This window comes from Vibrio misgurnus, assembly GCF_029635775.1.
Taxonomy (GTDB): domain Bacteria; phylum Pseudomonadota; class Gammaproteobacteria; order Enterobacterales; family Vibrionaceae; genus Vibrio; species Vibrio chanodichtyis.
In genome coordinates, this window is record NZ_CP113241.1 from 807,403 (window position 1) to 865,073 (window position 57,671).

Genomic DNA, 57,671 nt, shown 5'->3' on the forward strand with positions numbered 1-57,671 from the left:
GAGATTGAAAAAGTCGCACAGCACACACCAGAACTTATTCATAAGATGGCGATCGATCCATTGGTTGGCCCACAAGCTTATCAAGGGCGTGAGTTGGCGTTTAAGCTCGGCCTGCAAGGCGATCAAATCAAACAGTTTGTGAAAATTTTCATCGGTCTGGGTGAGATGTTTATGCACTACGATCTCGCGCTGCTGGAAATTAACCCATTGGTTATTACCCAAGAAGGCAATTTGTTGTGCCTAGATGGCAAGATCAATATCGACTCAAATGCGATGTTTCGCCAGCCTAAATTGCGTCAGATGCATGATGCTTCTCAAGAAGATGTGCGTGAAGCCCATGCCGCGAAATGGGAGCTCAATTATGTCGCTCTGGATGGCAATGTTGGTTGTATGGTGAATGGTGCTGGACTGGCGATGGGCACGATGGATATTGTCAATTTGCACGGTGGTAAACCGGCGAATTTCCTTGATGTGGGTGGTGGTGCGACCAAAGAGCGAGTTGCCGAAGCGTTTAAAATTATTTTGTCTGATGCCCATGTCAAAGCGGTACTGGTGAATATTTTTGGTGGCATTGTGCGCTGCGATATGATTGCCGAGGGGATTATTGGTGCGGTTAAACAAGTTGGCGTCAGTGTGCCAGTAGTGGTGCGTCTTGAGGGCACTAACGCAGAGCTTGGTCGTCAGCGATTGGCGGCCTCTGGTTTAGATATTATTGCTGCGGAATCACTGACTGATGCAGCGCAAAAAGTGGTTGCTGCTGCGGAGGGCAAATAATGTCGATCCTTATCAATAAAGACACCAAAGTGATTTGTCAGGGCTTTACCGGAGGGCAAGGCACTTTCCATTCAGAGCAGGCACTGGCTTACGGTACACAAATGGTAGGCGGCGTTTCACCCGGTAAAGGTGGGACGACTCACTTAGGCTTACCGGTATTTAACACGGTGCGCGAAGCGGTTGAACAGACGGGGGCAACCGCCAGCGTCATTTATGTTCCTGCGCCATTTTGTAAAGATGCGATCTTAGAGGCTATCGATGCCGGCATTAGTTTGATTGTCACGATTACCGAAGGCATCCCAACATTGGATATGCTAGAGGTCAAAGTGAAACTAGAGCAGACCGGAGTGCGGATGATCGGCCCTAACTGCCCTGGAGTGATCACTCCTGATGAATGCAAGATTGGTATTATGCCCGGTCATATTCATCATAAGGGGAAAGTGGGCATTGTCTCTCGCTCTGGCACCTTGACCTATGAAGCGGTCAAACAAACCACCGATGAAGGTTTTGGGCAATCGAGCTGTGTCGGAATTGGTGGTGATCCGATCCCAGGATCGAATTTCATTGATATTCTGCAGCTGTTTGAAGATGACCCCGAAACGGAAGCGATTGTGATGATTGGCGAAATCGGTGGCACCGCCGAAGAAGAAGCGGCGGCATTTATCAAAACCAACGTTACTAAACCGGTCGTCTCTTACATTGCTGGGGTGACCGCTCCTGCGGGTAAGCGGATGGGACACGCCGGTGCGATCATCTCTGGCGGTAAAGGTACTGCGAAAGAGAAATTTGCTGCGTTGGAATCTGCGGGTGTGAAGACAGTAAAAAGTCTGGCCGACATTGGCAAAGCGCTGCGTGAAGTGACTGGCTGGTGATGTTGTTGGTTATGATGATTGGTTAGTCTCACTGAGTAACCATTAGCCCCGATCTCAGATCGGGGCTAATTATTTAAGCTGTCAGTGGATTAAGTTACCCGTTAATTAAATTGCTAGCGGATTAAGCGACTCGCTTAAATTGAGTCAAGACAAATAACCCTGCGGCACACACCACCACCGAAGGACCCGCTGGCGTATCAAAATGCCAAGATAGGGCGAGCCCACCGACTACGCTTACCATACCAAGTAAGATGGCCCAACCCGCCATCGCTTCAGGGCTACGCGATAGGCGACGTGCAGTAGCGGCAGGAATAATCAGCAGCGACCCCATGATCAACGCCCCAACAAACTTCATACCCACGGCAATCACCAAACCGATCAATAGCATTAGGATCAGGCGCATTAAATCGGTATTGATCCCCTCAACAAAGGCCAGCTCTTCATTGACACTGGTTGAGAGTAGAGGGTGCCAAAGTAGGTAAACAATTAGGCTAACGATAGCAACACCGAGCCAGATAAAGGTTAGATCGGATGTGGAGATGGCCAACAAATCACCAAACAGATAGCTCATTAAATCGATACGGACATGATCTAGGAAGCTCACCGCAATCATACCGAGCGACAAAGCACTGTGCGCCATAATTCCCAATAATGTATCGGTGGCAATTATGGTCTGTTTTTGCATCGCGACTAAAAGGGTCGCCATACCCAAACAGCAGACTAATAACGCCAGATACAAATTAATCTCAAGTAAAAAGCCTAAGGCAAGGCCCAGCAATGATGCGTGGGCAAGGGTATCGCCGAAATAGGCCATTTTACGCCAGACGACGAATGAGCCAAGTGGACCTGCAATGATCGCAATCCCAAGTCCAGCAAGCAGAGAAGGTAATAGAAGTTCAATCATGTTGATGGTGACCATGTGAGTGATGTGCGCAAGAGCTGGCTTTACCTTGCACTGGTTGACCAGCAAGATCGTGATGGTGGTGCTCGTGATGGTGTTGGTAAAACGCCAGCGTTTCACGGCTGCGGTGACCAAACATTGCCAAATAACTGGGATGTTGGGCGATGTTTTCTGGTGAGCCAGAGCAGCAAATATGATGCTGTAAGCAAATGACTTCATCAGTTTTCGCCATCACTAAGTGTAAATCATGGGAAACCATTAATACCGCACAGCCAAAACGATTACGTAAGGTATGGATAAGATCGTATAAATCGATTTGTCCTTGAACATCCACCCCTTGAGCCGGCTCATCTAATACCAATAAATCCGGTTGTTGTAACAGTGCTCTCGCCAGTAATACGCGCTGTGTTTCACCGCCGGATAGCTTATGCATATCATGCTGTTGTAAATGTTCACCACCGACTAAAGCTAGTGCTGCAGTTAATTGTTGCTGGGTAAAGCGCCCAGCGAGGCGTAAGAAACGCTCGACGCTGAGTGGCAGAGTATCATTGAGTTTCAGTTTTTGTGGTACGTAGCCGATACGAACTCCAGCTTGGCGAATCATTTTGCCTGAGCTGATCTCTTGTAATCCCAAAATGACTTTGACCAGCGTCGACTTACCCGCGCCATTCGGGCCAATGAGGGTTGTGATCTTACCTTTAGTCAGAGTCAGTTGGATCTGGTCTAGTACGCGTCGCTGCTCAAAATTGACGCAAATTTGCTGCAATTCAATCAAATTAGCCATTAATAGAACTCATTTGCAAAATGGTTATGTTATAAAGTAACATTATGCTTCAGCAAAAGCCACTAACGGGAGTGCGATTACCATGTTACCGAGATTTATTGTTTTGACGGCGATTGTCTTATTCACGAAATCGGCCAGTGCCATTGAGGTGCTAACCAGCATTAAGCCGATACAGATGATCACTTATGAGTTGATGCTCGGTACTGGCACCCCGGATGTATTGTTGCCTGCGGGGGCATCGCCGCATGATTATGCGCTCCGTCCTTCAGATGTAAAGCGGATTCAGCAAGCCGATCTGGTGATTTGGTTTGGTCAAGACCTTGAACCGTTCATGAGTAAGTTGTTAGCCAATCAACCATCGGTACTGACATTAAGTCAAGTGCCTAACTTAGCTTTGCGTGAGTATGGGGCTCAAGATCACCATGATCACGCAGGGCATCAGCATGGCAGTCATGATCCACATTTTTGGCTAGGTATTCAGCCGGTTGCGCAGGTAGCCAGTGCGATAAGCGCGCAATTGATCGCACTGGATGCGACTAATCAATCAAAGTATCAAGCGAATTTGCAACGTTTTTTAGCTAGTTTAAGTGAGCGTGAGCAGGCCATTCGTGAGCAGCTAACACCAGTGATGAGCGTACCTTATTATGTGTTCCATGATGCTTATGGATATTTTGAGCAACATTTTACCCTTAATCAGCTCGGGCATTTTACGGTGAATCCAGAGCGTAAACCTGGTGCGAAAACCTTGATCGCAATCAAGCAGACTCTGAATGCCCAGTTAGCTAAATGTGTGTTTGCTGAGCCGCAGTTTGAACCCGCAATTATTGAAACAGTAGTCAGAGGTACCCCAGCAAAAATTGGCGTGTTAGATCCATTGGGCAGCTCGGTGCAATTAAAAGCGGGTAGCTATTTTGTGTTCCTCAATCAATTGGCGGATAGCTATTACCAATGTTTAGCTCAGCCTTGAGCTAATCATGAGAGGAAAAATTATTTAAATGCGGCTTAAGCCGCATTTTTTGATCCAAGCATGAAAAATTATACATTGCCCTGCCTTTCACACTGCATCTCGCTTAACGATTAGTTAGAATGCCTGAAAATTTGTACGCCTAATGGTATTCCACTCACGGGGACAAATTCTAACTGCTTGCTGACAGGGGAACGCGTGTTTCGCACATTTTTATACAGCTGCTGGCTGAGTCTTATCATTCCGTCACTAGGAGTGGCCAACAATAACCCGATGTCGGTTTTCTACCCTTTATCTATGCAGGAAAAAGGGACGGTGATAGTGGCGAAAAATCTGTATCTCGGCGACGACGGCGGAATATGGATCCATGATGTCCATGGCAAGGTGATGTTTTTTGATGGACAGAATATTTTGCCAGCGCGTGGTTCGGTATTACCCGAAACCTCAAAGCATATTATTTATGCCAAGCGCGCGTTGTGGACCTTTGAGCAACATCAACTGTTTCGCACCTATCCGGGAGGAGAGAAAGAGCCCATCTTAACCCTGCCCCCAGGTTCTCAAATTAATCAGATCGGCGTGTCAAATGGCATGATTTGGTTGAACGATAGCGCGAATTTTTATAGTTATGATATTGATAATGCAAGGCTTGATACTTTTTCTTTGCACCAGCTTTATTCGTTGAACAGCGCCAGCCAAGTAGTAATTAATGATGCGCAGTTTTTCGCCTCAAAATGGGCTTTAGCGACCAATGTCGGTGTTTATTTGTCGATGCCACAAGGCTTTAGCCATATCACGGACTCTGGTAAGTCGGCGATCCAAAAGCTCTATTTTTCTGAACAGCGGCGCGAGCTATTGGTTGGCTCTGCACATGGCGCATTGATCATCGATATTGAGCACTCGCGCTTATTGTCCAAACCAATCGGTGCTGCGGAAGTGTTGTCAATCGCTGAAACCGACACTGAGTATTGGATTGGTACTGAAAATGGTCTGTATCTTTACAGACTAGATAGCGGAAAAGTCACTCCACCTGAAACATATCGCAACGATGATTATGCACTATTGGGTAAGAAAATTTACTCAATGGTTAATGATTTACAAGGTGGTATGTGGATCGCGACTGATAAAGGTATGTTTTATTATTCATTATTGGCTCAGCAGCTGACGCGATATCCTGCGCAAAGCTTATCCAGTGATGGTAGTCGGGTCCAAATCAGTAAAATTAAGTCGTTCAACACGCAGGGAGATTATTTAGCGATAACCCAACAAGGCCTATATCGATTTAACTTTACTGGCGAATTTCGTAAAAACTTGATTTATCCCGGTCAAGTCAATGATTTCGTTATTGCTGGAGATGACGTCTGGATTGCTACTGAGCAAGGGCTGGTGAGCTACAATCTTGCACAGCGCCAGATCAACGCTCCGTCATTGCCGGTGTCATTGCTGCACAATTCGGTTAAACGGCTCACCGTCGATGGTGATGGTCGGCTTTGGGGAGCCAGCCATGAGCAGCTTTGGTCTTATTTGCCGAGCGAACAAAGCGAGACCAATTATGGGATGGAGTGGATGGTGAAAGGATTATCACCCGCGAAGATCACCGTACTTGCCGCCGTTGAACAAGGCATAGTGATTGGTACCGAACATGGTGCTTACACTTTGTTTGATAAACAGATCCGCTTTGATTTCTCCAGTCATCGCTATGGTGAAATAGTACAAGTTGTGGAAGATAACACTGGTCATATTTGGCTGGTCGGGGCTTATGGTGTCTTTCAGTGGCAGAACCATCAACCGCCGGCAATTGCAGTTGAGTTAGTTGAAGAGAATATTCAGCCGCGCTGTATTGCTCAGTCAGCTCAGGGGATGTGGCTCATTTCATCGCAGGGAATCAGTCTCTATTCGCATCAAGCTCAACTCAGTAAACACTTTGCTGCGCCTTATGGCTTGATCAGCAATGAGTTTATATTAGATGCTTGTGCGGTCGGTGAAGTGTTGGATAGTTCCTTTCTTATCATGGGATCGCAATTTGGTGTGGTGCAAGCTAATACCCAAGCACTAGCGGTCTCTAATTTGCCCAATATTCAGATCATGTTTAGTCAAGTGAGTGTGAATCATCAGCCGAAACTATTGGGTTATCAGCCGGATGGTCTGTTGCAAATTGCCTATGATGATGCGATTAGTTTTCAGTTTGGGGCCTTGTCATCGTTACGTAATCCATCGTTGGAATATAAGCTCAATGATGAGCGAGAATGGCAGCGGTTTGACTGGGCTCAGCTCAATTTTGATCGACTACTGCCCGGCGAATATCGTTTAAAAGTGCGTAGCGCAAATCCAACCCACCAAGATCAAACCCCGGCTATATTCGATTTTGAGGTTCTCCCTCCTTGGTATCTGAGCCCTGCCGCTATCATTGGTTATGTGATGCTATTGGGTGGTGGTTTGTCTTTAATGCTAAGTTGGCGAACTCGAGTCATTGTTGAGGCAAATCGACAGCTAAAAAACCAAGTCGAGCTTAAAACCAGTCAATTGCATCATCAAACTAAAATTGTACAGAGCAGTAATCAGCAATTACGAAAGTTACTGCAAGTACATCACAATTTGTTTGGCAAAGTATTTGAGAGTATTGATCCCGCATTACGCCATCTTTCCTCTTATGCCAAAGTGCGTGGGTGGAATGAGTTCGAGTTGCCGTTTAATAAAGTTAAACAAGAATTAACCCAATTGCATTTCATGCATCGAGGCGAAACCCCAGAGAGTCAACGCCACGATTTAAATTTATTGATGGAATCGGCCTTAAAAAGTTGGCAGGAAGAATACAACAAAGCAGAAATCCAGTTGGTGTACCGTGGTGAAGTCTGTCTTATCGAAATTCGCCAATTTAACCTCGATATACTGTTTAATGTCGTGTTCACCGATGCGATTCGACGGCTTGCTAAACAGCAACAGTTATCTATCCAACTTGAGCAGAGAGATTCACAAGGCGTGCTGATTTTTTCAGATCACGGATCAGTGATTGATAACTTCAGTGCCATTCCCGTTTCATTCAACGGTGCGTGTACTTATTCGGTGCAAGAGTTAGTACAGCATAGTGGTGGGGAATTACGGATTTTACGCTTCGACAAGCGTAATGTTCTCGAGTTAGCGTGGCCGCTGGCCGCATTACCCGTCACTCAGCCATTTAAGGCGCAAGCGTTATCCATCGTTGATCACATTGTGCTTGATGATGGGGAAAAAAAGTGGCTGCGCAAAGTCAATCAGTTAATTGAGCACAATTATAGTGATTCTGATTTCACCACCTCTAGGGCGGCACAATTACTGTTTGTCTCCGAGCGTAGTTTGCAGCGCCGTTTTAAAGCCGCAACCGGTAAAACCTTTAAAGAATCGCTCAATCAAATGCGTTTAGAGAAGGCGTGCCAGAGTTTATTGTGTGGTGCCAGAATTGCTCAAGTTGCCTTTGATTGTGGATTTAATGACCCTTCTTATTTTAGTCAGCGTTTTAAGCACCATTTTGGTTTATCACCGAGCCAATTTATCGAGGATCAAGAGGGTAGATAATGGTAATGCGGTGCGCCTAGTTGATATAACGTAGTAGGGGAGATTGAGTGCTGAAAAAAATATCGTGGTATAGCCGGGGGGACTATACCACGGGTGCCAACGACACCTTCGCTTGCTGCCGGAGTAATATGGCACAGCCATATCACCTCTGGAATTCTTGTTGCTAGGAGGGATATCCTTTCAACCCGCTCACTATAATTCCAGTGACTTATTTTTCTTATAAAATTTACGCCAGCTTGATATAGAAAAACGACAGAAAATAGCACTAAGGTTTAACTTGTTGATTATTGAGAATTAATTATTTAGTTTGGTTTTGATTGGGTCGTTTTAGATTTCGCTAGGAATGTGGTTAAGTCGCTTTTTAACGTTTTTGACGAAGTTATTTTGACGAAAATAACGCTGGTGATTAATTCGGCAAACATTGTTTTCACGCAAAAAAATCATCTATTCACTGTGTTAATCTTTCTGATATTAATGCTAATGTTTCTTATTAATACTTCCTTTTAAGGTTGCGATCATGAAATTATCACAGATGAAAGCGGGCGAGCGTGGTGTGATTCTCGCATTAGAAGGGCTTTCTGACTCGGTCAGAAAGAAGCTCATGGTGATGGGCGTGCTGCCTAATACGTCAGTGATCCTGATCCGACGTGCTCCGATGGGCGACCCGTTGCAAGTAGAAGTGCGCGGTGTGTCGATTGCTTTGCGTGAAAATATTGCGGCGCAGATCCAAGTGGAGTCAATTCAATGAACTATCAGATACTCACGGTCGGTAACCCGAACAGCGGTAAAACTACACTCTTTAATGGATTAACCGGGGCTAAACAGCAGGTTGGTAACTGGAGTGGCGTGACGGTTGAGAAAAAAACTGGCAGTTTTTCTCATGCAGGGGATGAGTTTTCATTAACCGATTTACCCGGCATTTATGCTTTAGATAGTGGTAATGATAGCAACAGTATTGATGAATCGATCGCTTCGCGCGCGGTACTTACCCATCCAGCGGATGTGATTATCAATGTGGTCGATGCCACTTGTCTTGAGCGTAGCCTATATATGACGCTGCAGCTGCGTGAATTGCAGCGCCCAATGATCGTCGTGCTCAATAAAATGGATGCGCTGAAACGTGAGCGAGTGCATCTTGATTTAAAACAGTTGGAAGCTTTCTTGGGCTGCCCAGTTGTGGCACTTTCTGCTAATAGCCAGCCGCAGGTGCGTCGTTTTAAAGAGAAACTGCATAAGCTAGTAGTGCAGGGGATTGCGCTCAAGCCGCTGGAACTCAATTATGGTGATCAATTTGAGCCATTGATTGGTCAATTAGCCGATCAGTTTCATGAGCAGACCGTATCGGCCCGCGCCTTGGCCATTCGAGCGCTTGAAAATGACCTGTTAGTGATCAATCAATTGCCTCCGGCGGCTCGCCACCAAGTACAGCAACTGCAACATCAATGCTCAGTGGATATCGATTTGCTGGTGGCAAACACTCGTTATACTTATCTGCATGAACTTTGTATTTATGCACGCCGCAGCGAAGGTAAGCTCAGCCATCGATTCACTGAAAAAGCCGATCGAGTGATCCTTAATAAATGGATTGGTATCCCATTCTTTTTTGCCGTGATGTACCTGATGTTTATGTTTGCGATCAATATTGGTAGCGCCTTTATTGACTTTTTCGACATCGGCGTTGGGGCATTATTGGTCGAGGGTGGACACTACTTGCTGGATGAACATCTGCCAGTTTGGTTGGTGACCTTGATTGCGGATGGGGTCGGTGGTGGGATCCAGACCGTGGCCACATTTATCCCTGTGATTGCCTGCTTATATTTATTCTTAGCAGTGTTAGAAAGCTCGGGTTATATGTCGCGCGCCGCTTTTGTGCTGGATAAAGTGATGCAGAAAATTGGTCTGCCGGGCAAAGCTTTTGTGCCACTGGTGCTCGGTTTTGGCTGTAACGTGCCATCGATTATGGCCACACGAACGCTGGATCAAGAGCGTGAGCGTAAGCTAGCGGCCTCGATGGCACCCTTTATGTCTTGTGGTGCGCGTCTACCGGTTTATGCGTTGTTTGCGGCGGCATTTTTCCCACAAAGTGGCCAAAATGTGGTGTTTGCTCTGTATTTATTAGGCATTGTGGCGGCAGTCTTGACCGGCTTGGTGCTGAAAAAGACTCTATATCCAGGGGCAAGTGAAAGCTTAATCATGGAGATGCCAGATTATGAAATTCCGACCCTACAAAACGTCGTCATCAAAACTTGGCAGAAGCTGAAACGTTTTGTATTGGGTGCAGGCAAAACCATCGTGGTGGTGGTCACTATCTTAAGTTTCTTAAACTCGGTGGGCACTGATGGTTCATTTGGTAATGAAGATACAGATAAATCGGTATTGTCTAAAGTAGCCCATGTGGTGACGCCGGTATTTTCTCCGATGGGCATCACACAGGAAAACTGGCCAGCAACCGTTGGCATTATTACCGGTATTTTTGCTAAAGAAGCAGTGGTGGGAACTTTAAATAGCTTGTACACCACAAACGCCGATGATGATGAAGAAGATGTGGAATATGATCTGCGAGCCAGTTTGCAGGAAGCGCTAATGTCGATCCCTGACAACCTTGCCGCCTTGAGCTTTAGTGATCCGCTTGGGATTGAGGTTGGTGATTTAACCGATAGCGATGCGGTGGCTGAAGAGCAAGAAGTGGATGCCTCTATCTTTGGCAACTTACACACTTATTTTTCGAATGGGCATGTAGCATTTGCTTATCTGATTTTTATCCTGCTGTATACCCCTTGTGTCGCGGCGATGGGGGCTTATGTGCGCGAGTTTGGTGCTGCCTATGCACGTTTTATTGCGCTCTGGACGATGGGCCTCGCGTATGGTTCAGCGGTGTTGTACTACCAAATTACCCATATTAGCCAGCACCCTTGGTACAGTTTAGCTTGGATTGGTGGGATCATGGTGTTTGCAGCTATCACCTATTGGGGATTAAAGCAAAGCGGACGTAAGCAAAAAATGGTTGAGGTACCCGCTGCGTGATTTTGAACGAGCTTAAAGAGGCGATTGAGCAGCAGCATGGCATCACTCGTCAACAATTAGCCCAGCGGTTTGCGCTGAGTGAAGATGGGGTTGAGGCGATGCTCGCGGTATGGATTAAGAAAGGAGTGCTCTCTCGCCAGCAATACACTAACGCGCAAGATGCGGTGGTGCGGGTGCGTTATGTACTGAATCGTCGCTGTGATCTTGCGGTGAGCGTGACCATGTAGTCATAGTCCGCACTTACACGTTTACTAAAAGCCGCATAATGCGGCTTTTTTATGCTCGAAAGGATTTACGTTCGAAAGGGTTTATGCTCGAAAAGAAGTGATTTAAATCGATTTTACGCGGGCTTAAAGAGTGAATGTGAACTCAGGGTTGTGCGGAGTGTATTGAGCAGATCTTGCTGCTCAAAGGGGGAGCGTAACTGACCTGAGGTTCTGCCCCACACAGGGCCCGGCCACGCAATATCGCGAGTAAAGCGCGCGATATGGTGAATGTGTAGCTGCGGCACCATATTGCCCAGCGCGCCTAAGTTCAGCTTGTCTGGATTAAATAGGTGTTCTAGCGTTTGACAGACGATTTGTGATTCAAGCAAAAATTGCTGCTGCTCTTGCATTGGTAAATGATGCAATTCGCGCAGATTGGCACGCTGTGGGACTAAAATAATCCAAGGTACCGCAGCATCTTTATGTAATAGGGCGATGCAGAGCGGAAAATGGCCGATCACATCGGTATCTTTTTGCAGTTGTGAATGCAGTTCAAAGTGCAGCATGTGATGCCTCTTAAGCACAATAAGTGGTGATGTTTTATTAATCCAGTCAGTCATAAAATAAAGGTTGGCGAAGTGCCAACCTTTATTATGCAAGACGATTACATTCTTTCTAGCGTCTCAATTCCGAGTAACGCAAGACCTTGTTTGATGGTTTTTGCGGTCAGTGCAGCGAGTTGCAAGCGGCTCTGTTTCACGCTCTCTTGCTCTGCCACTAAAATTGGGCAAGCTTCGTAGAAGCTAGAGAACAGGCCGGCTAACTCAAACAGATAGCTACACATTAGGTGTGGTTGACCTTCACGAGCGACCGCTTGGACCGCTTCTTCAAACTGCAGCAGTTTGGCCGCTAGGGTCTTCTCTTTTTCTTCAGTAATTTGAATATGACCAGTCAACTGGTTCATCTCAATTCCCGCTTTGGCAAAAATCGATGCGACGCGAGTATAGGCATATTGCATATAAGGCGCGGTGTTGCCCTCAAAGGCCAACATGTTATCCCAATCAAACACATAGTCGGTGGTGCGGTGTTTGGACAGATCCGCGTATTTGACCGCAGCCATCGCTACTGTGTTGGCGATGTTGGCTTTTTCTTCGGCAGACAGGGTTGGATTTTTTGACTCAATTAATGTGCTAGCACGCTCTTGAGCTTCATCCAGCAAATCCGCTAAACGCACCGTTCCGCCAGCACGAGTTTTAAATGGGCGACCATCTTTACCGAGCATCATGCCAAAAGCATGGTGTTCTAAGCTCACTTGCTCAGGGATATAACCTGCCTTGCGCACAATGGTCCAAGCTTGCATCAAATGTTGATGTTGGCGTGAGTCAATGAAGTACAGTACGCGATCCGCACCAAGAGTCTCATAGCGGTATTTAGCACACGCAATATCAGTGGTGGTGTAGAGGAAGCCACCATCACGTTTTTGGATGATCACGCCCATGGCTTCGCCGTCTTTATTCTTGAACTCATCCAAGAACACCACTTGTGCACCATCATCTTCAACCGCTAAGCCTTTGGCTTGCAGGTCGCTGACAATCTGCGCCAGCATGTCATTGTACATGCTCTCACCCATTACATTATCACGGGTCAGCGATACATTGAGGCGATCATAGTTACGCTGGTTTTGGATCATGGTGACATCGACCAATTTTTTCCACATTGCGAGGCAGAAGGGATCGCCGCCTTGCAGTTTTACCACATAATTACGTGCCGTTTCGGCAAACTGCGGATCTTCATCATACAGCTGTTTTGATTCACGGTAGAACGCTTCCAGATCGGCCAGTTCCATTGACACTTCGCCAGAGGCTTGCTGTACCCGCTCAAGGTTAGCGATCAACATACCAAATTGCGTGCCCCAGTCTCCGATGTGGTTAGCGCGGATCACATTATGGCCCAAGAACTCCAACGTGCGCACCACTGCATCACCAATAATGGTGGAACGCAAATGGCCGACATGCATCTCTTTGGCAACGTTAGGCGCTGAGTAATCGGCAACGATGGTTTGGGGGGCATCTTGGGCGACACCTAGGCGTTCATCGGCGAGTGCCGCTTCGGCTTGAGCGGCCAAAAAGGTTTCGCTCAGGAAAATATTGATAAAACCCGGGCCCGCGATTTCAGTTTTGCTGGCGATACCGTCAAGATTCAGAACATCCAACACTTTTTGTGCAAACTCACGAGGATTGCAGCCTAGTTGCTTCGCGGCACCCATGATGCCATTGGCTTGGTAGTCACCAAATTGGGCTTTAGCCGATTGACGAACGAGTGCTGGAGTGCCAGCGGGTGCGCCTGCGGCTTCAATAGCCTGAGAAACTCTCTGATTGATCAGTGCTTGGATATTCACACGTTTGCCCTTCAATTCAAGGAAATAGAGATGGAATGCCGTCATGTGGAGAGTGAGGCATATCACAATAATATGGTTTAATTGGTCGTTATGATAACAATATTCAGCCTGAGCACCTAGGGTGAAGCATAGGAAATTTTCACCTTTTGCTGTCAATCTTGCTAGTATCGCGCGCAAACTGGCATTTTAAGGTGAACCAATGCAACCACAACTTTATGAGACAGGGCTGGCTCCAGAGCAACTGCTCGAAAAACTGGGCTTATTTATGGCTAAAATTGAGCAATTGCTTGATCTTTTAGGCTTAGATCTGCGTGAACATCAGCTAGACCATATTGCACTGCGAATTAATGATCCTGCATTGGCACAAGCGGCGCATCTAGCCTGGTTAGGCTATGGCCAACAAATCTCGTGTGCGCAGATTAACGGTCGGCCGATCATCGTGATTCGTTTTGATCAACCGTTGTCGGTTAGCCACTGGCAAATTGAGTGCTTAGAATTGCCTTATCCGGCGTTAGGAAAAACCTATCCCGTGCAGAGTTGGGAGCATGTTGAATTTGTGATCCCTGCGTCATCTTCAAGTGCGGCAGAGTTTTGTATTGAGCTGCAGCAGCGATATCCGGCGTTGGCGGCAAAATGGGATTTTCTCCATGAGCTTGGAGTTCAAGTTAAATTATCCAGTCCGCAGGGGGAGGGGGAGCGCTTAGCCAATCCTACGCTGGCTTTTCAATGGCAAGGGGTGTGCGTTAAGCTCCATCCCCACGCCTTAGCGACCATTGTCGCTAGTGAAGTAGCCAATTAAGCTAACCCACATCATAAGCTTTAGTGCGCTGTTGGAATTGCTCAACTGAGGTGATGGCTTGACCTAGTTGCCAAGCAGACTGCGCGTGATGCGCTTGGCCTTGGCTGTGCATGATCAAGCGGTGCGCTGTACGGGGTTTCAATTGATTGACCACAAAGCGGATCATATCGGCGCGGCTGAGTGTTTTTAGCTCCTGCAACACTTGCTCTCGTTGATCAAAGCTCAGATCTTGATTGCCAATCGCGACCCAGAGCCGTTGGGCTCGCACTCTTAGTGTTGGATCGGGTGCGGCAATTTGGTTCCATAAGCCCCGTTTACTGCTATGCCATTGATATTCGTTTAACTCAAGTAACACGAGGTACAGCGCATTTAAAAACTCATCAATCGCACGGATTAATTCACTCGGTGGGGCGAAAGGTGACTGCACATACATAATTAAGCCCGGATGGCGATTTAACGGCATATTACCGGTACCGACCATATAACCTAATTGCTGTTTGGTGCGAATTTCATCAAAAAATGCGGCTGACATTAAATGATTGGCTAACGAATATAAAGCAATATTACGTGGACTTATCTCGGTTGATTGGTAATAAACCACAATCGCAGAATCATCTTGTTGGCAATCAACTTCGCGCTGAAAGGTTCCATGCTTGCCAAGCATTACCAGAGGGCGCAGTGCGGTTTGGTAAGTTTGACCTTGCACACGCAGTGCCTGTTTAAGCACGCTGGCCATTTGATGCGCTTGATCGGCGGGCCAGTCACCATAGACCAACATTTCAATATGCAGTTGTGCCAAAATCGCTTCGACAAAACCGGCTAGCTCTTCGACATGCACCGTTTCAATCGCGGCCAGTAACTCAGCATAGGGCGGATTATTCGGTTGCAGCAGTCCGCTTAGCGCATTAAATAGCTGTGATATCGGTTTGTCGTGCGCCGCATTACGCCAGTGACGGGTCAACTGCTGTTTGATGGTATTAAAGCGTTGAGGCTGAAAATCACGTTCAGCAAATTTATTGAGGATCAGCGCCATCAGTTGTGGCAATTTTTGACTAAAACCAGACAGCGTCAAGGTTACCCCACCCTGATGAGCGTACAGGTTATAGCTCATGCCGGCGATTTCTGCTTGATAGGTCTGTTTGGCTAAAGTGTCTAAAAACATCTCAACACATAAGCGGGTCATGGCAATATTGCGACAACTGGCCACCGCATGTGGGCTATCAATCGCGATGTAAATAACCCCTTTCGGGACTCTAAATTCGGTATCTTGTTGGTGCCAAAGTTTAAAGCCCGGCAAATCTTGCAGCACTTGGGGGCACGCAGTGATTTGTTTGAGGTCTGCTGGATTAAGCTCATCGCAGATGAACGGGTTTGGTTCGGGCAATTTGAGTGGCAAATCTAAGGGGTTGCGGAAACGACGCAATTGTTCGGTACTGAATGGTGTGACCGAATAAGGGGTGGAGTACCACTGAGCAATCTGATCATAATGGCCTCCTTTGGCAATTAAGGTAGCGCGCAGATTTTCTGGGCTGAGATGGCTTAAAATCTCTTCCAACTGTGCTTGCTCAAAACCCATCATCATATAGTCGCCATAAATGGTATCTTGCGCCGCATAATGCTGCATGTTGATCACTAAATGGCTGGCCATATCCAGTGGTCGCTGAGTTTCTTGGAAGCGAAAGGCTGACTCTAGCACCGCACGTTTTTCTTGATAACGCCAAGCTTGTAGCCCTTGGCTGGCAATTAAATCCAGCGTTTGGAATACGCTTTGGATGATCTCATCCACATGCTCTAATCCTTGTGGGGTGAGCAAGCAACTGATCGCGAACTCGCGGTAGTCACGGCCACTGATCCCACCACCCGCAGAGAGGCTAGTGATCCAACCTTGCTCTTTGAGCGCTTGCAGCAGGCTGCCTTGACTTTCATCACCGATCAAATGGGCTAAGTAAGAGAGCGGCTTGTTACGATAGTCATTTGCCGTGCTTGGCAGTACAAAGGCTAAGATCAGCTTACGGAGCTCTTTGATTGGCTCAACCTGAATCAAAATGCCGGTGTGTTCTCGCTCAACAAAAGGTGGCAATGGTTTAAGCTTGCGCGGTGGGCTTGGAATGTGGGCAAAATAGTTTTCCGCCCACAGTGTCAACTGCTCAATGCTTTGTGGACCAGTTAAAACCAGCGTCATTAATTTGGCTGAATAGTGATTTTGATAGAAATCCAGCAGTTCATCACGAATGGAACTTTGATCACCATCGCTAAGGGTTTGCGCGTTGCCGACCGAAAATTGGCTGAACGGATGACGCGGATTTATGGTTTCTTTTTGTACTTGATACAGGCGACGTGATTCATCTTTCAGTTTGAGTTTGTATTCTGAATCGACCGCTTGTCGCTCTTTATCTAAAGCCTCAGGATTAAACAATGGTGCGATAAAAAATTGGCTGAAACGGTCGAGGGCTTTCGTAAAAATGTTGGGTGCAATATCAAAGAAAAAACAGGTGTGTTCAGTACCCGTCCAAGCATTATTCGAACCGCCATGTTGAGTAATGAAATGTTGAAATTCACCTACTTTCGGGTATTTTTCGGTACCCAAAAACAGCATGTGTTCGAGATAGTGTGCTAAGCCTTGCCGTTCGATTGGATCATCAAAATGACCCACATTGACCGCCAGAGCCGCGGCACATTTGCTGGCATTTGGACTGTGGATCAGCAGTGTACGTAACCCATTGTTTAAGGTGATATAACGGTACTGATTGGTATCATTAGGGCTGATATGCACAGTATTTCTCCGGATTGATAGCGGCAATCGCAAATCATGTCGATATCTTGAGGATGGTAGCAGTCAGTTTAGTCGGTCGTGGAGCTTTTTTATAGACTGTTAACGAAGTCGAGGTCTTTAGTTTGACTGCTGTTATAATCACAAAAATTGAGCAGCCATAGACTGCATAGCTTAGGTAGTGTACATGAAGATTTATATTATGCGTCATGGTGAGGCGCAGCAGTTTGCGGCCAGTGATGCACAGCGATCATTAACCGAACGTGGGTGTGATGAGTCCGCTGCCGTGGCAAGCGCCAGTGTTAGTCAACAGGGCGTGAGTGGTTTTGATCTGGTGTTGGTGAGCCCTTACCTGCGAGCGCAACAAACGTGGCAAGTACTGACGGAGCATTTTTCGGCAGCAAAAGTGCAAACCTGTGATCAGATCACCCCTTATGGACAGTCAGATCGGGTATTCGATTATTTAGCTGCCTTGATTGATATCGAACAGTTGCAGTCAGTGCTATTGGTTTCGCATTTGCCTCTAGTTGGCTATTTGGTGGCTGAATTGGTCGATGAGATGATCCCCCCCATGTTTCCAACCTCGGGGATGATGTGTATTGATTATGATCCGCTGACCCAGACCGGGCAGGTGTTATGGAATATCTATCCTTAATCTGCGCCAATCCACCCGGTGTGATTGAGTGAAAAAGAGCGTCTTAGTTGGCGCTTTTTTAATGTCCTGTTTTTAACGATCTGTTTTAAAACAATTAATGGTGATATTTGGTTTGTCATAAAATTGACGTATGTTATGGACTGAAAATTGCATTCAGTAGTACCATTCATACGGTGTGCCAATAATAATCTTCCGTTTAACCTTTCAGTGACAGCCAGAAATTTATGAAATTTACTCTGCCATTTGCGGACAAATTACCTGCTATTCCACAGCGCAGCATACCCGCGATCGGTGCTCCGGTTATGGTGCTGGCGGCATTGGCGATGGTTGTGCTGCCTATCCCAGCCTTTCTGCTGGATTTATTCTTTACCTTCAACATTGCTCTCTCACTCATCGTGCTGTTGGTGACGGTCTATACTCGACGTCCACTGGATTTTGCTGCATTTCCGACGGTTTTGCTGATCGCGACACTACTGCGCTTGGCGCTCAACGTCGCCTCGACACGAGTGGTGTTACTGTATGGTCATGAAGGGCCTGGCGCGGCGGGTAATGTGATTGAGGCCTTTGGTAATGTGGTGATCGGTGGTAACTACGCAGTTGGTTTAGTGGTGTTTTTGATCCTGATGATCATCAACTTTATGGTGGTGACCAAAGGTGCAGGACGAATTTCAGAAGTAAGTGCTCGCTTTACCTTGGATGCATTGCCCGGTAAGCAGATGGCGATTGATGCTGACTTAAACGCAGGGTTAATTGATCAGGAGCAAGCGCGCCTGCGACGTTTCGAAGTGACTAAAGAGGCCGATTTTTACGGTTCAATGGATGGTGCGTCAAAATTTGTTAAAGGTGATGCGATTGCCGGTATTTTGATCCTGTTTCTGAATATTATCGGTGGCCTTAGTATTGGCATGATCCAGTATGGTCTTAGTTTCAAAGAAGCGATTGAAATCTACACCTTACTAACGATTGGTGATGGCCTCGTAGCACAAATTCCATCACTGCTGTTGTCAATTGGCGCGGCAATGATGGTTACTCGTCAAAATACCGATGAAGATATGGGCCAACAGCTCATTTTTCAGTTATTTGATAATCCGAAAGCGTTAACTATTACTGCAGGTATTCTGGGGGTGATGGGGATTGTCCCTGGCATGCCACATTTTGCTTTCTTATTGTTAGCACTCTTAGCCGGTGGCGTAGCATATTGGTTACAGCGCAAGCAGAAAACCAAAACAGAAGATAAACACCTGCCCGCCAAAAATCATCTTGATGCGCCAACCCAACGTGAACTCTCTTGGGATGATGTGCAGCCGGTTGATGTGATCGGCTTGGAAGTAGGTTATCGGCTGATCCCATTGGTCGATAAAGATCAAGGTGGCGAGTTATTGGAACGTGTTAAAGGGGTACGCAAAAAACTGTCGCAAGATTTTGGTTTTTTGATCCCATCGGTACATATTCGTGACAACTTAGAATTGACGCCCAATAGTTACCGCATCACCTTAATGGGCGTTGCAGTGGGAGAGGCCGAAATCCGCCCTGACCAAGAACTGGCGATTAACCCCGGTCAGGTGTATGGCATGATCGATGGTGAGGCCACCCGTGACCCTGCGTTTGGTTTGGATGCGGTGTGGATCCGTGAAGAGCAGCGCGAGCACGCGCAAGCGCTGGGTTACACTGTCGTCGATTCATCAACGGTACTTGCCACTCATCTTAGCCAACTATTGACCAATAACGCGGCGCAGTTAATTGGCTACGAAGAAGTACAAAATCTGCTGGAAATGCTCTCTCGCTCAGCGCCTAAATTGGTGGAAAATTTTGTGCCGGATCAACTGTCGCTCGGAGTGGTGGTTAAAGTGTTGCAAAATCTGCTGCATGAGGCAATCCCCATTCGTGATATTCGAACGATTATCCAAACACTTTCTGAATACGCCAGTAAGAGTCAAGAACCTGACATTTTGACCGCGGCAGTGCGTATCGCGCTAAAACGGTTGATTGTCCAAGAAATCAATGGGGTAGAGCTTGAATTACCGGTGATAACCCTCGTTCCAGAGCTGGAACAAATTTTGCATCAGACTATGCAAGCTTCAGGTGGGGAATCGGCGGGCATTGAGCCTGGATTAGCTGAACGACTGCAAATGGCGCTTAGCCATGCAACTCAAGAGCAGGAGTTGAAAGGAGAGCCTGCAGTATTGCTGACCTCTGGTGTGTTGCGTTCAACACTGGCGAAATTTGTGAAAAATACCATTCCAAATCTTCGCGTACTCTCTTATCAAGAGATCCCCGATGAGAAACAAATTCGAATTGTGCAGGCTGTGGGAAATTAATCGTCGGCACATTGTTTAAAGACGGAAATCTGCTTTGAAAATAAAACGATTTTTTGCCAAAGATATGAAAACCGCGCTGCTGCAGATCAAAGAAGAGCTGGGTGTGGATGCGGTGATCATGTCCAATAAAAAAGTCGCAGGTGGCGTCGAAATTGTGGCGGCCGTCGATGGTGATCCTACGCCTGCGCCCACTCAGCTTTACAGCTCGCAGCCTCGACCGGTTTATAACCAAGTTTCGCCCTCGGTCGCGGCGACCAAGAATCGAGAGTTAGCCGATGATCGGGTCAGCTTGCAATCGAGCGCCGATCATGGTCGCTCAATGACGCGCCGCTTCGCCAATATGCTTAAGCAGTACAGTCATGGTGCCAGCGATGAGCCAGCGCACCGTGCCGAAAATGAAGATTCACTTTCAGCTTTGCTCAAACGTCAGTCAGACAATCGTGCACCGCAGGCAAGACGTTTAACCGATCGCCAACGTCCAGAGTCTGCGCTCAGTCAATTATTGCAAGATGATACTAGTACTCGCCATAAGCCACGTCTCGATCCGACACGTTATGATCGCAATACCGCTCCGGAGCCGAGCGTAGCCGCCAGTGAACTAGAGTCGATGCGTGAAGAGATGAACTCGATCCGTCGCCTGCTTGAGCATCAAGTTTCCGGATTAATGTGGCAAGAAGTAGAGCGCCGTGAACCGCTACGCGCGATGTTAATCAAGCGCTTAGAGCGGATGGGAGTCTCGTTGGAAATGGCGGATCAACTAGCGTGTTATATTCCAGAAGATACCCCGCCGCCGAAAGCGTGGAAGGCGTTACTGGGTTTGGTCTCGGATCAAATTCCAGTTGTTAAACATGACATTCTCAAACGCGGTGGTGTGGTGGCTCTGCTTGGGCCGACTGGGGTGGGGAAAACCACCACCGTCGCCAAATTAGCGGCACGCGCTGCGATGGAATTTGGCTCAGACAATGTCGCATTGGTCACCACCGATACCTATCGGATCGGTGCTCATGAACAATTGTCGATTTATGGCCGAATTATGGGTTGTCCGGTAAGAGTTGCTAAAGATTCCAACGAGTTAGCCGATATTATTTATCAACTACGTAATCGACACTTAATTTTGGTCGATACTGCAGGGATGGGGCAGCGTGATGTTCGCTTATCCGAGCAGCTTGATACCTTAATGCAAGAAAGCGGAGAAATTATTCATAGCTACCTTGTATTACCTGCGACAGCACAGCGTAAAGTGCTGCAAGAAACCATAGAGCATTTCAGAAGGATACCGCTTTCTGGGTGCATTATGACCAAACTCGATGAGTGCCTCAGTTTAGGGGAATTTGTCAGTGTCGTTGTACAAAATGCGTTGCCCGTTGCATATATCGCAAATGGACAACGAGTGCCCGAAGATATTGTAATCGCACAACCCAAATACATGGTCGTAAAGGCAAACGAATTGCTAGAGAAGTCGACTGAAGATGAACCTCATTACTGGACCAGTGATGCAGAGAGATTCTAGGTGGCGGACAGGTATGACAAATAAAATGATATATGACCAAGCAAGCGGCCTACGCCGTTTAACACAACCCTCGGTGACGAAAGTGATTGCCGTCACCGGTGGTAAAGGTGGTGTAGGAAAATCGAATGTCACCCTAGGCATGGCTATTTGCATGGCCAAACAAGGCAAAAAAGTGATGGTGCTCGACGCCGACTTAGGCTTAGCCAATATTGACGTCATGCTCGGGATCCGACCTAAACGTAACTTAGGCCATGTTCTTGCCAGTGAATGTGAACTTAAAGATGCGATCGTTGATGGTCCGCATGGTATTCGCATCATCCCTGCGACATCGGGTACTCAATCGATGACCGAATTGTCTCATGCGCAGCATGTTGGATTAATCCGTGCTTTTGGTTCGCTAGAAGATGAGATGGATATCCTGCTGATTGATACTGCGGCTGGCATTTCGGATATGGTGGTGAGCTTTTCACGTGCCGCACAAGATGTAGTGGTGGTGGTGTGTGATGAACCGACATCCATCACCGATGCTTATGCACTGATCAAACTGCTCAGTAAAGAGCATCAAGTACAACGGTTTAAAATCGTCGCCAACATGGTGAGAAGCTATCGAGAAGGCCGAGAATTGTTCGCTAAGTTAACCTTAGTCACAGAACGGTTTTTAAATGTGAGCTTAGAACTTGTCGCCTGCATCCCTCTCGACGACAATGTGCGGCAAGCGGTTAAACGGCAAAAGATCGTAGTGGATGCGTATCCTCGTTCGCCTGCGGCGCTGGCGATAAGCTCATTGGCAAGCAAAGCGTTAACTTGGCCGATACCTCGTACCCCAAGTGGACACTTAGAGTTTTTCGTAGAACGCTTACTTAATCGGCCTGACATTATTGTAGGGGAGCCTTTTGGTGAATAAAGCGCTTACATACGATCAATACGGAAATCTAAATAGTCAGCAGCTATTTATTGAGAAGTATTCGGTATTGGTTAAGCGTATCGCCCATCATTTAATTGGTCGTTTACCTCCGAGTGTGCTGATTGAAGACCTGATACAAGCAGGAATGGTTGGCTTACTTGAGGCACAAAAGAATTATGATGGAAGCAAAGGTGCCAGTTTTGAAACCTATGCTGGAATTCGGATCCGTGGGGCAATGCTCGACGATATCCGACGTGGTGACTGGGTTCCGCGATCGGTACATAAAAACAATCGGGAAATCAGTCAAGCGATAACGGTGCTCGAAGGAGAGCTTAATCGTGATCCAACCGATGCCGAAGTGGCCAAATTTTTAGAGATGTCGCTAGAGCAGTATCACAGCGCACTGATGGACATTAATTGTTCACGGATTGTTGGGATAGAAGATCTCGGTATTTCGGATGATGCCATTTCACCGTTTGAAGAGGGAGATGAAAATTCTCCATTTCAGGGCGTTGCTGAACAATCTTTCCGCAAAGCACTGGTTGAATCAATAAAATCACTACCAGAGCGTGAAGCGTTAGTGCTTTCGCTCTATTATGATGAAGAACTAAATTTAAAAGAAATTGGTGAGGTACTTGGGGTTAGTGAATCTCGCGTTAGCCAAATACTCAGCCAAGCAATACAGCGACTAAGAACCAAGTTAAGTTCTTGGACTCGGAATGATTAAATATCACTGATTTCAAACTCAGTGGAGGCAATTTTGAATAAAAACATGAAGATCCTTATTGTTGATGACTTTTCAACAATGCGCCGAATCGTTAAAAACCTACTTCGAGATCTAGGATTCAACAATACGCAGGAAGCGGATGATGGCTTAACTGCATTGCCAATGCTCAAGAAAGGTGACTTTGACTTTGTCGTGACTGACTGGAACATGCCAGGAATGCAAGGTATTGATCTACTTAGAAACATTCGTGCTGACGAACAATTAAAGCACCTGCCTGTACTGATGATCACCGCAGAAGCGAAACGTGAGCAAATCATTGAAGCCGCTCAAGCTGGTGTCAATGGTTACATTGTAAAACCATTCACCGCAGCCACGCTGAAAGAGAAGCTAGAGAAAATTTTTGAGCGTTTATAAGGCGTTTACAGTAGCAAACAACGCTCTACCGACAGGCGTACAAGGCTGATTCAGGATGATTGCATTAGAACAGGCTAAACAACTCGTGCAACTTTTAGAACAGGGCCAGCAAGACGAAGCGAATCGCTTGCTGACCTATGTTTATGAGTCTGCGAGCAATCCTATATTCAACGAGATAGGGATGTTGACACGGGATTTACATGAATCGTTGAAAAATTTTCATATTGATGAACGCTTCAATCAAATCGCGACCGATGAAATTCCGGACGCGCGGGAAAGATTGCACTACGTGATGCAGAAAACGGAAGTGGCAGCCAATAAAACGATGGATGCGGTAGATCGGTGTATGCCGATTGCTGACCAGTTACATGAAAGTTTGTTGCAGATCCGCCCGGAATGGAATCGTTTGATGAAGGGACAAATTGAACTGGTCAGTTTTAAATCACTGTGCCATCGAATTGATGACATGTTGTCACAAGTTGAAGGTGACAGTAGCCAGTTACGTGGAGAATTGACGGAAATTTTGCTGGCGCAAGATTTTCAGGATTTAACCGGACAGATCATCAAGCGCGTGATCAACTTAGTCAATGAAGTTGAAAGCCGTTTGATTGAGATCTTAATGGTATTTGGCGCCACACAACAAGAAGAGCCAGCCGATAAGCCGACCATAGCATCAACCGCCGTCGAGGGACCAATCATGAATCCTCATGAAAGAATTGATGCTGTCTCATCGCAAGACGAAGTTGACGATTTGTTATCGAGTCTTGGATTTTAGGGGTACCTATGAGCTACGAATTAGACGAAGACATTCTGCAGGACTTTCTGGTGGAAGCCGGCGAAATTTTGGAGTTGCTTTCCGAGCAACTGGTTGAACTGGAAAATAATCCTGAAGATCGCGATCTATTGAATGCCATATTCCGTGGTTTTCATACCGTAAAAGGTGGGGCTGGTTTCTTAGCATTATCCGAGCTGGTGGAGACCTGCCACGGTGCTGAAAACGTGTTTGACATCCTACGTAATGGTCAGCGACACGTTTCTCCAAGTTTGATGGATACCATGCTCAAAGCATTGGATACCGTCAATGAGCAGTTCCGTGCGGTACAAGATGGCGAATCGCTGCAAAGCGCGGATCCAGCGTTGCTGGATGAACTGCACCGTTTAAGCAAACCAGCAAGCGATGATGAAACCGAATCATATGACGTGGAACTCGCGGCAGAGCCGGTAGTCGAGGCTGTTGCTGAGGTCGTTGTCGAGACTGAAGCGATCATTGAGGCACCAGTGTCGAATAATGACAGCGTGGTTCATCAGGGCTCGATCGACGATATTACCGATGATGAGTTTGAAAAGCTGTTGGATGAGCTACACGGTAAAGGTAAAGCACCGGGAACGGAGCAAAATAACGCTGCGGTGCCGACTCCATCAGTCCCGCATGCTGATATCGGTGGCGATATCACCGATGACGAGTTCGAAAAATTACTGGATCAGTTGCATGGCGTGGGTAAAGGACCATCGATTGAATCTTTGGCTTCATCACCGGCCAGCGTCTCTACCCATACTGAAAAACCTGCTGCGGCAGCGAAGATCAGCACAGGTGGCGATGATTTAATGACTGATGATGAGTTTGAGCGACTGCTCGATGAGCTGCATGGTTCCGGTAAAGGACCGTCAGTCGAAGAGCTCGATATGGCAACGCGTTCTGTGGCGGAATCTGCCCACTCATCGGCAGCTCAAACCTTGGTTAGTCAAGCTACAGATAAACCTAGTCCAGTTGTCGCGGCTCCAGTAGCTAAACCGATGACCGTGCAAAAACCTGCCGCAAAAGCACCCGTTGCTGCGCTAAAAGAGGCGGATGAGTCTCGTGAAGTTGCCGCAACCGGCGGGGCGAAAAAAGCCCAAGCTGAATCGACCGTTCGGGTTGATACCTCAACCCTCGATACCATTATGAATATGGTGGGTGAGTTAGTATTGGTGCGTAACCGTCTGCTGAGTCTTGGCCTGAACAGCAATGATGAAGAGATGTCAAAAGCGGTGGCCAACCTTGATGTTGTGACGGCTGATTTGCAAGGTGCGGTAATGAAAACCCGCATGCAGCCAATCAAAAAAGTGTTTGGACGTTTCCCCCGCGTGGTACGTGATTTAGCTCGTAGCCTAAATAAAGAAATTGATCTTGAGCTGCGTGGCGAAGATACCGATTTAGATAAAAATCTGGTTGAAGCTCTGGCTGATCCGCTCATTCACTTGGTGCGTAACTCGGTCGATCACGGTATTGAAATGCCCGATGAGCGTGCCAAAAATGGCAAAGCACGTACTGGTAAAGTGATCCTTTCTGCTTCTCAGGAAGGCGATCATATCGAATTGGCTATCGTGGATGATGGCGCGGGGATGGATCCGGATAAACTGCGTGCTATCGCGGTAAAACGAAGCGTGATGGATGAAGATGCAGCCGCGCGTTTAACCGATAAAGAGTGCTTCAATCTGATCTTTATGCCGGGCTTCTCAAGCAAGGAAAAAATCTCCGATATTTCAGGCCGTGGGGTTGGCATGGACGTGGTGAAAACCGCGATCAATACCCTGAATGGCTCGATCGATATTGATTCTAGCATTGGTAAAGGCACCAAAATTACCATCAAAGTGCCATTGACACTCGCCATCTTGCCGACCTTGATGGTTGGTGTCGCTGGCCATCCATTTGCCTTGCCTCTGGCGAGTGTTAATGAAATTTTCCATTTAGATCTGCGCCGGACCAACGTTGTTGATGGTCAACTGACCATCATTGTGCGCGAAAAATCAATTCCGCTATTCTATTTGCAAAACTGGCTTGCACCGAAACAAGGTAAAGCACAACTGCGCCAAGGTCATGGCCATGTGGTGATTGTCCAAATTGGTAGCCAGCGGATTGGTTTAGTGGTTGATACCTTAATCGGTCAAGAAGAAGTGGTGATCAAACCGCTTGATAAGCTGTTACAGGGGACTCCTGGTATGTCTGGAGCCACCATCACCAGTGATGGCCATATCGCGTTGATTTTGGATGTGCCGGATCTGCTTAAGCAGTATGCGGCGGCTTCTCGGATCTGATTAGCAGTATAACGATAAGGATAAACATGGCGATTAAAGTATTAGTGGTTGATGATTCGAGCTTTTTCCGTCGACGGGTGAGTGAAATCATCAACGCTGAATCGCGTTTAGAAGTCATTGATGTTGCTGTAAATGGCAAAGAAGCGGTCGAAAAGGCCGCTCGACTCAAGCCTGATGTGATCACGATGGATATTGAAATGCCGGTGATGGATGGTATTTCTGCGGTCCGTGAAATTATGGCCAGCAATCCTGTACCGATTTTGATGTTCTCTTCTCTGACCCATGATGGCGCTAAAGCAACATTAGATGCGTTAGATGCCGGAGCGTTAGATTTTTTACCCAAAAAATTTGAAGATATTGCACGCAACCGTGATGAAGCGGTCACGCTACTTCAACAGCGCGTGCTCTCGATCGCCTCGAAAAAAATCTTTTTACGTCGTCCGACGATCACTCGGCCAGCGTCATCTAGTTCGCTGAGTACTCCGTTAGCACAAGATCGCACGGTATCGAGCACGCCACTAAACAGCCGTAGTGTACCCGCTGCCTCGACCACACGTTTTAAAGCTTCCGGTAAAAAATATCAGCTCACCGCGATTGGCACCTCAACCGGTGGCCCGGTGGCATTACAGAAAATTTTGACCAAATTACCGGCCAATTATCCCCACCCGATTGTGCTGATCCAACATATGCCAGCCACGTTTACCGCAGCGTTTGCTAGCCGTCTTAACTCGCTGTGTAAGATTGAAGTCAAAGAAGCTGAAGACGGTGATATTCTGCGCCCTGGTGTTGCTTATTTGGCTCCTGGTGGCAAGCAAATGATGTTGGATGGACGTTTAGGTAGTGCGCGGCTGCGCATTATTGACGGTGGTGACCGCATGAATTACAAACCTTGTGTGGATGTCACCTTTGGCTCTGCCGCTAAAATCTTTGCCGACAAAGTATTATCTATGGTGTTGACTGGCATGGGCGCAGATGGCCGTGAAGGTGCGCGGATGCTGAAAGAGGCTGGCGCAACGATTTGGGCTCAAGATGAAGAGAGCTGTGTGGTGTATGGTATGCCACAAGCGGTGGCTAAGGCTGGCATCTCATCTGAAGATCTGCCATTGGATAGAATCGCAGAGCGCATGTTGGTAGAAGTCGGGCTCGCATAAGGAATCGCCATGATCGTTTGGAGTGTCGCAAACCAAAAAGGTGGGGTTGGAAAAACCACCACTACGATTACTCTGGCAGGCTTGTTAAGCCAGCAGGGTAAGCGTGTTTTGCTGGTGGATACTGACCCGCACGCTTCGCTGACCACCTATTTGGGCTATGACTCAGATGGGGTTCCTGCGAGCTTATTCGACCTGTTTCAGTTAGCGGAATACAATGAGGCGACGGTGCGGCCTTTAATCTTAAAGACCGATATTCAAGGGATTGACCTTATCCCGGCGCATATGTCATTGGCCACTCTCGATCGGGTGATGGGCAATCGTAGTGGTATGGGGTTGATCCTAAAGCGTGCTTTGTTGGCGCTGCGCCATGCGTACGATTATGTGCTGATCGATTGTCCACCGATCCTTGGTGTGATGATGGTCAATGCATTGGCCGCCAGTGATCGGATTTTGATCCCAGTGCAGACCGAATTTCTGGCCATGAAAGGCTTAGAGCGCATGGTGCGTACGCTGGCGATTATGCAAAAATCGCGTAGCCGTGAATTTAAAGTCACTATCGTTCCCACCATGTACGATAAGCGGACTCGAGCGTCGCTACACACATTAAATCAGTTGAAAAAGGATTATCCAGCTCAAGTCTGGACCTCTGCCGTACCGATTGATACTAAGTTTCGCGATGCCAGTTTACAACGTCTGCCGGCTTCTCATTTTGCCGAAAGCAGTCGCGGTGTATTCGCCTATAAGCAGCTACTGCTGTTTTTAGAGAGGCTCGCTATCGATGAGTAATGCCTTGATCTCAAGCGAACAAGCGCTGAATGATTACTTCAGCGCATTATTGGATGAAGAGACAGCCGATAGTGAGTTAACTCAAATTGTACCACCTGCTGATTTGGTACCGGCTCCTGTCGTCCAGCCTGTGTTCAATCCTCGCTACTTGGATGCCGAGTTGGAAGAACTCGAACTGCCCAACTTAGATGATGTACAGCGCTTGCTAAGCCAGTTGGAAACGAGTAACCCTATCGCAGACTTGGATCTTGAGCCGATTTTTGCTGAGAATACCGCCAAAATTGTGCGAGTGGAGCCTAAGCTCGAATCAGCCACAGTGCAGGAAGAGCTCCAAGAGTGGGAGATTGAAAATAGTGATCCAGAGATCACGCTTACTGAAACTTTAGCGCTGGCGGAGAGTGAAGTAGAACCAACGATCCCTTTGGTGGAAGAAGTGGAAGTGGTGGCTGAGCCGGTGAGCGTGGCCGCCGTAGAACCAGAAACTCAAGCGGGCTCGGCTCAACTCGGAACCTGGAACAACACCATCCGTACCAGTGATTTTCAAGTGCTCTATTTTGATGTGAATGGTGTCACGTTTGCGGTACCACTAGAGGAATTAGGCGGAATTCATCGTATGGCAAGCCTGAATCACTTAATTGGTCGCCCCGCTTGGTATTTGGGGTTGCAAACCAATCGTGATGCCCAACTTGATGTGGTGGATACTGCGAAGTGGGTTATGGCTGAGAAGCTGCATGATGATAGTTACAAACAAGCTTATCAGTATATTGTGATGTTAGGTGAGAGTGCGTGGGGATTGGCCAGCACTCAGCTGCTGGGCACAGAATTACTCAGTAGTGACAAAGTACGCTGGCGTGAACAGGTAGGTAAACGACCTTGGCTAGCGGGTATGGTTAAACAAAAAATGTGCGCTTTAATCCATGTGCAAGCATTGATCGCGATGCTCAATGCTGGGCTCGATGTCAAAGCACTGGAAAACTAATGTACTGGAAAACTAATATATTGAGAGTCGGCAACGACTTAGAGAGGGAAAAGTATGTCTCAGGCGAATGAAGTGAAACTCAGAAAAGACAAGTCGAACGATGAAGTACTTCAATGGGTAACGTTCCAATTGGAAGAAGAAACCTACGGCATTAACGTAATGCAGGTTCGTGAAGTGTTGCGCTATACAGAAATTGCGCCAGTACCAGGAGCGCCTGATTATGTATTAGGTATTATCAACTTACGTGGCAATGTTGTGACCGTGATTGATACCCGTTCACGCTTTGGTTTGATGCAAGGTGAAATCACCGACAACACGCGGATCATTGTGATTGAGTCTGAACGCCAAGTGATTGGTATTTTGGTTGATAGCGTGGCCGAAGTGGTTTACTTGCGTTCATCTGAAATTGATTCAACCCCAAGTGTTGGCACTGATGAAAGCTCTAAATTCATTCAAGGGGTGAGCAACCGTGATGGTAAGTTGTTGATCTTGGTCGATCTGAATAAGTTTCTCAGCGATGAAGAATGGGACGACATGGCTCACCTATAATGGCTGACTTAACGTGGTTAACACCTTCTGTCTTGGCAGGAGGTGTGGTAGCGATCTTGCTTGGCATCATTTTGATTGGATGGCGCTTCAAGTTTGCTTTGCGTCGGCAAAGCGAATCTTTTCGTCAGCAGATCCGTCAGCTGGATAAAGAGTTGCAAAAGTCCAACCGACAGTTACTGGAAGTTCGTTCGGCTATGGTCGGTTTAGGCCAAAAAGTCAGTGAGCAACAAGATGTGATCCGCCATTTAAATGACCGGTTACTGGAGCAAGAAAATACCGACGCAGACGCGCGTCTGTATACCCGAGCCAGTAAAATGGTGCAATTGGGCGCCGATCTCAATGAACTGATCCAAGAGTGTGAACTGCCCAAAGCCGAAGCTGAGCTGATGATGTCGCTGCAAAATAAGTTGACGGGTAAAGAGACGATCCCGCCTTTAGCGAGTCATCCGGAAGGTCGTACCCATAAGGTGAGATCTTAAGTGCCGTTTGGTGAGTGATTGCAACAAGTGTCGATGGTTGAAGGAAGCGCAAGCTTCCTTTTTTTATTGCTGCGTAGTATGAAATAAAAGCATACCGATAAATGATTAGCCAGCTAACCATAAAGGGTTATTTGCCGACAAGATCTGCGAAGTTTTAATAGTTTCTTACCTAGTTTCGTGATGGACAAGCCGCTTAGCGGCTTTAGTCTGCCTCTTGCTGTGGTAATATAACCGCCCCCTAATCTGTGTGTGGATAAGCATGTTACAAGTTAAAAATCTTACCGCGATCCGTGATGAGCGGACTTTATTTGAAGCACTCAGTTTTGAGATTGGGGCGGGTGAATTAGTCCAAATTGAAGGGCGTAATGGCACCGGTAAAACCACATTATTGCGCATTATTGCTGGCCTAGCGGAGTGCGAGTCTGGTGATATTCTCTGGCAGCAGCGCCGGATCCAAGCCGATCGTGAAAGCTACCATCAAGATTTGTTGTTTCTAGGCCATCAAACGGGCATCAAGCGTGAACTTACTGCATTAGAAAATTTGCGTTTTTACTTAGCGGTACATCAGCAAAGTTGTGAGCAATCAGCTATTTTTGAAGCATTGGCTAAAGTGGGTATGGCGGGGCTAGAAGATGTGCCAGTGGCACAACTTTCCGCAGGCCAACAGCGTCGAGTGGCACTGGCGAGATTGTGGTTAAGCCAAAAAACATTGTGGATTCTCGATGAGCCATTGACCGCGATTGATAAACAGGGCGTTAAAGTTCTCGAAGCGCTATTTTTAGCTCATGCTGAGCAAGGAGGGATTGTGATCCTAACCACCCATCAGGATATGTTTGCCGACAATCCTAAACTGCGCAAAATTCGCCTTGGTGGTGAACGGTTATGATGGCGGCTTTTACTCAGTTTATCCGTCGTGAATTGCTGATTGCCTTGCGCCGTCAAGCCGATGTGTTTAATCCGCTGTGGTTTTTTATCATAGTGATCACGCTGTTTCCGTTAAGTGTTGGCCCTGAGCCTGCGTTATTGGCGCGCATTGCACCTGGTATCGTCTGGGTGGCGGCATTATTAGCCGCCTTACTTTCGTTAGAGCGGCTGTTTCGTGATGATTTTCAAGATGGCGCTTTAGAGCAGGCCATGCTGACGCCGCTACCGCTCGCGATGGTGGTACTGGCTAAGGTGGTGGCACACTGGTTATTGACCGGATTACCGCTGATTTTGCTCAGTCCATTACTGGCAATTTTACTCGCGTTTGATAGCACAACTTGGTTAGCCGTAGTGTTAACGCTGTTACTCGGGACTCCAACCTTAAGTTTTATTGGCGCGATTGGCGTGGCGTTAACCGTAGGCCTGCCCAAAGGTGGTGTGCTATTGAGTCTGCTGGTGCTGCCACTATTTATTCCCGTGCTGATCTTTGCGACGTCAGCCATCGATGCGGCCAACCTCGGTATGGCATATAACGGGCAACTGGCCATTTTAGGCGCGATGCTGGTCGGGTCGATGACATTGACTCCGTTAGCGATCAGTGCGGCACTGCGCGTGAGTGTGCAGTAATGTGCTCGAACTTACGCAGCCTGCGTGAGATTTAAATTCAAAATTTATTTATATATCAACGATATTGCAATCAAAAATTAAAGTGAGATCAACATGTGGAAATGGCTTCATCCCTATGCCAAACCAGACGTCGCTTATCAACTGTGTGGTAAGTTGCTGCCTTGGTTTGCCAGCCTAGGATTTGTGTTGCTCGCGCTAGGGACAGTGCTTGGCTTAGCTTATGCGCCCGCCGATTATCAGCAAGGTGACAGTTTTCGGATCATCTATATCCATGTACCAGCCGCAATCTGGTCGATGGGGGTATATATGTCGATGGCCATTGCTGCCTTTATCGGCATTGTTTGGCAGATCCGCTTGGCGGATATGGCCGCTTTAGCGATGGCGCCGATCGGTGCGCTATATACCTTTATTGCCCTGATCACCGGGGCAATTTGGGGCAAACCGATGTGGGGTGCTTGGTGGGTGTGGGATGCTCGCTTAACCTCGGAACTGGTATTGTTGTTCCTCTATTTAGGTGTGATTGCGCTTTATCATGCATTTGATGATCAAAAGACCGCGGCCAAAGCCGCCGGTATCTTGGCGATCGTCGGAGTGATTAACTTACCGATTATCCATTTCTCGGTTGAGTGGTGGAATACCTTACATCAAGGAGCCACCATCACTAAATTGGCGAAACCTTCGATTGCACCGCAGATGTTATGGCCATTGCTGGCTTGTATCTTCGGTTTTGGTCTGTTTTTTGCGGCGTTAACCATGATCCGTCTGCGCAATGAAATTGTGAGTCGGGAAAGTCACCGACCTTGGGTTAGTGAGTTGGCCAATCAATCTCTACGAGGCAAGCAGTAATGCATTTTCAATCTTTCAGCGATTTTTTAGCGATGGGCGGGTATGCCAGCTATGTCTGGAGCGCATTTGGTTTGACCTATCTCTCAATGGCGGTGTTGTGGGTGGCCAGCGTTAGACGCAAGCAGCAGCTACTGGCTGAGGTGCGCAATAAACTTGAGCGGCAAGCGCGTATCGATGCCGCAAAACAGAGTGAGAACACACTATGAACCCAAGACGTAAAAAGCGGCTCGCTGTGGTGTTAGCCATCTTGTTTGGTTTAAGTACCACCGTGGGATTAATTATCTATGCGCTGAACCAGAATATGGATCTGTTCTATACCCCAACCGAGCTAGTGTATGGCAAAGAAGGGAAAAAACCCGAAATTGGTCAACGGTTGCGTATTGGCGGCATGGTGGTTGAAGGTTCTGTCAAGCGCGATGCAAGTTCGTTACAAGTGAGTTTTGATCTACACGATGTAGGGCCAAGTATCACTGTGACCTATGATGGCATTTTGCCGGATTTATTCCGCGAAGGTCAGGGCATTGTTGCACAAGGGATCTTAGTTGAGCCGACGCGGATTGAGGCGTTCGAAGTGCTGGCCAAGCATGATGAGAACTACATGCCACCAGAAGTTGCAGAAGCGATGCAAAAAACTCATGCACCGTTACAGTACACGGAACAACAACAAGGAAGCGCTCAATGATTGCGGAAATTGGCCATTTTGCACTTATCCTGGCATTAGCATTAGCGGTTTTACTGAGTGGATTGCCGCTACTGGGTGCCTCACGCAATAACACAATACTGATTAACACTGCACGCCCTTTGTCCTGGGGTATGTTCTGCATGTTATTGGTTTCTTTTGTAATTTTGCTATGGGCATTCTACAGCAATGATTTTACTGTGCAGTATGTGGCCAGTAATTCCAATAGTGAATTGCCTTGGTACTACCGGTTAACCGCAGTATGGGGGGCCCATGAAGGTTCGCTATTGCTTTGGGTGTTAATCCAAGCGGGCTGGACGGTGGCGGTAGCCAGTTTTAGCCGTGGTATGCCACAAGAGTCGGTAGCCCGAGTGCTGGCGGTGATGGGGATGATCACGGTTGGATTTTTGCTGTTTATCATTGTTACCTCCAATCCTTTCTTACGCACCTTGCCTTATTTTCCCATTGATGGGCGTGATTTAAACCCATTATTGCAAGATCCTGGTTTAATCATTCATCCTCCGATGCTGTACATGGGCTACGTCGGTTTTTCGGTCGCTTTTTCATTTGCGATTGCCTCGCTGATGACTGGTCGGCTTGATACCGCTTGGGCGCGTTGGTCGCGGCCTTGGACAATTGCCGCATGGCTGTTTTTAACATTAGGCATCGTATTGGGTTCTTGGTGGGCTTACTACGAACTCGGTTGGGGCGGCTGGTGGTTCTGGGATCCGGTTGAAAACGCATCATTTATGCCTTGGTTGGCCGGTACCGCGTTAATGCATTCGCTCGCGGTGACGGAAAAACGTGGCACATTTAAGGCGTGGACGGTATTACTGGCGATATCTGCTTTCTCATTGAGCTTGCTCGGCACTTTTTTAGTGCGCTCGGGTATTTTGGTCTCGGTTCATGCGTTTGCCTCCGATCCGGCGCGCGGTATGTTTATTCTTGGCTTTTTGATCGCCGTGATTGGTGGTTCATTACTGTTATTCGCGATCAAGGGTGCTGCGGTGCGAGTGCGGGGTAACTTCGACCTTGTGTCGCGTGAAAATGGCCTACTGGTGAATAACATATTGTTAATGACCGGGTTAGCCGTGGTATTGATTGGCACTCTACTGCCTTTGGTGCATAAACAGCTTGGCCTTGGTTCGGTCTCGATTGGTGCCCCTTTCTTTAACATGCTATTTGCTTGGTTAATGATCCCATTTGCGTTTTTTATGGGTATTGGTCCGCTGATCCGCTGGAAGCGAGATCAATTCTCAAGCTTAGTCAAACCTATGCTGATCAGTGCATCTGCCGCATTGACGCTGTCGGGGCTGATGATGTGGCTCAATGCTACCTCTTTTAGCTTGATGGCCTATCTTGGCTGGGTGATGGCGTGGTGGATTTTACTGCTGCATGGTTATGAACTGTATACACGAGCTACCCACCGGCATAGTTTTATCCGAGGGATCAGTAAGTTGCCGCGTAGCCACTGGGCGATGCTGCTCGGACATGCTGGATTGGCCGTCTCGATTATCGGTATTGCGATGGTACAAAATTACAGTATTGAGCGTGATGTACGTTTAGCGCCAGGCGAGAATTTCGTGCTTAACCAGTATGACTTTTATTTCCAAGCGGTGCGCGATAACGATGGCCCGAACTACGACGGCTATATTGCGGAGTTTGAAATCACTCGCCAAGGCCAATACATCAATACCTTACATGCGGAAAAACGTTTCTACCGTACCGCTAAATCAATGATGACCGAAGCGGCGATCGACCGCGGTATCACGCGTGATCTCTATATTGCGCTAGGTGAGCGTTTAGATGACAACCGTTCTTGGGCGGTACGGATTTATTATAAACCGTACGTTCGCTGGGTTTGGGCGGGCGGTTTGCTGATGGCGCTGGCTGGAATATTGGCAATTAGTGACAAACGCTACCGTTTTAGAAAGCACCTATCGCCGGAGGTTTAAGTGAATAAGAAAATTTTATTTATCCCACTCATCGCATTTTTATTACTGGCTGGAGTGTTTGCAACTCAGTTAGTCAGAAATTCCGACGGCGATGATCCGACCAAGTTGGAATCGGTGCTGGTTGGAAAAAGTGTGCCGGAATTTCGGCTTGAAGATTTAGCTGCACCGGGCAAGTTATATGATCAATCGATCTTTACCGGTGAGCCGCTACTGTTAAACGTATGGGCGACCTGGTGCCCGACTTGCTATGCCGAGCATCAATACCTCAACCAGCTTGCTGAGCAGGGGGTGAAAATCATTGGTCTTAACTATAAAGATCAACGCGATAAAGCGACCCAATGGCTGAATCAATTAGGCAATCCTTATCTGATCAGCTTGTTTGATGGCAATGGTATGCTGGGGTTGGATCTGGGGGTGTATGGCGCACCAGAGACTTTCCTGATTGATGCTCAGGGGGTGATCCGTTATCGCCATGTTGGTGATGTCAATGCGCGTAATTGGCAAACCACCTTAGCTCCTCTTTATGCTCAGTTACTGGCGGAGGCGAAACAATGAAGCAGTGGTGGGTTGCGGCTTGTGTCGCCATGCTGGTATCGCTTTCTGCTCTAGCGACCATCGAAGTGTATGATTTTGATACCCCTGAGCAAGAAAAACAGTTTCAGGATTTAGGTGCTACTCTGCGTTGCCCTAAATGTCAAAACAACACGATTGCCGATTCGAATGCGGAGCTGGCGCAAGATCTGCGGCAAAAAGTCTATGAGATGACTAAAGAGGGTAAATCGAAAGCAGAAATCGTCGATTACATGATCGCCCGTTACGGGAATTTTGTAACTTATAATCCGCCTCTGACCATCGGCACGGCGATCCTTTGGTTAGGACCGATTGCCGTCTTAGTGATTGGTTTTGCGTTGATGGTACTGCGTAGTCGCCGTAAAAAGCAGGATTCACTCAATGCCAGCGAATGGAGTGCAGAGCAAGAAGCACGTTTGCAGGATCTGCTCACTGAAAAGCATGAGGGAGAGAAATAATCATGTGGCTGTTTTGGATTTCGACCCTATTGTTGATCGCGATTGCGGTGGCGTTTATCGTCATCCCGTTGATGCAACCCCGAGTGAATAATGATCAACTGCTGCGTGATCAACTCAATAAAGCTTTTTATAAAGACCGCTTGCAAGAGCTTGAACAAGAAACGGCAGAAGGGATTGTGCTAGATCAGCAAGAGCTGATTGCCGATTTAAAGCAAACCCTGTTAGATGATATCCCGCTTGAGCAAAAGCACCAGCCAGAAAACCAAGTGGCAGTTTGGCGAGTGATTGTGCCTGCAGTTTTGGTGGTGATCGGGTTAAGCTCTGCCTTATACGCACAGTTTGGTCATTATCAGCAAGTACAAGCTTGGCAACAGGTTACGGCACAACTGCCACAGTTATCGAAAAAGTTAATGGTTCCTCAAGTTGAGCTCAGCGACCAAGAGATGAATGATCTGACTTTGGCGTTACGCACTCGCTTGCATTCTCAAGCCGATGATGTGACGGGGTGGCTGCTGTTAGGGCGCATAGGCTTGGCTAATCGTGACTTGAATAGCGCTATTGGCGCAATGAAAAAAGCCTTCGCACTGGATAGTGATAATCCAGAAGTGCAATTTGGTTATGCGCAAGCGCTGATGTTGTCTAATGACGCAGTGGATCAGCAAGCGGCCAAATCAATATTGCTGAAGCTGGCTCAACATGGCTATCCGGATTTGCGCGTCTACTCTTTATTGGCGTTCGATGCTTTTGAAAATAGTGATTTTGCAACCGCGATAAAATATTGGAGCTTCATGCAACAAGTGATCGAGCCCGACGATGCACGTTATGAGATGCTCACACGCAGTATTGACAGTGCGCGACAACGGATGGGACAAGACTTGGCGGCGGAGGGGCAATCGGTGAAAGTCACGATTAAGCTGGGTGCCCAGACTCAGGTTGAACCGACTGCGGTACTGATGGTATCGATCCATGCTCCAGGTTCGCCAATTCCGGTGGCAGCAGCGCGTTATCCACTTGGCGAATTCCCAAGAACCGTAGTCTTGGATGATAATAACAGTATGCTTGAAGGGGCAAAATTATCCAGCCTCGAATCTTTTGTGGTACATGCCCGCCTTGACCGTGATGGTAATGTGACCACCAAAACGGGTGACTGGTATGCTGAAAGCCAAATAACCCAGCCTGGACAGCCGGTTGAGGTTATACTTGATAAGCAGTATCCATAACATTACCTGCTGAATAATAGTATCAATAAGACCGATGACCACATCGGTCTTAGTACATGGAATAACATATGCTTAGCCGTTTATCTTGGATTGTTTTGGTAACCTCATTATTGGTTGGGTGTAGTAGTGCTCCAGATGAGGAGCCGTCGTCCCCTCAGGTGAATGATCCTTTAGAAGGTTTTAACCGACAAATGTGGACGATTAACTACGATTACCTCGATCCGTACATTGTACGTCCGGTATCGCTGTTTTATGTTGGCTATGTGCCTAAACCAGTACGTACCGGAGTTGGCAACTTTCTCTCTAACTTGGATGAGCCAGCGAGTGTCGTCAATAACCTGTTGATGGGTAATGGTTCAAAAGCCGCCGATCACTTTAACCGATTTTGGATTAATACCAGTTTGGGTTTACTGGGCATTATTGATATTGCTTCTGAAGCTGGGATCAGAAAAAGCAATGGCAAAGAGTTCAGCGATGTCGTTGGTCACTATGGGGTTGGCAATGGCCCTTACTTTATGTTCCCAGGTTATGGGCCTTATACGCTACGTCAAGTCGGTGATCTGGTCGATGGGCTTTATTTTCCACTGGTTTACCTCAATACCTGGGCTGGAATTGGTAAATGGACATTGGAAGGCATGGAGACACGAGCGGCGTTGGTGGCGCAAGAGCCTTTACTGCACAACTCGCCAGATCCTTATAGCTTAACTCGCGATGCTTTCATCCAACGTCGTAATGCTGAGGCGGAAATTCAAGTGGATGATTATGATGCGGAACAAGAAGAATATTTGGATGAGTATTTGAGCGAAGGATTATAATCATTGACCGCTTAGCTGTGGCTAAGCGGACATCACTCGACCACTAAAATACTCATTAGCAACGATATATTCAGTATTGCGGATCAATTCTTCGCGCATTTCCGACCAGTGTACCCGTTCATCATTCGCGCTGGGGACTTGGGGCACAACGCCTGCCACCCGAATATTGAACGGAGTCAGCTCTTTAGCCCAGCATTGAGTAAATCCGGACACCATCGAATTAGCACTTTCAATTCCCAACCGATCTTGTGGTGCGTTATAGCACACCACATTGACGATCACCCCTTTCGTATCGTGCTGACGCATTCTGAGTGAGCAGGTATGGCTAAAATTAAACAATGAAGAAGCAATGGTCGCTAATTGCTGAATAAATTGAGCGGCCGGTTTCTCATCGACCAAAGAGGGCAGGGGGGCGGAGGGTAAATTATTAATCAATACATCTGGCACACGATCGAATTTCTGCTCGGTAATATCAAGTAGATGCTCAATGCTTTCTGGTGAAAAATCGCACAGATGAAAATAAGCAACTTGATCTGAGATTGCACAGCAACGCTGATAAGTTTTGACTAAACCAGACAGATTGAGATCGCATAACATCACCCGTGCTCCAAGCCGCACAAAATGGATAGCTAAGGTGCTACCTAGCACTGAACTGGCAGAAGTTATTAAGATTACTGCACTTTTTATATCCATGTGTGCCACCTTTCCGTATTTTTGTGCGCTTTGTTAGCGAGGATTTCTGTAAATGAGTGTGGTTATAATAGTTGATAAAATGTGAATGCAATGTGAATGAGCTCGAGTGAGCTTAGATAATTCAAATTGAAACTCAATAGTTTGCATTCATTCACAAAAATGATTGCAGAATGTGGGTGTTTGCAGTGCGGATAATTTCATATCTGCGCGGATCAGAGAGCAACTCGTAATTGATCTTGACGGTAGGCGGTCGCAAGACGCTGATAAAAATCTTTAGCTAAGAGTGAAATCGGGGTTTTATCCGCCAGATGGCGTCGTTCGTGCCCAGAGAGATTCAAATACACCTCTTCCGGCAAGCCTTGGGTATCTTGTGGGCGATAGGTTAACGCTTCTGGAGTCAAGTAATGGCTTAGCTTAGCACTTGCCATGCCCCCTTGATGGAACTGTGCTGCTTGGTTGGCTGAAATTTGATACGAACTGTGATCATTCGCCAGCGGTTGAGGAGGCGCAAGTTCAAAACGTTGCCGTAGTAGCTGCTCAGTGGTGGGAGTCTGATCGATCTTATCTACCGGGGTGTTATCGCGAACATCATTCGAAAATAGCGCCATCAGTAGAGAGAAGTCAGCACGACGTCCTTGCGTAACGGCTTGGCTAATACCTTGGCCGAAATGCAATTCACTGATGATCGCAGCTTTGTCTAATGTGTGGACTTGCATGACACTCTCCCGTTGATGTTCATTTAACGGCACTTGAACGAAAAACTTGAGCGAGAGAGATAAAAAAGCCTGCAAAATTGCAGGCTTATGGCGTTTTATTAAGCGGATGATGCTTATTTGGCGAGGTTTTGAGCAACAAAATCCCAGTTAACCAATGCCCAGAAGCCGTTCATGTACTCAGGGCGCACGTTACGGTAGTCGATATAGTACGCATGTTCCCACAGATCAACGGTCAGTAGCGGTGTCACCCCTTCTTCCGTCAGCGGTGTCGCTGCATTAGAAGTGTTGCTGATCGCTAATGTACCATCAGCTTTTTTCACCAGCCAAGTCCAAGACGAACCAAAATTGTTGATCGCAGAATCAGTGAATTTTGCTTTGAACTCAGCAAAAGATCCGAACGCTGCATTGATGGCTTCAGCAACCGCGCCAGTTGGCTCACCACCGCCGTTTGGTGACAGACAGTGCCAGTAGAAAGTGTGGTTCCAAATCTGAGCGGCATTATTGAAAACACCACCGGTCGAGGTCTTGATGATCTCTTCTAATGATTTATTTTCAAATTGAGTGCCAAGGATCAAGCCATTCAGTTTTACCACATAAGTGTTGTGGTGCTTACCGTGGTGGAAATCCAGTGTTTCTGCTGAGATGTGTGGCTCTAGTGCGTCTTTCGCATAAGGAAGAGCGGGTAATTCAAATGCCATTGCGGATTCTCCATTGAGTGTAAAGAGAGACTTCTCTTTATGTCATTGCTTCCAGTGTATTATTTTATTCGTCACTATGACTGACTTGCCAATTAGTTTAGCAAGTTTTTACTTTATTAAAACCCCGAGTGCAGAAAAAGATCATTAAGGTCAATCAATCCCAAGCATAACCTTGCCCAGTAAACTAAGTTTAGCGCTTAACCGTGTTAATAATAGGGTTTTTATTCTCCATTATTGCTTTAGAATACGGCCATATTTGATGACATCCATTAATGAGGAAGCGATGGAAACTATTGATAAAATCAAACAGCAAATCGCCGAAAATTCGATTCTGCTTTATATGAAAGGCTCACCTAAATTGCCAAGCTGTGGTTTTTCTTCACAAGCGGCACAAGCACTGATGGCGTGTGGTGAAAAATTTGCTTATGTAGATATTCTGCAAAATCCGGATATTCGTGCGGAATTGCCAGTCTATGCGCAGTGGCCTACTTTTCCACAATTGTGGATTGAAGGCGAGTTGATCGGTGGTTGTGACATCGTGCTGGAAATGTTCCAGAAGGGTGAACTGCAAACACTGGTTAAAGAGGCGGCAGCCCGTGCCGCTAATCAAGAATAATACTGTATAAAATTACAGTTTTACTTGCGTTTATAAGGCCACATTGAGTAATGTGGCCTTAATTTTATCTGATCAATGACCACCATGAGTCGACTCTTTATTGCTGAAAAACCAAGCTTAGCGCGAGCCATTGCCGATGCTCTGCCTAAACCACACCAAAAACAGCCGGGCAGTATTCGTTGCGCGAATGGTGATGTTGTGACGTGGTGTATTGGCCATCTGCTTGAGCAAGTTGAACCGGATGCTTATGCTGAACGTTATAAAAAATGGCACATGGCCGATTTGCCGATTATTCCACAGCAGTGGCAATTAAGGCCTAGGAAATCGGCGGCTCAGCAGCTTAGCGTTGTACGCAAACTGCTTAAAGATGCGACGCAAATTATTCATGCAGGCGATCCAGACCGTGAAGGACAACTGTTAGTTGATGAAGTGTTGGATTACTGCAAAGTGCCTCAGCATAAAAAAGCCCAGGTACAGCGCTTATTGATCAGTGATTTGAACCTTGCTGCAGTAAAACGTGCTCTACAGGATTTACGCAGTAATCGTGAATTTATTCCGCTTTCGGTTTCTGCCTTAGCCCGCTCACGCGCCGATTGGCTATATGGCATGAATATGTCGCGCGCCTATACTCTGCTTGGGCAAAAAGCGGGCTATCAAGGGGTGCTTTCTGTTGGCCGGGTGCAAACACCGGTGCTGGGTCTAGTGGTGAGGCGTGATCAAGAGATCGAAAATTTTATCGCTCATGACTATTTCACACTCGATGCGCTCATCCCTTATCAAAATGCTGCGGATCAGTTTGATATCCGTGCTCGTTGGCAACCGAGTGACGCTTGTTTGCCGTGGCAGGATGAGCAAAGTCGAGTGATCAACCGTAAGCTGGTTGAGAATGTCGCCAGTCGCATCGCACATCAACCTGCCAGCGTAACCGGATCAGAGCAACAGCAAACCAAGCAAGCGGCTCCGCTGCCTTATTCACTTTCGACGCTGCAAATTGATGCAGCCAAGCGTTATAACATGAGTGCGCAGCAAGTGTTGGATATTTGTCAGGCACTGTATGAGAAACATAAATTAATCACTTATCCACGCTCTGATTGCCGTTATTTGCCTGATGAACATTGGGCCCAAGCTGCAGAGGTGGTGGCGGCGATCGCCAATAATGCCCATGAGCTGACAACGGCTGTACAGCAGGCCGATTTATCGTTGCGTTCTAAAGCGTGGAATGACCGTAAGGTCGATGCTCATCATGCGATTATCCCCACCCCAAAACAGGCCGCGCTGAATCGGTTGTCTAGCTATGAGTTGAAAGTGTATCAGCTGATTGCTCGTCAATATTTAATGCAATTTTATCCAGCCGCCGTGTACGCAGAGGCAAAGTTAGTGTTTAACATCGCTGGTGGCACTTTTATCGCCAAAGGGCGTCAATTGCTCAGTGCGGGCTGGAAAGCATTAACCGGTTGTCAAGATGAGCAAGTCGAGGGTGTAGATAAAGTGCCACCTCTGCCTATCGGGACTGTACTGCAGTGTCGAGAGGGGGAGATCAAACAAAAGCAAACGGAGCCGCCTCGTCATTTTACTGAAGCAACGCTGTTGCAAGCGATGACTGGGATTGCTCGTTTTGTCGCGGATCAAGATCTGAAGAAAATTCTCCGTGAAACCGATGGATTAGGCACGGAAGCAACCCGTGCTGGTATTCTCGATACCTTATTTAAGCGTGGCTTATTACAGCGTGATAGTAAGCTGATTAAAAGCTCTCCCGCTGGTCGGGGCTTGATTGAAGCATTACCCAGTGAAGCCACTTACCCAGATATGACGGCGCATTGGGAGCATCAACTGCAAGCTATCGCAGAGAAAGGCCAAGCTTACCAACCCTTTATGCAGACCTTACAGCATCGGCTTGAACAATTGATCGAGCAAGTTAAAATTGCGCCAATACCTACGGCATTACAATCTTTACCCGCGGTCAGCAAGCCTACTTTTAAACGCACACGGCGTACTTCGAAGAATCAACGTCAAGCTAGAAAACGTAATTGATTGGATTAACTGCTGGGGATGAAGTAGGGGCATTATTCTGTTGCGAAGAAGGGAAGTTGACGCGAGCATCGTCGATGCTAGAAGGATGCTGAAATAACCACATATGTATCACCTATTTGTATTAGGTGACATTTGATCGTCTTAAAACGAAAAAAGCCCTTGATAAATCAAGGGCTTGAATGTGGCGGAGAGATAGGGATTTGAACCCTAGGATAGCTATTAACCATCGCCGGTTTTCAAGACCGGTGCTTTCAACCACTCAGCCATCTCTCCTTTTGTGCGGGCATAATATCGAGCTGATACTCACTTGTAAAGCCCCCAATAAACCGTTTGCTGCAATTATGTACACTTGGCTGCGATTTTTATCACTAAGCGTCATTTTGTACATTGATTAAAACGGAAAAGGGGAGTTTCTTAGAAACTCCCCTTTAGGTGTATGGTCGGACTGAGAGGATTTGAACCTCCGACCCCCGACACCCCATGACGGTGCGCTACCAAGCTGCGCTACAGTCCGATGCGCGTAATCTAATAACTTTTGTGTAAGGCGTCAAGCCTAGCTTGGCTTAAAATAATGAATTTAATTGTCTTTTGCGTAAAAACGCTGCAATTCAGTCAAACCTTGCATTAATACCGGTAGGGTCGGTGTTGTCTGTTTTAGGCGCTGGTATTCATTATCATAGACTTTAAAATTGCCAAACTTATCAATCACGGTGGTGTTTTGATCGGTTATTAAAGCCAACTCTCGGGCATCACCCGCAAGGATCCATTTGCGCTTACTTTCATTAAATAGATTTTTACCACTACTGTAATCTATCGGGTTGGATGAAACCCCAAGCAGATCTTGCATTAGAGTAACCGAGAAGTCGAGATGGCTAGAGCGGTGCGCGTAGGTACCAGCAATTCTGCCTGGCCAGTGGATCACCATTGGTACTTGCAGTTGATAGCGACTGTAGTTGCTGTCCGAACCCCAAGTATTGGTTTTGGTTTCGTTAAATTCGGTGCCGTGGTTAGAGGTCAGCACAATCACGGTGCTTTCGGCTAAGCCAAGCGTATTGAGCTGCTCAAGTAACTGGTTTAAGACTTGGTCAGCTTGGGTCACGGAGCGGTTATAGCTTGCGCGTAAGCGCTGTTCGGTGGAACCCTGTACAGGCGCATCGGTGAGATCGGAAAATTCTTCAAGCGTGGTCAATTCGAGATAGCTAAACCAAGGTTTTTTCTGAACGGAAGGTAGCCATTCTGCCCACATGTTTACCACTTGTTGATCGAAGGTATGCTGATTATCTACTGCGATTTTGGCCCGCTTTAATGTTCTAAATAGCGTTTCTTGATAAAGAGGATCGGCAAAATCATTGCCACTAAATAACCCAAATTGATAATCATTTTTTCTCATGATATCAATAAATAGCGGTGCACTGCCTTGGACACGAACACTGCTTGCGTAGGTGCTAGGTAAGCCATAGAACAAACCAAAGACCCCAAACATATCGTTGCTGGAACTGTAGTGGTTGGTAAAGTTGAGGTTTTGGTTGGCAAATTGATAAGCGGTTGGCATCAGATCTGGGGTTAAGGCATCCGCGCGCAGATTGTTAATGCTCACGATCAGCACGTTGAGGTTATTGGCGCGACGATTAAACTCTAACGGCTCCAATGGATAAGCCAGTACATCGATCTCGTTACTCTGCTCCGCCAGTCGCTTAGTGTACTCTTCTCTATCAAGTAAGCCGTGTTTTTCCATAAACGATTTGGCCGTCATCGGATAGGAGAGTGGGAAGTTAGCCCGTTGGCTGGTCACCGGTGCATATAGATAGGCATCGGACCAGACATAAATTAGATGGCTAGCAATAAAACTCACAAAAAACACCCCAGCGATTGGGCGTCCAATGCGCTTGTGCGATAGTTTGCGCTGCTTGCGCCATACCCATTCAGAGAGGCCAAGTTCAAGTAAAAAGATCAGCGGTAAAACCACAAACAGATGTTGTAAATCGGCATTGACGCTGCTGGTTTCATCGCTAAATAGCAACTCCCAAACCACCGGATTTAGATGCAGGTTAATGATCTGGTACGCTTGAGTGTCAATCAATAGTACCGTCAAGCCAAGTGTTGAGAAGCAAACGGCGAGAAAACGAAATAAGCTGCGTGATGGAATGATAAAGGTCAGAGGAAAAAGCACGAGCAGGTAGAGCGCGAAAACCAGAAAACCAAAATGGCCAATCCACGATAGGGTCAAATAGAGTTGCCCAAGCAGGGTTTCTGGCCAAGGTGATTGGGAAAGGTATCGCGTACCAATTAAGATAGCGGCGATGATATTAAAGAAGGCAAACCAATGCCCCCAACCAACTAAACGAGAAACTCGATCACCGTATGTATTTTCGCTGTCTACCATGTGCTTTTTCTATTAATAGGTTAAATGGGTCATTTAGCTTTGCAAAGACGAGATTAATGCTTGTGCGAATTTTTCTGCAATTATTTTACGCTGCCCTGCGGCAACATTTTGATTGAGTATATTGGTGGCAACATTACCCACCACCATTAAGGTGAGCTCTGGCGATGCATGGTGTTTATCGAGTACCGCAGCAATTTCAGTCAGAATGGTTTCAACGTGTTGGTCACTGTATTTCGATGTAATAGGCATATTGACTCTGATGATGATAGTAAAAGCGGCTTATGATACCCTAGTATGCCTGACAACTGAAACCACAACGATGATTATTTCACTATGAGCCTATTCCTTTCTAACGTGATTTTGCACCAACTGCGTAAAAATGATAACGATGAATTAGAGGTCAATTATCGCGCTGAATCTTTGCCTAATGATGCGTCCACCGAAAATTTGGTGGCGGAGTTACATCGTATTTTTAATGCCAAAGCAGGTAAAGGTTTCGGTTGCTTTAAATCAGACAGTGAGTTTCAGCTTTGGTTGCAAGAGATGCGTCGTGGCAGCTTACCCTTTTACCCTTTTTCACAGCAAAGCGCGCAGCGTCTGAAAAATGAGCTAGCCAAATACCCTTTCGCTGATGAAGGCATTTTAGTCATGGCGGAATATCAATCTTTGGCCACCGATTATCTGTTTATTGGTTTGCTACCGCTTAATCAAAGTTTGAAAGTCACCGAGGGACTAGAGATTAGCGCGACCGACTATCTGGATATCAATAAAATGGATATTGTGGCGCGGATTGATCTCTCTAGCTATGAGACGGACCAAGAGTCCAAGCGTTACCTGAGTTACATTAAAGGCCGAGTTGGGCGCAAAGTGGCCGATTTTTTCCTCGATTTTCTGCAAGCCGATATTGGTTTGGATACTAAGCAGCAAAACCAAGTATTGATGCAAGCGGTAGAAGATTTCTGTACGGATGCCAAGTTCGAAAAAGAGGAAACGATCAGTTATAAGAAGCAGGTGTACGAATACTGTAACGATCAAATCAAAGCTGGTGATGAGGTTAAGGTGCAAGAACTTTCTGGTGAGTTGCCAGCCAGTCATGAAGGGATCAATTTTTTCGATTTTACCCGTGAGCAAGGCTATCAATTAGAAGAGAGTTTCCCCGCGGATCGCTCAACCGTGCGTAAACTCACCAAATATGTTGGTGCAGGTGGTGGCTTAAATCTCAGCTTTGATAGTGTGTTACTTGGTGAGCGGGTGTTCTACGATCCAGAAACCGACACTTTGACCATCAAAGGGACACCGCCCAATCTGCGTGACCAACTGACGCGTCTACGCTAATCGGATATTTGCGGTGGCAAGCATGCCGTGCTAGCCCCGCAATTCGATCGACTGATATCGCTAGTCGAATAGGTAAAAAAAAAGAGCGCTTGCAAGCGCTCTTTTTTGTCATCCGTAAGGATGATGCTTGTTTTGCAGCAAGGTCTCGTTACGCCGCCGTGCTCACTGTTTCAGGCGCATCAGTCGGTGACAGGTCCGCAGATGCTGTGGGTTCACATTTATCCACAAACCATCCGCAGTAAGAGGTCACGATCGTAACGATAATGCACACAAAGCTTAGCCACATAAATGGCGCGTAGGAGAGGGCAGCCACTCCCAAAATACTCGCCATATAGATACCATTATCACTCCAAGGCACCATCCCTGAAGTTAACGTGCCGCCGAACTCCGCATTACGAGAGAGGTTTTTGCGTTGGTAGCCAAGCCGATCATAGTTTTTGGCACAAATTTTAGGGGTCAGGATCAGCGAAACATACATTGCAGAACCAAATACGTTACCCATAAACGCAGTGCCAATCGTGCTGGTGGCCAATGAGCCGGCACTGGTTACGCGACGTTCAAACAGTTTCGCGATGGTTTCAAGTACACCTACTTTATCTAACAGGCCGCCAAAACCGAGACCGAAGACGATCACCGCTACCGAGCCGAGCATGGATGACATGCCACCACGGTTGAGGATCGCATCAATAAAGCTTACGCCAGATTCGATATGGTAGGGAGCCCATGCAGTATTAAACGCCGCTAGGAAATCGACATCTTGGATCATCACCGCCCAAACAATACCGAGTAGTGAACCAAAACTGATCACTGGGAAAGAAGGCATGCGCATCGCAAGCAAACTTAGCACGATCAGTACGGGTACAAACGAATAAGGGGTGATGTAGAACTGTTGTTCCATCGCGACAATCACGCTCTCAACTTGAGACATATCAACATTGCCAGCGTAGTGGAAACCAAACAGCGTAAACAAAATACCGGTAATGATATAGCTGATCAGCGCAATCGGCAGCATGCCTTTGATGTGTTCCATCACTTCAACATTCGACATCGATGAAGCCAAGATCACCGAATCGGAAAGTGGTGACATCTTATCGCCAAAGTAACAGCCAGACAGAACCGCACCTGCGGTAATTGGTGCTGGAATGCCAAGACCTTGACCGATCCCCATCATGGCGATACCTGCAGTACCGGCGGCGCCCCATGAGGTGCCGGTAGCCAGAGCAGTTAACGAGCAAATCACCATGGTCGCCAGTAAAAAGATCGAAGGGTGGATCGCTTGTAGGCCGTAATAAATAATGGTGGGTACAATGCCACCAGCAATCCAGGTACCGACTAGGGCACCGACCGCCAGTAGGATCAGGACTGCACCTAAACCATTGCCAATACCATTTAAGGCGGCGGCCTCTAATTCTTTATATTTATGACCTAAGCGGATGCCTAAGGTCATGACAATAAACCAGCCGATGTACAGCGCAAGCTGGATAGGTAAATCTAACTGCGCAGTAAATGAAAACGCGAGCAACAAAAATAAGCCAAGCGCGATGATCACTTGGGTTAAGCTTGGTAGGCGTTGTGGGGCTTGTAACATAGTAAGAGCCTCTTATCCAATCGTTAGTAAGGAGTCAGGGTGTCCTTATTGAGTCGGCGGGCACTTTACCGTAGTTAAAATAATATATCGACATTAAAGCTTCTTGTTGTGATTTATATCGTCCAAATGGTTAATTTGTGGTGTTTGCTGTTGTTATTTTGCGCCATTAATGAAAGTAAATGTTTTGTAGAGTGGTTTTATTGTGTAACAGTAAGTTGTTTTTTGGTAAAAATTGACGTTAATGCTCTAATTTGACCAAAAATGCTTCTTTTAAGGCATCGAGTATCGAAAGTGCGATAAGTAGCAAGGAAGGATAGGAAAAAGTTCACTGATTTACTAAGAAACGCTTGAGATTTAAGACTGAACCACTTATAGATGAAGCCAGTAATTTGACATTGGATCTACACGGAGAGTATAGGAAATGAGAGTAGGTTTAGTAGGTTGGCGTGGCATGGTCGGCTCAGTTTTGATGCAACGCATGGTAGAAGAGCGCGATTTTGATCTGATTGAGCCCGTTTTTTTCAGCACATCGCAAATTGGTATCCCTGCACCAAATTTTGGTAAAGACGCAGGAATGCTACAAGATGCGTTTGATATTGAAAGTCTCAAACAGCTTGATGCGATCATTACTTGCCAAGGTGGCAGCTATACCGAAAAAGTGTATCCAGCCTTGCGTCAAGCCGGTTGGAAAGGTTATTGGATTGATGCCGCTTCTACGTTGCGTATGGATAAAGAAGCAATCATTACCTTAGATCCGGTTAACCTAAAACAGATTTTGCATGGTATTGACCACGGCACCAAAACCTTTGTTGGTGGTAACTGTACCGTGAGCTTGATGCTAATGGCATTAGGTGGCTTATATGAACGCGGCTTAGTCGAGTGGATGAGTGCGATGACTTATCAAGCGGCTTCTGGTGCTGGCGCGCAAAATATGCGTGAATTAATTTCGCAGATGGGCGTGATTAATGATGCGGTTAGCTCTGAGCTCGCCAATCCGGCCAGTTCGATTTTGGATATTGATCAAAAAGTGGCCGACACTATGCGTTCGAGCGCTTTCCCGACCGATAATTTTGGTGCGCCTTTGGCCGGCTCGCTGATCCCTTGGATTGATGTTAAACGTGATAATGGCCAGAGCAAAGAAGAGTGGAAAGCGGGAGTTGAAGCCAACAAAATTCTTGGTTTACAACACGCTCCAGTACCGATTGACGGCACTTGCGTGCGCATTGGAGCGATGCGTTGCCATTCTCAGGCATTGACGATCAAACTCAAACAGAATGTTCCACTGGATGAAATTGAAGAGATGATTGCTACGCATAACGATTGGGTGAAAGTCATCGCTAATGAGCGTGACATCACCGCTCGTGAGCTGACGCCAGCCAAAGTGACTGGTACGCTCTCTGTGCCAGTTGGTCGTTTACGTAAAATGAGCATGGGCGATGATTTCCTCAATGCTTTCACAGTGGGTGACCAATTACTGTGGGGTGCTGCTGAGCCACTGCGCCGTACGTTACGTATTATTTTGGCTGAAAAGGCGGCTTAACGGCGTGCCATATTTATCCCTGAAGACTAAAAAGCGCCGTTAGGCGCTTTTTTTATGGCATTCTTTTTTTACGGAGGATTTGGTGTGGGGTAAGGATGGATCGGTTTATAACGCTAAGCCTGGGAATAAGTTACGTAATCCATTGGCGATAAACTCAACCCCCAGCGCACCTAGGATTAGGCCCATGATCCGGGTAATGACGTTGATCCCAGTCTGGCCCAGTAGTCTGACAATATAAGGCGCGGAGCGAAACAGTAACCAAGAGCAAAAACTAAACGCGACAATGGTCAAAATAATGCCGACCGTATCTAGCATAGTGGGATAGCGAGACCCATATACGATGGTTGAGCTGATCGCGCCTGGGCCAGCCATCAGTGGCATGGCAAGTGGTACCACCGCAATTTGCTCGCGGCTGATGTATTCCGATTTCTCTTGCTTATTTTGTTTATCTTCACCGAGCTTACCGCTCATCATCGAAAAAGCGATGCTCATCAGCAGTAATCCACCCGCGATTCGGAAAGAATCAAGGGAAATACTAAACAGATCCAACAACATCTGGCCGGCGAGTAACGCAATGGTCAGGATAATCGCGACCGCAATATTGGCGGTGGCGGCGGTTTTATTTTTCTCTTCCAATGTCATATGACTGGTGAGAGAAACGAAAACGGGCATGATGCCAACCGGATTTACCGCAGCAACTAAGCCAAGGAAGAATTGAAGAAAAATAGCAATTTCAAAGCTTTGCATGATGAAGTCTCGTAACCATCAAAGGGACCTAAAGAAGCGTAGGTAATGTAAGTCAAAGATAGCAAAAGAACGAATGAAAAAAATTGGGTCACCACGGATTATTGGGTGAGAAAAACTAATTGATGACTCATGCTGCCAAGGTAAAGAGCCCTCTGCTTTCCCATGTGAACGATGGTAATTGTTTCTACATGTCATTAATTGGGTGTTTTTTTGTAAAAAACACTCGAGATCTGGTGGTTGTCGGCATAATCTCTATACTCTGACTAGCACGTCATCTCCCTCCCAGAAGTGGTGTTGGCGTATAAAAATGAAACTTTTTTACAAGATATGTAGTTTTTTTAGCACGTTAGAATTTAAGTGATATTTTTTTGACCAGTCGCTTTTTTCGGTTTAATTATATTTAATTCAATGTGTTATGCTTGGTTTGTTCTGGCAGCTACCTCTTGTGAGGTAATTAATTTTTCATAACTGATCTGAGTCAATTTTTTTCACAGTCTGAAATATTATACTCAGCCGTGAAAGCAATTTACTAAGTTGGTTGTCAGTTAAACCTTTACGGTAAGGTGAAAACCAGTTACGCAGACTTACTAAAGAGTTTTTAACATTTTTTTATTTTAGGAGATTCATTATGCCTGTTACTAATCTGGCTGAACTTGATGCTCTGGTTGCTCGCGTTAAAGCGGCACAAGCAGAATTTGCTACTTTCTCACAAGAACAAGTAGACAAAATTTTCCGCGCAGCATCATTGGCAGCAAACCAAGCGCGTATCCCGCTAGCACAAATGGCGGTAGAAGAATCGGGCATGGGTATTGTTGAAGATAAAGTAATCAAAAACCACTTTGCTTCTGAGTTTATCTACAACAAATACAAAGATGAAAAAACCTGTGGCATCTTAGAAGAAGATGACAACCTTGGTACCATGACCATCGCTGAGCCAGTAGGCATCATCTGTGGTATCGTTCCAACCACTAACCCAACTTCAACCGCAATCTTCAAATCACTGATTTCTCTGAAGACTCGTAACGGCATCATCTTCTCTCCACACCCACGTGCAAAAAATTCAACCAACGCAGCAGCGAAACTGGTTCTGGATGCAGCAATCGCAGCGGGTGCACCGAAAGATATCATCGGCTGGATCGATCAACCATCAGTTGAGCTATCTAACGCGCTAATGAAGCATGATGGCATTGCACTGATCCTTGCGACCGGTGGCCCAGGCATGGTGAAAGCAGCATACTCTTCTGGTAAACCAGCGATCGGTGTAGGTGCGGGTAACGTTCCTGTGGTTATCGATGAAACTGCAGATATCAAACGTGCGGTTGCCTCTATCCTGATGTCAAAAACTTTCGACAACGGTGTAGTGTGTGCTTCTGAGCAAGCGGCTATCGTTGTGAGCGAAGTGTACGAAGAAGTGAAAGAGCGTTTCGCAACACATAAAGCTCATGTATTAAGCAAAGCTGACGCTGACAAAGTGCGTAAAGTTCTGCTGATCGATGGTGCTCTGAACGCGAAAATCGTAGGTCAACCAGCAGCAGCTATCGCTGAAATGGCTGGCGTGAAAGTACCTGCGGATACCAAAGTACTGGTTGGTGAAGGTCTGGGTAAAGTCTCTTATGACGATGAATTCGCTCATGAAAAACTGTCTCCAACTCTAGGTCTATTCCGTGCTGACAACTTCGAAGACGCTGTTGCTCAAGCGGTAACTATGGTTGAAATCGGCGGTATCGGTCACACTTCAGGCCTGTACACTGATCAAGATGTAAACGCAGATCGTATTCGTTACTTCGGTGACAAACTGAAAACTGCCCGTATCCTGATCAACATCCCAACCACTCACGGTGGTATCGGTGACCTGTACAACTTCAACGTTGCACCGTCTCTGACTCTGGGTTGTGGTTCTTGGGGGGGTAACTCAATTTCTGAGAACGTAGGTCCTAAGCACCTAATCAACAAGAAAACTGTTGCGAAGCGAGCTGAAAACATGTTGTGGCACAAACTACCTAAGTCTATCTACTTCCGTCGTGGTAGCCTTCCAATCGCACTGAGCGACCTAGAAGGTAAAAAACGCGCATTCCTAGTAACAGACCGTTTCCTATTCAACAACGGTTATGCTGATGACGTGGTTGCCCTGCTGAAAGCGCAAGGTATGGAAGTGCAAACATTCTTCGAAGTAGAAGCGGATCCAACGCTATCTGTAGTAGAGAAAGGCGCTGCAGCAATGCAAAGCTTCCAACCAGATGTGATCCTAGCTCTAGGTGGTGGTTCACCAATGGATGCTGCGAAGATCATGTGGGTAATGTACGAGCACCCAGAAACGCATTTCGCAGAGCTAGCAATGCGCTTTATGGATATCCGTAAACGTATCTACAAGTTCCCGAAAATGGGTCAAAAAGCAGAATTGGTATGTATCACTACCACTTCAGGTACAGGTTCAGAAGTTACGCCATTTGCGGTTGTTACTGACGACAAAACTGGTGCTAAGTACCCACTGGCAGACTACGAACTGACTCCTCAAATGGCGATCGTAGATGCGAACCTAGTGATGAATATGCCTAAGTCGCTGACCGCTTTCGGTGGTTACGATGCAGTAACTCACGCGCTAGAAGCTTACGTATCTGTTCTTGCGAACGAATACTCGGATGGTCAGGCTCTGCAAGCACTTAAGATGCTGAAAGAATACCTACCTTCTAGCTACGCAAACGGCGCGAAAGATCCAATCGCTCGTGAAAAAGTACACAACGCGGCAACGATTGCTGGTATCGCATTTGCTAACGCATTCTTGGGTGTATGTCACTCAATGGCGCACAAAATCGGTGCTGAGTTCCACCTGCCACACGGCTTGGCGAACGCACTGCTGATTGCTAACGTAGTACGTTACAACGCGAACGACAACCCAACTAAACAAACTGCATTCTCTCAATACGACCGCCCACAAGCTCGTCGTCGTTATGCAGAAGTGGCTGACCACTTAGGTCTGAGCCAAGCGGGCGACCGTACTGCACAGAAAATTGAGCGTTTGCTAGCTTGGTTGGATGAGCTGAAAGCAAACTTGGATATTCCAATGTCTATCCAAGCCGCTGGCGTAAACGAAGCTGATTTCCTTGCGAAAGTGGATGGATTAGCGGTTGAAGCGTTTGATGACCAATGTACTGGTGCAAACCCACGTTACCCACTGATTACTGAACTGAAAGAAGTTCTGTTGGCTTCTTTCTACGGTAAACCTTTCGTTGAAGGTCAAACTTTCGAAGGTACCACCGTTATCGTGAAGAAAGCGGATCAAGAAGCAGCGAAAGTAGCGCCAAAAGCAAAAAAATAATGTGATTGGTTTTCGCTAGCACGAAGCAAATCAACCCATATCAAACCCTCCTGATGGAGGGTTTTTTTATGGCGATTGATTAGCGTTAATCGACAAACAGTATACTGAGATAAGATGTTCAATTAGCCACTGAAAGGTGAATAGGTTGCTATGTTTGCCCGATGATCCACGTAGTGGCTGGTGAGCATTTGATGTGCCAAGTGAGCAATAGCGATTTTTAATACTCTCGATAGCAGGCATGTGTTTCACCAGTACCTTTACCCCGTTAACCAGCATCGTAGAAGATCTGGCGATTGACGGGGAAGCGTTTTAATGGCTTTACCGAGTGAATCGGAGTTCAAGGCTCATTGTATTCTCATCGGTTGTTCAAGTTCGCCCAAGATCGGCTTATCTTATCTTTTGTTGCCTATGTCGCTCGGCTGTTTACCTTTTAGCACAAGTCATTTTCCAGCCCGATGATATCCCCGTCCTACTTGGCGTTGCTGCGGTGTTGACTAGCACTCATAAACCTCATCACATAGTTGATCTATGCTCAGAGGCTTTGTTTGTAGTGGTAAAGGTCGTTTGCCGCCTACCTGTATCTTTAAGTTGTTTGGGTATATTCCATCGCACATCCCTCTAACTCTCACTTGATGGTTTTAGTCAATCTCAAATACCACAGCATGGTGTGCGTAAATTACGGGGCTAAGATGCAAATATAAAAAAAGGGCTGCGAATGCAGCCCTTGTGGTCGGTATTGGTTAATTAGCTTAGTGGCTTTGTCATTGCGGCGCTTGCTTGACTACGCGCGGCTTGACTACCAGCACCACGTGCGGAATAGCGCTCAGCACGGAGTGGTGCTGGGTTAACCTGCACTTCACGGATCTCATTTGAGCCGGACGCTTTAGTCATCGGTGACGAAGCGCTTGGCTGTTCAATCACAGCTTTCGCACTACGCGGTTGGTGGCTGACCTTAGCAACTTTCACAACTTTTAATGGTTCAGTCGGTTGTTCGGTTACTGCTACGGCTTCAACCACGGTTGGTGCCACGGCAGCTGGTGCCGCATCAATCGTAGCTGAAGATGAAACTTCAACCGCGATTGGTGCAGCCACTACGTCTTGCTCGCGAGTTGACACAACCGTTTCAGCAACTGTTTCAACGACAGGTTCTGCGATCACTACTGGCTGTTGTGCGATAGGGGTGGCGGATACCACTGGTTCGCGGCGTAGGATCACTTTACCCATACTCATTTCAGGGCAAGCAAAACCACCAAGAGTTGGTGCTGTTGCTACGGCTATATTTTGATCGACAATCACCTGATCCATTTGCTCTACTGGTTGCTCAGTTACAGTTACAACATCATGGCGAGATTGTGGACGTGGCGCTAAATCATAACGCGGCATCACTTTACCCATCGCCATTTCTGGTGATGCAACACCCCCTTTGCGCAGACGGAATGGGTTAGGGCGACGATCACGACCACGGCGGCGACGTTGACCACTTGCACGCAAGTGGCGTGGTGAACGGCGATTGCGACGTTGTTTTTGATCATCTTGATTTGAGTCAGTAACGTCTTCTACTGCTGGCAGAGTATGCGATTCTGCAGCTTCAAGCGACTCACTAGTGCTCATTGCTGACAAAGGATCCAGCTCTTCATTCGCCACTTGATCTTTAACGCGGATCTGTTTTGGCAGTTTGCGACGCTGACGACGCTCTTTAACTACCGCTACTTTTTCTTCTTTTGGCTCTGCAACTTTGACTTCTTGCTGTGCTTCCGCGGCCAGTTGGCGACCTTGCTCAAGCAGTTTAGCGCTCTTGCTGTCATCGCGTTTGTTACGGCGATCTTGTCGCTCTGCACGTTCGGTTTCTACGCGCTCATTACGTTCTGGCTTTGGTTTGCGATCTTGTGGCTTGCGATTATGGTTGGTCGCCTCTTTCTCATTGCGATCGCTGTTTTCCTCATTGGTGCGACGACGGTTTCTATCGCGAGGGTTACGACGACGGTCATTGTTACGCTCGTTGCGTTCACGGCGCGGTTTATCTTGCTGATTGTTGGTTGCCGCAGGTGTTGCTGCTGTTTCCACTGCTGGCGCTGGCGAGAACAGGTTCGCTAATGCGGTAAACAAACGGCTGAACAAGCCAGGTTGAGTCGGCGCTGCCGTTTTCGCAGGTTGTGGTTCAGCTTTGGCTTTTGGTGCTGGAGCGGGTATGGCTTCGGCAGGTTCTGCGAAGCCTTTTAGTACCGGCTCTTCAATGCGTTTTGGCTTAAGTTCGACATCTGGTGTCTCTTTGCCTTCCGCTTCTTTCATCGCTTCAAGCTTTTTCGGGATCAAGTAAGACAGGATGTCTTGCTCTTCACCGTCACGCACGCGGATCACGTCAAAGTGCGGGGTTTCCATCTCTGAATTCGGCACGATAGTGATACGAACATCTTGATTTTTCTCAATATGATTCACTGAGCGACGTTTTTCGTTCAACAAATAAGAGGCAATCGAGACCGGCACCACGGCAAGAACCTGCGAGGTATTGTCTTTCAGGGCTTCTTCTTCAATCAAACGCAGCACTGATAGCGCTAATGATTCATTGTCACGAATCACGCCGGTACCAGTACAACGAGGACAGATGTGGTGGCTAGCTTCGGCCAAAGATGGGCTTAGTCGCTGACGAGACATCTCCAATAAACCAAAGCGAGAAATACGGCCGATTTGTACACGAGCACGATCAACACGCACCGCTTCACGCAGACGGTTTTCAACTTCACGTTGATGGCGAACTGGAGTCATATCAATGAAATCGATCACCACCAGACCACCGAGGTCACGCAGTCGTAATTGACGTGCAATCTCTTCCGCGGCTTCCAAGTTGGTATTGAGCGCAGTCTCTTCAATATCGCCGCCTTTGGTCGCGCGAGCGGAGTTGATATCAATCGAGGTCAATGCTTCGGTTGGATCGATGACAATAGAGCCACCAGAAGGCAGACGAACTTCACGTTGGAACGCCGATTCAATCTGGCTTTCGATTTGGAAATGGCTAAACAGTGGCACTTCGCCTTCGTATTTTTTGACACGATTGACAAAGTCAGGGCGCACTAAGCGAATATGCTCAAGAGCACGTTCGTAGATGCTGGTACTGTCGATCAGAATTTCACCGATGTCACGGCGCAAGTAATCACGGATTGCACGAACAATCACGTTGCTTTCTTGATGGATCAGGAATGGTGCTGGGTTGGAATCCGAAGCCTGTTTAATCGCACTCCAGTGTTTAAGTAGTACGTTTAAGTCCCACTCCAGCTCTTCTGCACTTTTACCAACACCGGCGGTACGAACAATAAGGCCCATACCTTGTG

The 57,671-nt window shown here is 47.0% G+C and carries 48 protein-coding genes, 2 tRNA genes and 2 pseudogenes (2 of these 52 only partly in view); 37 read left to right on the plus strand and 15 right to left on the minus strand.

Features of this window, described 5'->3' with window-relative positions; translation table 11 throughout:
• Together sucC and sucD are read left to right on the plus strand one after the other, a co-directional pair.
• A protein-coding gene (gene sucC, locus OOK74_RS03880) for an ADP-forming succinate--CoA ligase subunit beta (protein ID WP_278183143.1) crosses the window boundary here: on the plus strand, positions 1–774 show its 3' portion. The gene continues 393 nt to the left of window position 1, outside the view; only the last 774 of its 1,167 coding nucleotides appear in the window; its start codon lies beyond the left edge, outside the window; its stop codon occupies positions 772–774.
• A complete protein-coding gene (sucD, locus tag OOK74_RS03885; RefSeq protein WP_274722230.1) occupies positions 774–1,646 on the plus strand; it encodes a succinate--CoA ligase subunit alpha in 873 nt (290 codons plus the stop codon). Before sucC ends, sucD begins: the two co-directional genes overlap by 1 nt.
• 121 nt (positions 1,647–1,767) lie before the next feature.
• Here sucD and znuB read toward each other — a convergent pair whose 3' ends face one another.
• Together znuB and znuC are read right to left on the minus strand one after the other, a co-directional pair.
• Positions 1,768–2,550: a zinc ABC transporter permease subunit ZnuB gene (gene znuB, locus OOK74_RS03890; protein WP_166013349.1), complete on the minus strand. Its 783-nt coding sequence runs from the start codon at positions 2,548–2,550 to the stop codon at positions 1,768–1,770.
• Entirely contained in the window at positions 2,543–3,331 is a 789-nt protein-coding gene (znuC, locus tag OOK74_RS03895; protein ID WP_274722231.1) for a zinc ABC transporter ATP-binding protein ZnuC, read from the minus strand. Before znuC ends, znuB begins: the two co-directional genes overlap by 8 nt.
• Before the next feature lie 82 nt (positions 3,332–3,413).
• Between znuC and znuA the strand changes: the two genes are divergently transcribed.
• The 5 genes from znuA (at position 3,414) to OOK74_RS03920 (ending at position 11,095) form a co-directional block, all read left to right on the plus strand.
• Complete coding sequence (znuA, locus tag OOK74_RS03900) at positions 3,414–4,298, plus strand: zinc ABC transporter substrate-binding protein ZnuA (RefSeq protein ID WP_274722232.1); 885 nt, start codon at positions 3,414–3,416, stop codon at positions 4,296–4,298.
• A 195-nt stretch (positions 4,299–4,493) separates the two neighbouring features.
• On the plus strand, positions 4,494–7,844 hold the full coding sequence (locus OOK74_RS03905) for an AraC family transcriptional regulator (protein WP_274722233.1): 3,351 nt from the start codon (positions 4,494–4,496) through the stop codon (positions 7,842–7,844).
• Positions 7,845–8,361: 517 nt separating this feature from the next.
• Positions 8,362–8,592 (plus strand): FeoA family protein, encoded by a 231-nt coding sequence (locus tag OOK74_RS03910; RefSeq protein WP_274722234.1) that lies wholly within the window; start codon positions 8,362–8,364, stop codon positions 8,590–8,592.
• On the plus strand, positions 8,589–10,868 hold the full coding sequence (gene feoB, locus OOK74_RS03915) for a Fe(2+) transporter permease subunit FeoB (protein ID WP_274722235.1): 2,280 nt from the start codon (positions 8,589–8,591) through the stop codon (positions 10,866–10,868). The genes OOK74_RS03910 and feoB overlap by 4 nt, the downstream gene beginning before the upstream one ends.
• Entirely contained in the window at positions 10,865–11,095 is a 231-nt protein-coding gene (locus OOK74_RS03920) for a FeoC-like transcriptional regulator (RefSeq protein ID WP_274722236.1), read from the plus strand. Before feoB ends, OOK74_RS03920 begins: the two co-directional genes overlap by 4 nt.
• 113 nt (positions 11,096–11,208) lie before the next feature.
• On the opposite strand, the gene OOK74_RS03925 is transcribed toward OOK74_RS03920, so the two are convergent.
• Both OOK74_RS03925 and argS read right to left on the minus strand, forming a co-directional pair.
• Positions 11,209–11,640: an HIT family protein gene (locus OOK74_RS03925; RefSeq protein ID WP_274722237.1), complete on the minus strand. Its 432-nt coding sequence runs from the start codon at positions 11,638–11,640 to the stop codon at positions 11,209–11,211.
• 98 nt (positions 11,641–11,738) lie between these two features.
• Entirely contained in the window at positions 11,739–13,472 is a 1,734-nt protein-coding gene (gene argS / locus OOK74_RS03930) for an arginine--tRNA ligase (RefSeq protein WP_278183144.1), read from the minus strand.
• Between the two features lie 199 nt (positions 13,473–13,671).
• Between argS and OOK74_RS03935 the strand changes: the two genes are divergently transcribed.
• Entirely contained in the window at positions 13,672–14,271 is a 600-nt protein-coding gene (locus OOK74_RS03935) for a VOC family protein (protein ID WP_274722239.1), read from the plus strand.
• A 1-nt stretch (position 14,272) separates the two neighbouring features.
• Here the strand turns inward: OOK74_RS03935 and OOK74_RS03940 are convergent, their stop codons facing one another.
• Positions 14,273–17,044 (minus strand): insulinase family protein, encoded by a 2,772-nt coding sequence (locus OOK74_RS03940; protein WP_278183145.1) that lies wholly within the window; start codon positions 17,042–17,044, stop codon positions 14,273–14,275.
• Between the two features lie 184 nt (positions 17,045–17,228).
• Here OOK74_RS03940 and sixA point away from each other — a divergent pair, with 184 nt between their 5' ends.
• The 24 genes and pseudogenes from sixA (at position 17,229) to OOK74_RS04055 (ending at position 38,682) form a co-directional block, all read left to right on the plus strand.
• Positions 17,229–17,696, plus strand: a complete 468-nt coding sequence (gene sixA, locus OOK74_RS03945) for a phosphohistidine phosphatase SixA (protein WP_278183146.1) — start codon at positions 17,229–17,231, stop codon at positions 17,694–17,696.
• 224 nt (positions 17,697–17,920) lie between these two features.
• Entirely contained in the window at positions 17,921–20,014 is a 2,094-nt protein-coding gene (gene flhA, locus OOK74_RS03950; RefSeq protein WP_278183147.1) for a flagellar biosynthesis protein FlhA, read from the plus strand.
• 34 nt (positions 20,015–20,048) lie between these two features.
• Entirely contained in the window at positions 20,049–21,524 is a 1,476-nt protein-coding gene (gene flhF, locus OOK74_RS03955; protein WP_278183148.1) for a flagellar biosynthesis GTPase FlhF, read from the plus strand.
• 13 nt (positions 21,525–21,537) lie between these two features.
• On the plus strand, positions 21,538–22,428 hold the full coding sequence (locus OOK74_RS03960; protein WP_278183149.1) for a MinD/ParA family protein: 891 nt from the start codon (positions 21,538–21,540) through the stop codon (positions 22,426–22,428).
• Positions 22,421–23,155, plus strand: a complete 735-nt coding sequence (locus OOK74_RS03965; RefSeq protein WP_278183150.1) for an RNA polymerase sigma factor FliA — start codon at positions 22,421–22,423, stop codon at positions 23,153–23,155. Before OOK74_RS03960 ends, OOK74_RS03965 begins: the two co-directional genes overlap by 8 nt.
• Before the next feature lie 45 nt (positions 23,156–23,200).
• A complete protein-coding gene (gene cheY, locus OOK74_RS03970; RefSeq protein ID WP_166014972.1) occupies positions 23,201–23,569 on the plus strand; it encodes a chemotaxis response regulator CheY in 369 nt (122 codons plus the stop codon).
• 55 nt (positions 23,570–23,624) lie between these two features.
• On the plus strand, positions 23,625–24,344 hold the full coding sequence (locus OOK74_RS03975) for a protein phosphatase CheZ (RefSeq protein ID WP_277206836.1): 720 nt from the start codon (positions 23,625–23,627) through the stop codon (positions 24,342–24,344).
• 8 nt (positions 24,345–24,352) lie between these two features.
• Positions 24,353–25,298, plus strand: a pseudogene (locus tag OOK74_RS15070) (Hpt domain-containing protein); the annotation flags it as partial.
• 83 nt (positions 25,299–25,381) lie between these two features.
• Positions 25,382–26,644 (plus strand): annotated as a pseudogene (locus OOK74_RS15075) (chemotaxis protein CheA); the annotation flags it as partial.
• Between the two features lie 26 nt (positions 26,645–26,670).
• A complete protein-coding gene (locus tag OOK74_RS03985; RefSeq protein ID WP_274722245.1) occupies positions 26,671–27,795 on the plus strand; it encodes a protein-glutamate methylesterase/protein-glutamine glutaminase in 1,125 nt (374 codons plus the stop codon).
• 9 nt (positions 27,796–27,804) lie between these two features.
• Positions 27,805–28,581 carry a ParA family protein gene (locus tag OOK74_RS03990; protein ID WP_274722246.1) on the plus strand — a complete coding sequence of 259 codons (777 nt, stop codon included), beginning with the start codon at positions 27,805–27,807 and terminating at the stop codon, positions 28,579–28,581.
• Complete coding sequence (locus OOK74_RS03995; RefSeq protein ID WP_274722247.1) at positions 28,574–29,560, plus strand: chemotaxis protein CheW; 987 nt, start codon at positions 28,574–28,576, stop codon at positions 29,558–29,560. Before OOK74_RS03990 ends, OOK74_RS03995 begins: the two co-directional genes overlap by 8 nt.
• A 54-nt stretch (positions 29,561–29,614) precedes the next feature.
• A complete protein-coding gene (locus OOK74_RS04000) occupies positions 29,615–30,109 on the plus strand; it encodes a chemotaxis protein CheW (protein WP_166013328.1) in 495 nt (164 codons plus the stop codon).
• Complete coding sequence (locus OOK74_RS04005) at positions 30,109–30,588, plus strand: DUF2802 domain-containing protein (RefSeq protein WP_274722248.1); 480 nt, start codon at positions 30,109–30,111, stop codon at positions 30,586–30,588. Before OOK74_RS04000 ends, OOK74_RS04005 begins: the two co-directional genes overlap by 1 nt.
• A gap of 259 nt (positions 30,589–30,847) precedes the next feature.
• Positions 30,848–31,474: a cytochrome c biogenesis heme-transporting ATPase CcmA gene (gene ccmA / locus OOK74_RS04010; RefSeq protein WP_274722249.1), complete on the plus strand. Its 627-nt coding sequence runs from the start codon at positions 30,848–30,850 to the stop codon at positions 31,472–31,474.
• The gene (ccmB, locus tag OOK74_RS04015) at positions 31,471–32,139 is read left to right on the plus strand and encodes a heme exporter protein CcmB (protein ID WP_274722250.1); all 669 of its coding nucleotides are present in this window, start codon (positions 31,471–31,473) and stop codon (positions 32,137–32,139) included. Before ccmA ends, ccmB begins: the two co-directional genes overlap by 4 nt.
• A gap of 93 nt (positions 32,140–32,232) precedes the next feature.
• On the plus strand, positions 32,233–32,985 hold the full coding sequence (locus OOK74_RS04020; RefSeq protein WP_274722251.1) for a heme ABC transporter permease: 753 nt from the start codon (positions 32,233–32,235) through the stop codon (positions 32,983–32,985).
• A complete protein-coding gene (ccmD, locus tag OOK74_RS04025) occupies positions 32,985–33,191 on the plus strand; it encodes a heme exporter protein CcmD (RefSeq protein WP_166013323.1) in 207 nt (68 codons plus the stop codon). The genes OOK74_RS04020 and ccmD overlap by 1 nt, the downstream gene beginning before the upstream one ends.
• The gene (gene ccmE, locus OOK74_RS04030) at positions 33,188–33,667 is read left to right on the plus strand and encodes a cytochrome c maturation protein CcmE (RefSeq protein WP_274722252.1); all 480 of its coding nucleotides are present in this window, start codon (positions 33,188–33,190) and stop codon (positions 33,665–33,667) included. Before ccmD ends, ccmE begins: the two co-directional genes overlap by 4 nt.
• Entirely contained in the window at positions 33,664–35,619 is a 1,956-nt protein-coding gene (locus OOK74_RS04035) for a heme lyase CcmF/NrfE family subunit (RefSeq protein WP_278183152.1), read from the plus strand. The genes ccmE and OOK74_RS04035 overlap by 4 nt, the downstream gene beginning before the upstream one ends.
• The gene (locus OOK74_RS04040; RefSeq protein WP_274722254.1) at positions 35,620–36,174 is read left to right on the plus strand and encodes a DsbE family thiol:disulfide interchange protein; all 555 of its coding nucleotides are present in this window, start codon (positions 35,620–35,622) and stop codon (positions 36,172–36,174) included.
• A gap of 29 nt (positions 36,175–36,203) precedes the next feature.
• Positions 36,204–36,647, plus strand: a complete 444-nt coding sequence (locus OOK74_RS04045; RefSeq protein WP_278183253.1) for a cytochrome c-type biogenesis protein — start codon at positions 36,204–36,206, stop codon at positions 36,645–36,647.
• Between the two features lie 2 nt (positions 36,648–36,649).
• Positions 36,650–37,867: a c-type cytochrome biogenesis protein CcmI gene (gene ccmI / locus OOK74_RS04050; RefSeq protein WP_278183153.1), complete on the plus strand. Its 1,218-nt coding sequence runs from the start codon at positions 36,650–36,652 to the stop codon at positions 37,865–37,867.
• A gap of 68 nt (positions 37,868–37,935) precedes the next feature.
• Positions 37,936–38,682: an MlaA family lipoprotein gene (locus OOK74_RS04055; protein ID WP_274722256.1), complete on the plus strand. Its 747-nt coding sequence runs from the start codon at positions 37,936–37,938 to the stop codon at positions 38,680–38,682.
• A 21-nt stretch (positions 38,683–38,703) separates the two neighbouring features.
• Here OOK74_RS04055 and OOK74_RS04060 read toward each other — a convergent pair whose 3' ends face one another.
• The 3 genes from OOK74_RS04060 to sodB form a co-directional block, all read right to left on the minus strand.
• The gene (locus OOK74_RS04060; protein WP_274722257.1) at positions 38,704–39,375 is read right to left on the minus strand and encodes an SDR family oxidoreductase; all 672 of its coding nucleotides are present in this window, start codon (positions 39,373–39,375) and stop codon (positions 38,704–38,706) included.
• A 212-nt stretch (positions 39,376–39,587) separates the two neighbouring features.
• Complete coding sequence (locus OOK74_RS04065) at positions 39,588–40,091, minus strand: VC2046/SO_2500 family protein (RefSeq protein WP_274722258.1); 504 nt, start codon at positions 40,089–40,091, stop codon at positions 39,588–39,590.
• A 113-nt stretch (positions 40,092–40,204) separates the two neighbouring features.
• Positions 40,205–40,789: a superoxide dismutase [Fe] gene (gene sodB, locus OOK74_RS04070; RefSeq protein WP_274722259.1), complete on the minus strand. Its 585-nt coding sequence runs from the start codon at positions 40,787–40,789 to the stop codon at positions 40,205–40,207.
• A 283-nt stretch (positions 40,790–41,072) separates the two neighbouring features.
• Between sodB and OOK74_RS04075 the strand changes: the two genes are divergently transcribed.
• Positions 41,073–41,405 carry a Grx4 family monothiol glutaredoxin gene (locus OOK74_RS04075; RefSeq protein ID WP_274722260.1) on the plus strand — a complete coding sequence of 111 codons (333 nt, stop codon included), beginning with the start codon at positions 41,073–41,075 and terminating at the stop codon, positions 41,403–41,405.
• 84 nt (positions 41,406–41,489) lie between these two features.
• Entirely contained in the window at positions 41,490–43,436 is a 1,947-nt protein-coding gene (locus OOK74_RS04080) for a DNA topoisomerase III (protein WP_274722261.1), read from the plus strand.
• 182 nt (positions 43,437–43,618) lie between these two features.
• On the opposite strand, the gene OOK74_RS04085 is transcribed toward OOK74_RS04080, so the two are convergent.
• From OOK74_RS04085 to OOK74_RS04100, 4 genes are all read right to left on the minus strand, one after another.
• Positions 43,619–43,709: transfer RNA gene (locus OOK74_RS04085), tRNA-Ser, on the minus strand.
• 164 nt (positions 43,710–43,873) lie between these two features.
• Positions 43,874–43,950 (minus strand) — tRNA-Pro (locus OOK74_RS04090).
• 63 nt (positions 43,951–44,013) lie between these two features.
• Positions 44,014–45,819 carry a DUF3413 domain-containing protein gene (locus OOK74_RS04095; RefSeq protein ID WP_274722262.1) on the minus strand — a complete coding sequence of 602 codons (1,806 nt, stop codon included), beginning with the start codon at positions 45,817–45,819 and terminating at the stop codon, positions 44,014–44,016.
• 33 nt (positions 45,820–45,852) lie between these two features.
• On the minus strand, positions 45,853–46,068 hold the full coding sequence (locus OOK74_RS04100) for a YejL family protein (protein ID WP_166013310.1): 216 nt from the start codon (positions 46,066–46,068) through the stop codon (positions 45,853–45,855).
• A gap of 84 nt (positions 46,069–46,152) precedes the next feature.
• Between OOK74_RS04100 and yejK the strand changes: the two genes are divergently transcribed.
• Positions 46,153–47,154, plus strand: a complete 1,002-nt coding sequence (gene yejK, locus OOK74_RS04105; protein WP_274722263.1) for a nucleoid-associated protein YejK — start codon at positions 46,153–46,155, stop codon at positions 47,152–47,154.
• A 148-nt stretch (positions 47,155–47,302) separates the two neighbouring features.
• On the opposite strand, the gene nhaC is transcribed toward yejK, so the two are convergent.
• On the minus strand, positions 47,303–48,742 hold the full coding sequence (nhaC, locus tag OOK74_RS04110) for a Na+/H+ antiporter NhaC (RefSeq protein WP_278183154.1): 1,440 nt from the start codon (positions 48,740–48,742) through the stop codon (positions 47,303–47,305).
• 421 nt (positions 48,743–49,163) lie between these two features.
• Here nhaC and asd point away from each other — a divergent pair, with 421 nt between their 5' ends.
• On the plus strand, positions 49,164–50,282 hold the full coding sequence (gene asd / locus OOK74_RS04115) for an aspartate-semialdehyde dehydrogenase (RefSeq protein WP_274722265.1): 1,119 nt from the start codon (positions 49,164–49,166) through the stop codon (positions 50,280–50,282).
• 105 nt (positions 50,283–50,387) lie between these two features.
• Here the strand turns inward: asd and OOK74_RS04120 are convergent, their stop codons facing one another.
• Positions 50,388–51,029, minus strand: a complete 642-nt coding sequence (locus OOK74_RS04120; protein WP_166013306.1) for a YchE family NAAT transporter — start codon at positions 51,027–51,029, stop codon at positions 50,388–50,390.
• 628 nt (positions 51,030–51,657) lie between these two features.
• Between OOK74_RS04120 and adhE the strand changes: the two genes are divergently transcribed.
• Positions 51,658–54,345, plus strand: a complete 2,688-nt coding sequence (adhE, locus tag OOK74_RS04125) for a bifunctional acetaldehyde-CoA/alcohol dehydrogenase (RefSeq protein WP_166013304.1) — start codon at positions 51,658–51,660, stop codon at positions 54,343–54,345.
• A gap of 744 nt (positions 54,346–55,089) precedes the next feature.
• On the opposite strand, the gene rne is transcribed toward adhE, so the two are convergent.
• Positions 55,090–57,671, minus strand: partial view of a ribonuclease E gene (gene rne / locus OOK74_RS04130; RefSeq protein WP_278183155.1) — the 3' portion only. The gene runs 481 nt beyond the window's last position; the window shows 2,582 of its 3,063 coding nt (coding positions 482–3,063); the start codon falls outside the window, past its right edge; the stop codon is at positions 55,090–55,092.

What these genes read in the sequence shown, in the direction of transcription:
- sucD (WP_274722230.1), top strand. Translation starts at nt 774, where the DNA reads ATGTCGATCCTTATCAATAAAGACACCAAAGTGATTTGTCAGGGCTTT.
- znuB (WP_166013349.1), bottom strand. Translation starts at nt 2,550, where the DNA reads ATGATTGAACTTCTATTACCTTCTCTGCTTGCTGGACTTGGGATTGCG.
- znuC (WP_274722231.1), bottom strand. Translation starts at nt 3,331, where the DNA reads ATGGCTAATTTGATTGAATTGCAGCAAATTTGCGTCAATTTTGAGCAG.
- znuA (WP_274722232.1), top strand. Translation starts at nt 3,414, where the DNA reads ATGTTACCGAGATTTATTGTTTTGACGGCGATTGTCTTATTCACGAAA.
- OOK74_RS03910 (WP_274722234.1), top strand. Translation starts at nt 8,362, where the DNA reads ATGAAATTATCACAGATGAAAGCGGGCGAGCGTGGTGTGATTCTCGCA.
- feoB (WP_274722235.1), top strand. Translation starts at nt 8,589, where the DNA reads ATGAACTATCAGATACTCACGGTCGGTAACCCGAACAGCGGTAAAACT.
- OOK74_RS03925 (WP_274722237.1), bottom strand. Translation starts at nt 11,640, where the DNA reads ATGCTGCACTTTGAACTGCATTCACAACTGCAAAAAGATACCGATGTG.
- OOK74_RS03935 (WP_274722239.1), top strand. Translation starts at nt 13,672, where the DNA reads ATGCAACCACAACTTTATGAGACAGGGCTGGCTCCAGAGCAACTGCTC.
- sixA (WP_278183146.1), top strand. Translation starts at nt 17,229, where the DNA reads ATGAAGATTTATATTATGCGTCATGGTGAGGCGCAGCAGTTTGCGGCC.
- flhA (WP_278183147.1), top strand. Translation starts at nt 17,921, where the DNA reads ATGAAATTTACTCTGCCATTTGCGGACAAATTACCTGCTATTCCACAG.
- OOK74_RS03960 (WP_278183149.1), top strand. Translation starts at nt 21,538, where the DNA reads ATGACAAATAAAATGATATATGACCAAGCAAGCGGCCTACGCCGTTTA.
- cheY (WP_166014972.1), top strand. Translation starts at nt 23,201, where the DNA reads ATGAAGATCCTTATTGTTGATGACTTTTCAACAATGCGCCGAATCGTT.
- OOK74_RS03975 (WP_277206836.1), top strand. Translation starts at nt 23,625, where the DNA reads ATGATTGCATTAGAACAGGCTAAACAACTCGTGCAACTTTTAGAACAG.
- OOK74_RS03985 (WP_274722245.1), top strand. Translation starts at nt 26,671, where the DNA reads ATGGCGATTAAAGTATTAGTGGTTGATGATTCGAGCTTTTTCCGTCGA.
- OOK74_RS03990 (WP_274722246.1), top strand. Translation starts at nt 27,805, where the DNA reads ATGATCGTTTGGAGTGTCGCAAACCAAAAAGGTGGGGTTGGAAAAACC.
- OOK74_RS03995 (WP_274722247.1), top strand. Translation starts at nt 28,574, where the DNA reads ATGAGTAATGCCTTGATCTCAAGCGAACAAGCGCTGAATGATTACTTC.
- OOK74_RS04000 (WP_166013328.1), top strand. Translation starts at nt 29,615, where the DNA reads ATGTCTCAGGCGAATGAAGTGAAACTCAGAAAAGACAAGTCGAACGAT.
- OOK74_RS04005 (WP_274722248.1), top strand. Translation starts at nt 30,109, where the DNA reads ATGGCTGACTTAACGTGGTTAACACCTTCTGTCTTGGCAGGAGGTGTG.
- ccmA (WP_274722249.1), top strand. Translation starts at nt 30,848, where the DNA reads ATGTTACAAGTTAAAAATCTTACCGCGATCCGTGATGAGCGGACTTTA.
- ccmB (WP_274722250.1), top strand. Translation starts at nt 31,471, where the DNA reads ATGATGGCGGCTTTTACTCAGTTTATCCGTCGTGAATTGCTGATTGCC.
- OOK74_RS04020 (WP_274722251.1), top strand. Translation starts at nt 32,233, where the DNA reads ATGTGGAAATGGCTTCATCCCTATGCCAAACCAGACGTCGCTTATCAA.
- ccmD (WP_166013323.1), top strand. Translation starts at nt 32,985, where the DNA reads ATGCATTTTCAATCTTTCAGCGATTTTTTAGCGATGGGCGGGTATGCC.
- ccmE (WP_274722252.1), top strand. Translation starts at nt 33,188, where the DNA reads ATGAACCCAAGACGTAAAAAGCGGCTCGCTGTGGTGTTAGCCATCTTG.
- OOK74_RS04035 (WP_278183152.1), top strand. Translation starts at nt 33,664, where the DNA reads ATGATTGCGGAAATTGGCCATTTTGCACTTATCCTGGCATTAGCATTA.
- OOK74_RS04045 (WP_278183253.1), top strand. Translation starts at nt 36,204, where the DNA reads ATGCTGGTATCGCTTTCTGCTCTAGCGACCATCGAAGTGTATGATTTT.
- ccmI (WP_278183153.1), top strand. Translation starts at nt 36,650, where the DNA reads ATGTGGCTGTTTTGGATTTCGACCCTATTGTTGATCGCGATTGCGGTG.
- OOK74_RS04055 (WP_274722256.1), top strand. Translation starts at nt 37,936, where the DNA reads ATGCTTAGCCGTTTATCTTGGATTGTTTTGGTAACCTCATTATTGGTT.
- OOK74_RS04060 (WP_274722257.1), bottom strand. Translation starts at nt 39,375, where the DNA reads ATGGATATAAAAAGTGCAGTAATCTTAATAACTTCTGCCAGTTCAGTG.
- OOK74_RS04065 (WP_274722258.1), bottom strand. Translation starts at nt 40,091, where the DNA reads ATGCAAGTCCACACATTAGACAAAGCTGCGATCATCAGTGAATTGCAT.
- sodB (WP_274722259.1), bottom strand. Translation starts at nt 40,789, where the DNA reads ATGGCATTTGAATTACCCGCTCTTCCTTATGCGAAAGACGCACTAGAG.
- OOK74_RS04075 (WP_274722260.1), top strand. Translation starts at nt 41,073, where the DNA reads ATGGAAACTATTGATAAAATCAAACAGCAAATCGCCGAAAATTCGATT.
- OOK74_RS04080 (WP_274722261.1), top strand. Translation starts at nt 41,490, where the DNA reads ATGAGTCGACTCTTTATTGCTGAAAAACCAAGCTTAGCGCGAGCCATT.
- OOK74_RS04095 (WP_274722262.1), bottom strand. Translation starts at nt 45,819, where the DNA reads ATGGTAGACAGCGAAAATACATACGGTGATCGAGTTTCTCGTTTAGTT.
- OOK74_RS04100 (WP_166013310.1), bottom strand. Translation starts at nt 46,068, where the DNA reads ATGCCTATTACATCGAAATACAGTGACCAACACGTTGAAACCATTCTG.
- yejK (WP_274722263.1), top strand. Translation starts at nt 46,153, where the DNA reads ATGAGCCTATTCCTTTCTAACGTGATTTTGCACCAACTGCGTAAAAAT.
- nhaC (WP_278183154.1), bottom strand. Translation starts at nt 48,742, where the DNA reads ATGTTACAAGCCCCACAACGCCTACCAAGCTTAACCCAAGTGATCATC.
- asd (WP_274722265.1), top strand. Translation starts at nt 49,164, where the DNA reads ATGAGAGTAGGTTTAGTAGGTTGGCGTGGCATGGTCGGCTCAGTTTTG.
- OOK74_RS04120 (WP_166013306.1), bottom strand. Translation starts at nt 51,029, where the DNA reads ATGCAAAGCTTTGAAATTGCTATTTTTCTTCAATTCTTCCTTGGCTTA.
- adhE (WP_166013304.1), top strand. Translation starts at nt 51,658, where the DNA reads ATGCCTGTTACTAATCTGGCTGAACTTGATGCTCTGGTTGCTCGCGTT.